The sequence below is a fragment of the Synechococcus sp. WH 5701 genome, assembly GCF_000153045.1.
In the GTDB taxonomy this organism is placed as follows: domain Bacteria; phylum Cyanobacteriota; class Cyanobacteriia; order PCC-6307; family Cyanobiaceae; genus Regnicoccus_A; species Regnicoccus_A antarcticus.
The window spans coordinates 1,020,179-1,068,361 of sequence record NZ_CH724160.1 but is presented as its reverse complement, the minus strand read 5'-3'; the positions used below and the strand labels follow the sequence as shown (position 1 = coordinate 1,068,361).

57 protein-coding genes, 5 tRNA genes and 2 rRNA genes (1 of these 64 running past the window's edge) are annotated in these 48,183 nt (G+C 65.3%); 44 read left to right on the top strand and 20 right to left on the bottom strand.

What is annotated here, in order from left to right:
* The 4 genes from WH5701_RS15450 to WH5701_RS15435 form a co-directional block, all read right to left on the bottom strand.
* Positions 1 to 959: ribosomal RNA gene (locus WH5701_RS15450) — 23S ribosomal RNA — on the bottom strand; the annotation flags it as partial.
* Positions 960 to 1,462: 503 nt separating this feature from the next.
* Positions 1,463 to 1,535: transfer RNA gene (locus WH5701_RS15445), tRNA-Ala, on the bottom strand.
* Between the two features lie 9 nt (positions 1,536 to 1,544).
* Positions 1,545 to 1,618 (bottom strand) — tRNA-Ile (locus WH5701_RS15440).
* Between the two features lie 197 nt (positions 1,619 to 1,815).
* Positions 1,816 to 3,301, bottom strand: a 16S ribosomal RNA gene (locus WH5701_RS15435).
* An 833-nt stretch (positions 3,302 to 4,134) separates the two neighbouring features.
* Here WH5701_RS15435 and WH5701_RS15430 point away from each other — a divergent pair.
* The gene (locus tag WH5701_RS15430) at positions 4,135 to 5,586 is read left to right on the top strand and encodes a glycoside hydrolase 100 family protein (RefSeq protein ID WP_037981200.1); all 1,452 of its coding nucleotides are present in this window, start codon (positions 4,135 to 4,137) and stop codon (positions 5,584 to 5,586) included.
* Positions 5,587 to 5,684: 98 nt separating this feature from the next.
* On the opposite strand, the gene petD is transcribed toward WH5701_RS15430, so the two are convergent.
* Both petD and petB read right to left on the bottom strand, forming a co-directional pair.
* Positions 5,685 to 6,167, bottom strand: a complete 483-nt coding sequence (petD, locus tag WH5701_RS15425) for a cytochrome b6-f complex subunit IV (RefSeq protein WP_006173477.1) — start codon at positions 6,165 to 6,167, stop codon at positions 5,685 to 5,687.
* 68 nt (positions 6,168 to 6,235) lie between these two features.
* Complete coding sequence (petB, locus tag WH5701_RS15420; protein ID WP_006173475.1) at positions 6,236 to 6,910, bottom strand: cytochrome b6; 675 nt, start codon at positions 6,908 to 6,910, stop codon at positions 6,236 to 6,238.
* Between the two features lie 82 nt (positions 6,911 to 6,992).
* Between petB and ctpZ the strand changes: the two genes are divergently transcribed.
* The 14 genes from ctpZ to WH5701_RS15350 all read left to right on the top strand — a co-directional run bounded on the left by ctpZ (position 6,993) and on the right by WH5701_RS15350 (position 15,956).
* Positions 6,993 to 8,246 carry a carboxyl-terminal processing protease CtpZ gene (gene ctpZ / locus WH5701_RS15415; RefSeq protein WP_198005214.1) on the top strand — a complete coding sequence of 418 codons (1,254 nt, stop codon included), beginning with the start codon at positions 6,993 to 6,995 and terminating at the stop codon, positions 8,244 to 8,246.
* Positions 8,243 to 9,514, top strand: a complete 1,272-nt coding sequence (locus WH5701_RS15410; protein WP_006173471.1) for an HD domain-containing protein — start codon at positions 8,243 to 8,245, stop codon at positions 9,512 to 9,514. Before ctpZ ends, WH5701_RS15410 begins: the two co-directional genes overlap by 4 nt.
* Before the next feature lie 23 nt (positions 9,515 to 9,537).
* A complete protein-coding gene (gene minC / locus WH5701_RS15405; protein WP_006173469.1) occupies positions 9,538 to 10,221 on the top strand; it encodes a septum site-determining protein MinC in 684 nt (227 codons plus the stop codon).
* A 198-nt stretch (positions 10,222 to 10,419) separates the two neighbouring features.
* Positions 10,420 to 11,253 (top strand): septum site-determining protein MinD, encoded by an 834-nt coding sequence (gene minD / locus WH5701_RS15400; protein ID WP_006173466.1) that lies wholly within the window; start codon positions 10,420 to 10,422, stop codon positions 11,251 to 11,253.
* A 6-nt stretch (positions 11,254 to 11,259) separates the two neighbouring features.
* Positions 11,260 to 11,565 (top strand): cell division topological specificity factor MinE, encoded by a 306-nt coding sequence (minE, locus tag WH5701_RS15395; RefSeq protein ID WP_006173464.1) that lies wholly within the window; start codon positions 11,260 to 11,262, stop codon positions 11,563 to 11,565.
* 79 nt (positions 11,566 to 11,644) lie between these two features.
* Positions 11,645 to 11,845, top strand: coding sequence for a response regulator transcription factor (locus WH5701_RS15390; protein WP_006173462.1), 201 nt, complete (start codon positions 11,645 to 11,647; stop codon positions 11,843 to 11,845).
* 12 nt (positions 11,846 to 11,857) lie between these two features.
* Positions 11,858 to 11,929, top strand: a tRNA-Thr gene (locus WH5701_RS15385).
* A 46-nt stretch (positions 11,930 to 11,975) separates the two neighbouring features.
* The gene (locus tag WH5701_RS15380) at positions 11,976 to 12,329 is read left to right on the top strand and encodes a cation:proton antiporter subunit C (protein ID WP_006173460.1); all 354 of its coding nucleotides are present in this window, start codon (positions 11,976 to 11,978) and stop codon (positions 12,327 to 12,329) included.
* A complete protein-coding gene (locus WH5701_RS15375) occupies positions 12,326 to 13,792 on the top strand; it encodes a proton-conducting transporter membrane subunit (RefSeq protein ID WP_006173458.1) in 1,467 nt (488 codons plus the stop codon). Before WH5701_RS15380 ends, WH5701_RS15375 begins: the two co-directional genes overlap by 4 nt.
* Positions 13,789 to 14,211, top strand: a complete 423-nt coding sequence (locus tag WH5701_RS15370) for a Na+/H+ antiporter subunit E (protein ID WP_006173456.1) — start codon at positions 13,789 to 13,791, stop codon at positions 14,209 to 14,211. The genes WH5701_RS15375 and WH5701_RS15370 overlap by 4 nt, the downstream gene beginning before the upstream one ends.
* A complete protein-coding gene (locus WH5701_RS15365; protein ID WP_367279704.1) occupies positions 14,211 to 14,456 on the top strand; it encodes a hypothetical protein in 246 nt (81 codons plus the stop codon). Before WH5701_RS15370 ends, WH5701_RS15365 begins: the two co-directional genes overlap by 1 nt.
* Positions 14,453 to 14,764 (top strand): monovalent cation/H(+) antiporter subunit G, encoded by a 312-nt coding sequence (locus tag WH5701_RS15360; RefSeq protein ID WP_006173450.1) that lies wholly within the window; start codon positions 14,453 to 14,455, stop codon positions 14,762 to 14,764. Before WH5701_RS15365 ends, WH5701_RS15360 begins: the two co-directional genes overlap by 4 nt.
* Positions 14,761 to 15,297 carry a hydrogenase subunit MbhD domain-containing protein gene (locus WH5701_RS15355; protein WP_006173448.1) on the top strand — a complete coding sequence of 179 codons (537 nt, stop codon included), beginning with the start codon at positions 14,761 to 14,763 and terminating at the stop codon, positions 15,295 to 15,297. The genes WH5701_RS15360 and WH5701_RS15355 overlap by 4 nt, the downstream gene beginning before the upstream one ends.
* Positions 15,294 to 15,956: a Na(+)/H(+) antiporter subunit B gene (locus WH5701_RS15350; protein ID WP_006173446.1), complete on the top strand. Its 663-nt coding sequence runs from the start codon at positions 15,294 to 15,296 to the stop codon at positions 15,954 to 15,956. Before WH5701_RS15355 ends, WH5701_RS15350 begins: the two co-directional genes overlap by 4 nt.
* A gap of 14 nt (positions 15,957 to 15,970) precedes the next feature.
* On the opposite strand, the gene WH5701_RS17805 is transcribed toward WH5701_RS15350, so the two are convergent.
* From WH5701_RS17805 to WH5701_RS15330, 5 genes are all read right to left on the bottom strand, one after another.
* Positions 15,971 to 16,129 carry a hypothetical protein gene (locus WH5701_RS17805; RefSeq protein ID WP_006173444.1) on the bottom strand — a complete coding sequence of 53 codons (159 nt, stop codon included), beginning with the start codon at positions 16,127 to 16,129 and terminating at the stop codon, positions 15,971 to 15,973.
* Between the two features lie 7 nt (positions 16,130 to 16,136).
* On the bottom strand, positions 16,137 to 16,730 hold the full coding sequence (locus tag WH5701_RS15345) for an L-threonylcarbamoyladenylate synthase (RefSeq protein WP_037981734.1): 594 nt from the start codon (positions 16,728 to 16,730) through the stop codon (positions 16,137 to 16,139).
* Between the two features lie 47 nt (positions 16,731 to 16,777).
* Positions 16,778 to 17,782, bottom strand: a complete 1,005-nt coding sequence (gene prmC / locus WH5701_RS15340; RefSeq protein WP_006173441.1) for a peptide chain release factor N(5)-glutamine methyltransferase — start codon at positions 17,780 to 17,782, stop codon at positions 16,778 to 16,780.
* Positions 17,783 to 17,791: 9 nt separating this feature from the next.
* Positions 17,792 to 18,982 (bottom strand): DNA-processing protein DprA, encoded by a 1,191-nt coding sequence (locus WH5701_RS15335; protein ID WP_006173440.1) that lies wholly within the window; start codon positions 18,980 to 18,982, stop codon positions 17,792 to 17,794.
* A gap of 121 nt (positions 18,983 to 19,103) precedes the next feature.
* Positions 19,104 to 19,556: an acyl-CoA thioesterase gene (locus WH5701_RS15330; protein WP_037981199.1), complete on the bottom strand. Its 453-nt coding sequence runs from the start codon at positions 19,554 to 19,556 to the stop codon at positions 19,104 to 19,106.
* A 71-nt stretch (positions 19,557 to 19,627) separates the two neighbouring features.
* On the opposite strand from WH5701_RS15330, the gene WH5701_RS15325 reads away from it, so the two are divergent.
* Positions 19,628 to 20,476 carry a universal stress protein gene (locus WH5701_RS15325; RefSeq protein WP_006173433.1) on the top strand — a complete coding sequence of 283 codons (849 nt, stop codon included), beginning with the start codon at positions 19,628 to 19,630 and terminating at the stop codon, positions 20,474 to 20,476.
* A gap of 121 nt (positions 20,477 to 20,597) precedes the next feature.
* Here the strand turns inward: WH5701_RS15325 and psbM are convergent, their stop codons facing one another.
* Both psbM and WH5701_RS15315 read right to left on the bottom strand, forming a co-directional pair.
* Positions 20,598 to 20,705, bottom strand: a complete 108-nt coding sequence (gene psbM, locus WH5701_RS15320) for a photosystem II reaction center protein PsbM (RefSeq protein WP_006173432.1) — start codon at positions 20,703 to 20,705, stop codon at positions 20,598 to 20,600.
* 42 nt (positions 20,706 to 20,747) lie between these two features.
* Positions 20,748 to 21,221 (bottom strand): 2Fe-2S iron-sulfur cluster-binding protein, encoded by a 474-nt coding sequence (locus tag WH5701_RS15315; protein ID WP_006173430.1) that lies wholly within the window; start codon positions 21,219 to 21,221, stop codon positions 20,748 to 20,750.
* 236 nt (positions 21,222 to 21,457) lie between these two features.
* Here WH5701_RS15315 and psbB point away from each other — a divergent pair, with 236 nt between their 5' ends.
* The 12 genes from psbB (at position 21,458) to WH5701_RS15255 (ending at position 31,683) form a co-directional block, all read left to right on the top strand.
* Positions 21,458 to 23,017: a photosystem II chlorophyll-binding protein CP47 gene (gene psbB / locus WH5701_RS15310; protein ID WP_006173428.1), complete on the top strand. Its 1,560-nt coding sequence runs from the start codon at positions 21,458 to 21,460 to the stop codon at positions 23,015 to 23,017.
* A 24-nt stretch (positions 23,018 to 23,041) separates the two neighbouring features.
* On the top strand, positions 23,042 to 23,137 hold the full coding sequence (locus WH5701_RS15305; RefSeq protein ID WP_006042122.1) for a photosystem II reaction center protein T: 96 nt from the start codon (positions 23,042 to 23,044) through the stop codon (positions 23,135 to 23,137).
* A 228-nt stretch (positions 23,138 to 23,365) separates the two neighbouring features.
* Complete coding sequence (nrdR, locus tag WH5701_RS15300) at positions 23,366 to 23,863, top strand: transcriptional regulator NrdR (protein ID WP_037981197.1); 498 nt, start codon at positions 23,366 to 23,368, stop codon at positions 23,861 to 23,863.
* Between the two features lie 104 nt (positions 23,864 to 23,967).
* Complete coding sequence (locus tag WH5701_RS15295; RefSeq protein ID WP_006173426.1) at positions 23,968 to 25,053, top strand: 30S ribosomal protein S1; 1,086 nt, start codon at positions 23,968 to 23,970, stop codon at positions 25,051 to 25,053.
* Positions 25,054 to 25,085: 32 nt separating this feature from the next.
* Entirely contained in the window at positions 25,086 to 25,955 is an 870-nt protein-coding gene (locus tag WH5701_RS15290) for an HAD family hydrolase (RefSeq protein ID WP_006173425.1), read from the top strand.
* The gene (metK, locus tag WH5701_RS15285) at positions 25,930 to 27,192 is read left to right on the top strand and encodes a methionine adenosyltransferase (protein ID WP_037981196.1); all 1,263 of its coding nucleotides are present in this window, start codon (positions 25,930 to 25,932) and stop codon (positions 27,190 to 27,192) included. Before WH5701_RS15290 ends, metK begins: the two co-directional genes overlap by 26 nt.
* A 5-nt stretch (positions 27,193 to 27,197) precedes the next feature.
* Entirely contained in the window at positions 27,198 to 28,532 is a 1,335-nt protein-coding gene (locus WH5701_RS15280) for an FGGY-family carbohydrate kinase (protein WP_006173423.1), read from the top strand.
* A 160-nt stretch (positions 28,533 to 28,692) separates the two neighbouring features.
* Positions 28,693 to 28,962 (top strand): DUF2470 domain-containing protein, encoded by a 270-nt coding sequence (locus tag WH5701_RS15275; protein WP_006173421.1) that lies wholly within the window; start codon positions 28,693 to 28,695, stop codon positions 28,960 to 28,962.
* Positions 28,963 to 29,705: 743 nt separating this feature from the next.
* Positions 29,706 to 29,778 (top strand) — tRNA-Phe (locus tag WH5701_RS15270).
* An 80-nt stretch (positions 29,779 to 29,858) separates the two neighbouring features.
* A complete protein-coding gene (locus tag WH5701_RS15265; RefSeq protein ID WP_006173418.1) occupies positions 29,859 to 30,095 on the top strand; it encodes a hypothetical protein in 237 nt (78 codons plus the stop codon).
* A gap of 37 nt (positions 30,096 to 30,132) precedes the next feature.
* Positions 30,133 to 30,738 carry a chromophore lyase CpcT/CpeT gene (locus tag WH5701_RS15260; protein ID WP_006173417.1) on the top strand — a complete coding sequence of 202 codons (606 nt, stop codon included), beginning with the start codon at positions 30,133 to 30,135 and terminating at the stop codon, positions 30,736 to 30,738.
* 177 nt (positions 30,739 to 30,915) lie between these two features.
* Positions 30,916 to 31,683, top strand: a complete 768-nt coding sequence (locus WH5701_RS15255; RefSeq protein ID WP_006173416.1) for a phycobilisome rod-core linker polypeptide — start codon at positions 30,916 to 30,918, stop codon at positions 31,681 to 31,683.
* Positions 31,684 to 31,724: 41 nt separating this feature from the next.
* On the opposite strand, the gene WH5701_RS15250 is transcribed toward WH5701_RS15255, so the two are convergent.
* Positions 31,725 to 32,138, bottom strand: a complete 414-nt coding sequence (locus WH5701_RS15250) for a hypothetical protein (RefSeq protein ID WP_006173415.1) — start codon at positions 32,136 to 32,138, stop codon at positions 31,725 to 31,727.
* 222 nt (positions 32,139 to 32,360) lie between these two features.
* Here WH5701_RS15250 and WH5701_RS15245 point away from each other — a divergent pair, with 222 nt between their 5' ends.
* The 5 genes from WH5701_RS15245 to WH5701_RS15225 all read left to right on the top strand — a co-directional run bounded on the left by WH5701_RS15245 (position 32,361) and on the right by WH5701_RS15225 (position 36,169).
* Complete coding sequence (locus WH5701_RS15245; RefSeq protein WP_006173414.1) at positions 32,361 to 33,206, top strand: phycobilisome rod-core linker polypeptide; 846 nt, start codon at positions 32,361 to 32,363, stop codon at positions 33,204 to 33,206.
* Positions 33,207 to 33,240: 34 nt separating this feature from the next.
* The gene (locus WH5701_RS15240; RefSeq protein ID WP_006173412.1) at positions 33,241 to 33,462 is read left to right on the top strand and encodes a phycobilisome linker polypeptide; all 222 of its coding nucleotides are present in this window, start codon (positions 33,241 to 33,243) and stop codon (positions 33,460 to 33,462) included.
* Between the two features lie 534 nt (positions 33,463 to 33,996).
* Positions 33,997 to 34,515: a phycocyanin subunit beta gene (locus tag WH5701_RS15235; RefSeq protein WP_006173407.1), complete on the top strand. Its 519-nt coding sequence runs from the start codon at positions 33,997 to 33,999 to the stop codon at positions 34,513 to 34,515.
* 51 nt (positions 34,516 to 34,566) lie between these two features.
* Positions 34,567 to 35,058, top strand: a complete 492-nt coding sequence (gene cpcA / locus WH5701_RS15230; protein WP_006173406.1) for a phycocyanin subunit alpha — start codon at positions 34,567 to 34,569, stop codon at positions 35,056 to 35,058.
* Positions 35,059 to 35,317: 259 nt separating this feature from the next.
* Positions 35,318 to 36,169, top strand: coding sequence for a phycobilisome rod-core linker polypeptide (locus tag WH5701_RS15225; RefSeq protein ID WP_006173410.1), 852 nt, complete (start codon positions 35,318 to 35,320; stop codon positions 36,167 to 36,169).
* A gap of 13 nt (positions 36,170 to 36,182) precedes the next feature.
* Here WH5701_RS15225 and WH5701_RS15220 read toward each other — a convergent pair whose 3' ends face one another.
* On the bottom strand, positions 36,183 to 36,368 hold the full coding sequence (locus WH5701_RS15220; RefSeq protein WP_006173408.1) for a hypothetical protein: 186 nt from the start codon (positions 36,366 to 36,368) through the stop codon (positions 36,183 to 36,185).
* A gap of 163 nt (positions 36,369 to 36,531) precedes the next feature.
* Here WH5701_RS15220 and WH5701_RS15215 point away from each other — a divergent pair, with 163 nt between their 5' ends.
* From WH5701_RS15215 to WH5701_RS15195, 5 genes are all read left to right on the top strand, one after another.
* Positions 36,532 to 37,050: a phycocyanin subunit beta gene (locus WH5701_RS15215; RefSeq protein ID WP_006173407.1), complete on the top strand. Its 519-nt coding sequence runs from the start codon at positions 36,532 to 36,534 to the stop codon at positions 37,048 to 37,050.
* A gap of 51 nt (positions 37,051 to 37,101) precedes the next feature.
* Positions 37,102 to 37,593, top strand: a complete 492-nt coding sequence (gene cpcA / locus WH5701_RS15210) for a phycocyanin subunit alpha (RefSeq protein ID WP_006173406.1) — start codon at positions 37,102 to 37,104, stop codon at positions 37,591 to 37,593.
* 117 nt (positions 37,594 to 37,710) lie between these two features.
* The gene (locus tag WH5701_RS15205; RefSeq protein WP_006173405.1) at positions 37,711 to 38,559 is read left to right on the top strand and encodes a HEAT repeat domain-containing protein; all 849 of its coding nucleotides are present in this window, start codon (positions 37,711 to 37,713) and stop codon (positions 38,557 to 38,559) included.
* A gap of 7 nt (positions 38,560 to 38,566) precedes the next feature.
* Positions 38,567 to 39,235: a HEAT repeat domain-containing protein gene (locus tag WH5701_RS15200; protein ID WP_050751606.1), complete on the top strand. Its 669-nt coding sequence runs from the start codon at positions 38,567 to 38,569 to the stop codon at positions 39,233 to 39,235.
* The gene (locus tag WH5701_RS15195; RefSeq protein ID WP_006173397.1) at positions 39,235 to 39,711 is read left to right on the top strand and encodes a low molecular weight protein-tyrosine-phosphatase; all 477 of its coding nucleotides are present in this window, start codon (positions 39,235 to 39,237) and stop codon (positions 39,709 to 39,711) included. The genes WH5701_RS15200 and WH5701_RS15195 overlap by 1 nt, the downstream gene beginning before the upstream one ends.
* Positions 39,712 to 39,719: 8 nt before the next feature.
* Here the strand turns inward: WH5701_RS15195 and WH5701_RS15190 are convergent, their stop codons facing one another.
* Positions 39,720 to 41,312 carry a bifunctional pantoate--beta-alanine ligase/(d)CMP kinase gene (locus WH5701_RS15190; RefSeq protein WP_006173396.1) on the bottom strand — a complete coding sequence of 531 codons (1,593 nt, stop codon included), beginning with the start codon at positions 41,310 to 41,312 and terminating at the stop codon, positions 39,720 to 39,722.
* A 78-nt stretch (positions 41,313 to 41,390) separates the two neighbouring features.
* Positions 41,391 to 41,948 carry a septal ring lytic transglycosylase RlpA family protein gene (locus WH5701_RS15185; RefSeq protein ID WP_006173395.1) on the bottom strand — a complete coding sequence of 186 codons (558 nt, stop codon included), beginning with the start codon at positions 41,946 to 41,948 and terminating at the stop codon, positions 41,391 to 41,393.
* A gap of 445 nt (positions 41,949 to 42,393) precedes the next feature.
* Between WH5701_RS15185 and purM the strand changes: the two genes are divergently transcribed.
* On the top strand, positions 42,394 to 43,428 hold the full coding sequence (purM, locus tag WH5701_RS15180) for a phosphoribosylformylglycinamidine cyclo-ligase (protein WP_037981718.1): 1,035 nt from the start codon (positions 42,394 to 42,396) through the stop codon (positions 43,426 to 43,428).
* Positions 43,429 to 43,517: 89 nt separating this feature from the next.
* Positions 43,518 to 44,195: a hypothetical protein gene (locus WH5701_RS15175; protein WP_006173393.1), complete on the top strand. Its 678-nt coding sequence runs from the start codon at positions 43,518 to 43,520 to the stop codon at positions 44,193 to 44,195.
* 32 nt (positions 44,196 to 44,227) lie between these two features.
* On the opposite strand, the gene WH5701_RS15170 is transcribed toward WH5701_RS15175, so the two are convergent.
* Entirely contained in the window at positions 44,228 to 45,196 is a 969-nt protein-coding gene (locus WH5701_RS15170; RefSeq protein ID WP_006173392.1) for an aldo/keto reductase, read from the bottom strand.
* A 40-nt stretch (positions 45,197 to 45,236) separates the two neighbouring features.
* On the opposite strand from WH5701_RS15170, the gene WH5701_RS17800 reads away from it, so the two are divergent.
* Entirely contained in the window at positions 45,237 to 45,413 is a 177-nt protein-coding gene (locus WH5701_RS17800; RefSeq protein WP_156776778.1) for a hypothetical protein, read from the top strand.
* Positions 45,414 to 45,486: 73 nt separating this feature from the next.
* On the top strand, positions 45,487 to 46,044 hold the full coding sequence (locus WH5701_RS15165; protein ID WP_006173390.1) for a hypothetical protein: 558 nt from the start codon (positions 45,487 to 45,489) through the stop codon (positions 46,042 to 46,044).
* A 39-nt stretch (positions 46,045 to 46,083) separates the two neighbouring features.
* Here the strand turns inward: WH5701_RS15165 and WH5701_RS15160 are convergent.
* Positions 46,084 to 46,154, bottom strand: a tRNA-Cys gene (locus WH5701_RS15160).
* 90 nt (positions 46,155 to 46,244) lie between these two features.
* Here WH5701_RS15160 and WH5701_RS15155 point away from each other — a divergent pair.
* Together WH5701_RS15155 and WH5701_RS15150 are read left to right on the top strand one after the other, a co-directional pair.
* Positions 46,245 to 47,441 (top strand): lipid-A-disaccharide synthase-related protein, encoded by a 1,197-nt coding sequence (locus WH5701_RS15155; RefSeq protein ID WP_232202000.1) that lies wholly within the window; start codon positions 46,245 to 46,247, stop codon positions 47,439 to 47,441.
* Between the two features lie 31 nt (positions 47,442 to 47,472).
* Entirely contained in the window at positions 47,473 to 47,730 is a 258-nt protein-coding gene (locus WH5701_RS15150) for a hypothetical protein (protein WP_006173388.1), read from the top strand.
* A 28-nt stretch (positions 47,731 to 47,758) separates the two neighbouring features.
* On the opposite strand, the gene WH5701_RS15145 is transcribed toward WH5701_RS15150, so the two are convergent.
* Positions 47,759 to 48,183, bottom strand: partial view of a ribonuclease D gene (locus WH5701_RS15145; protein WP_037981193.1) — the 3' portion only. Its footprint extends 238 nt past the window's final position; 425 of the gene's 663 nt are visible here — the last part of the coding sequence; its start codon lies off the right edge, out of view — the gene reads right to left on this strand; its stop codon occupies positions 47,759 to 47,761.

The following is a 48,183-nucleotide window of genomic DNA, read 5'->3' as shown; positions in this document are numbered from 1 at the left end:
TGCCTAGTTTCACACAGGGTATTCAGAGTTCGTATCGATTTGGTACCGCTCTCGCAGCCCGCACCGAAACGGTGGCTTTACCCCCCTGCTATAGCACTAGACGCTACGCCTCAACGTATTTCGGGGAGAACCAGCTAGCTCCGGGTTCGATTGGCATTTCACCCCTAACCACAGCTCATCCGCTGATTTTTCAACATCAGTCGGTTCGGACCTCCACTTGGTATCACCCAAGCTTCATCCTGGCCATGGTTAGATCACCCGGGTTCGGGTCTATAAACACTGACGATCGCCCTATTCAGACTCGCTTTCGCTATGGCTCCACCATTCCCGGTTTAACCTGCCAGTGCCTATAAGTCGCCGGCTCATTCTTCAACAGGCACACGGTCACCCGATCAGTCGGGCTCCCATTGCTTGTAAGCTCACGGTTTCATGTTCTATTTCACTCCCCTCCCGGGGTTCTTTTCACCTTTCCCTCGCGGTACTGTTGCGCTATCGGTCACACAGGAGTACTTAGCCTTACGAGGTGGTCCTCGCAGATTCATACGGAATTTCACGTGCTCCGTACTACTCGGGATACAGCTAGGCCAGATTCGTTTTCGCGTACGGGGCTTTCACCCTCTATGGCGCGCCTTTCAAACGCTTCCACTAACGTCACTGGTCCACGTTGCTGTCCCACAACCCCGATGGTCGGAACCATCGGTTTAGGCTCTTCCCCGTTCGCTCGCCGCTACTTAGGGAGTCGTTTTTACTTTCCTTTCCTCCAGCTACTAAGATGTTTCAGTTCGCTGGGTTGGCTCGTGCCAGCCTATGGATTCAGCTGGCCGTTCTAGGGGTTGCCCCATTCGGAAATTCCCGGATCAAAGCGTGTTTCCAGCTCCCCGAGACTTATCGCAGGTAACTACGTCCTTCATCGCCTCTGTGTGCCAAGGTATCCACCGTGAGCCCTTTGTAGCTTGACCAATTTATCTCCACATCACCTTACTGCGGTTGTACGCAGATTCTCCTGCTTTCATCCTCAACGCCTGATCAACTGAATTTCTTCAATTGATCTCGCATTGACTCTAAAAACAAGATCAAACCCGATTCTTTCGGCAAGAACCAGGAGCAATGTGGAGTCTCGGCTCCTACTCTAGAATCGCTCCAAAAACAAACGTTGATCCCAGGAGCCAAAGCCACCAGAATCATCGACTGCTGATGAAGCATCCATGAGATGCTTTATTTACAGACTTACCTATGCAGTTGTCAAGGTTCTACTGAACACCGCAACCATCAGCCTTTCAGCTGATCTTGCTGGAGTCCAGCGTCTTTTCAATCAAGGCCTATGGCAGTACTTGACTCGCATCAAGATACTGATCAAACCTTAAAATGAAAGGAAGCTAGAGTCCTTTTCTCAGTACAATCATCTAAAATCACCACCACAAGCTCTCTCCCTCTGCTTTCGCGATCCGGGCGGGTTGGTCAGTGGAGGTTAGCGGACTCGAACCGCTGACATCCTGCTTGCAAAGCAGGCGCTCTACCAACTGAGCTAAACCCCCAAACACGAATGGGCCATCCTGGACTTGAACCAGGGACCTCACCCTTATCAGGGGTGCGCTCTAACCACCTGAGCTAATGGCCCAGGGATACCCTTGCGGGGTGACCTAGACAAAGTTTAGGAACTGAAAAGACATCCACGACAGCTCAGAGGTCTCTCCATCGCTGGATTCACATCTGGCTTCGTCTCTGTCGGTTGAGGTACCGATTAACCATCGAGATGACAGGATCATGGCCTAGCAATAAATGAGCCAGACATCACGATCAGTTATTGTCTCCCTGTTAGGAGGTGATCCAGCCGCACCTTCCGGTACGGCTACCTTGTTACGACTTCACCCCAGTCATCAGCCCCACCTTCGGCGTCCTCCTCCCTTGCGGGTTGGAGTAACGACTTCGGGCATGGCCAACTTCCATGGTGTGACGGGCGGTGTGTACAAGGCCCGGGAACGTATTCACCGCAGTATGCTGACCTGCGATTACTAGCGATTCCTCCTTCACGTAGGCGAGTTGCAGCCTACGATCTGAACTGAGCCACGGTTTATGGGATTTGCTAGCTCTCGCGAGTTTGCTGCCCTTTGTCCGTAGCATTGTAGTACGTGTGTAGCCCAGGATGTAAGGGGCATGATGACTTGACGTCATCCACACCTTCCTCCGGTTTATCACCGGCGGTCTCTCTAGAGTGCCCAACTGAATGCTGGCAACTAAAGACGTGGGTTGCGCTCGTTGCGGGACTTAACCCAACATCTCACGACACGAGCTGACGACAGCCATGCACCACCTGTCACTGCGTTCCCGAAGGCACTCCCAAGTTTCCAAGGGATTCGCAGGATGTCAAACCCTGGTAAGGTTCTTCGCGTTGCATCGAATTAAACCACATACTCCACCGCTTGTGCGGGCCCCCGTCAATTCCTTTGAGTTTCACACTTGCGTGCGTACTCCCCAGGCGGAACACTTAACGCGTTGGCTACGACACCGGAAGGGTTAATTCTCCCGACACCTAGTGTTCATCGTTTACGGCCAGGACTACAGGGGTATCTAATCCCTTTCGCTCCCCTGGCTTTCGTCCATGAGCGTCAGTTATGGCCCAGCAGAGCGCCTTCGCCACTGGTGTTCTTCCCGATATCTACGCATTTCACCGCTACACCGGGAATTCCCTCTGCCCCTACCACACTCTAGCCTTGTAGTTTCCATTGCTGAAATGGAGTTGAGCTCCACGCTTTAACAACAGACTTTCAAGGCCGCCTGCGGACGCTTTACGCCCAATAATTCCGGATAACGCTTGCCACTCCCGTATTACCGCGGCTGCTGGCACGGAATTAGCCGTGGCTTATTCCTCAAGTACCGTCATGTCTTCTTCCTTGAGAAAAGAGGTTTACAGCCCAGAGGCCTTCGTCCCTCACGCGGCGTTGCTCCGTCAGGCTTGCGCCCATTGCGGAAAATTCCCCACTGCTGCCTCCCGTAGGAGTCTGGGCCGTGTCTCAGTCCCAGTGTGGCTGATCATCCTCTCAGACCAGCTACTGATCGATGCCTTGGTGAGCCATTACCTCACCAACTAGCTAATCAGACGCGGGCTCATCCCCAGGCGAAATTCGTTTCACCTCTCGGCATATGGGGTATTAGCGGCCGTTTCCGGCCGTTATCCCCCTCCTGAGGGCAGATTCCCACGCGTTACTCACCCGTCCGCCACTAGCCCGAAGGCTCGTTCGACTTGCATGTGTTAAGCACGCCGCCAGCGTTCATCCTGAGCCAGGATCAAACTCTCCGTTGTAGTCATCATTCCTATAAACTCTAATTCACATAACCTTGGCTTTCGCTAAAATCATGCCAACTATCATCGCAAATGATGTCGCCGTTACCCAATAACCTGACTTGCGTCAATCATTAGTTAAGGCCTCCTTCTAGCCAGAAGGGTTCGAGAGTGCATCACACAACATGCCAACCTCAATCACAACAACCTTCACAGATAACCTTTCGCGCTCATTCCTCATCAGAGTCTCCCCTGACAATCGAGTCTCGATCACTCATCCATGCGGTCGCCGCAACGTCTTTCAGCTGCTCGTGCAACGACTTTCCAAATCACTCAGATCCGGTCGCACCGTCTCTCACCTGAACATTCATTGAAAAAATTACCCGTGAAAGTAACCTTCTCAAAATTCAGGCAAAATCCTGATGCTTTTTTCTTTTGACGGGACCTCACACCTTTGCTGCTATCTCGTCAGACTCCTAAGCTCGGCTCAAGCCATGCCTCCCTTGCAGGAGCTCATTGCTCATCACCTCGCTTTGGCTTCTGACACAGCAAAAGCGTCAGTTCCTAAACTTTTTAGTTGTCCAGGTGCGCCTCCCTCAGCCTCTCGGCCTCCGGTGGCTCGCGGTGGTCTCCCAACCGCTTTTGAAACTTACAACACCGTCGGCCGGCTCTCGCCTCCTCCTGGTTGTAAGCCCTGCAGCGCTCGCCTTCCGGCTCACGCGCAGTCCAAAAACATACCACAGGTTCGGCCGCAGGTGCTGCAAGCACCTGACGAGCGCCGCGCTTAGCAGCCCAGATCGCCTGTCCTGTCTATGGTTTCGTAGGAACCGGCCCCGTTCAAGAGGAGTCCAGGCTTGGCGACACATTTCAGCCAGGAGCGGCTTCGCATCCGCCCCAGCTCCCGAGAAGACGCTGTTGTGGCCAGTGCCCGCGAAAAATTCGAGCGCACTCTGGTGTCGGTGCAGGGCTCCCTGGTGGGATCGGTGGCCGCCCTGGAGCATCCCCGCAGCCACGGCTCCCTCAATTACGGCGAAGTGTTTCTGCGCGACAACGTGCCGGTGATGATTCACCTGCTCCTGGAGGGTCGCTTTGACATTGTTCGTCACTTTCTGAGCGTCTGCCTTGACCTTCAGAGCAGCACCTACCAGACCCGTGGCGTCTTCCCCACCAGCTTCATCGAGGAGAACGGCCAGCTGATGGCCGACTACGGACAACGCTCGATCGGACGGATCACCTCGGTGGACGCCAGCCTGTGGTGGCCGATCCTGTGCTGGTACTACGTCAAGCGCAGCCAGGACTGGGAGTTCGGAGCCAGCCAGAAGGTGCAGCGGGGGGTGCAGCTGCTGCTCGATCTGGTGATGCACCCCACCTTCGAGGGCACACCGGTGCTGTTCGTTCCAGACTGCTCCTTCATGATCGACCGTCCGATGGACGTGTGGGGAGCCCCGCTGGAGGTGGAGGTCCTCCTGTTCGGCTGCCTTCGCAGCTGCGGCCATTTGATGGAGATCGCCCGACGTGACCGCAGCAGCCGCTTGCTGGAGCAGCGGCTCGAGCTCACCCGCCAGTGGATCCACGACCTCCGCTCCTTTCTGCTCAAGCACTACTGGGTCACCAGCAAGACGATGCAGGTGCTGCGCCGCCGACCCACCGAGCAATACGGCGACCATCAGCATGAAAACGAGTTCAATGTGCAGCCCCAGGTGATCCCCGACTGGCTCCAGGACTGGCTGGAAAACCGCGGCGGCTACCTGATCGGCAACATCCGCACGGGGCGTCCGGACTTCCGCTTCTACAGCCTGGGCAATTCCCTGGCGTGCCTGTTCGGACTGCTCACCGCACCGCAGCAGCGGGGCCTCTTCCGGTTGGTGCTGCACAACCGCAGCCACCTGATGGCGCAGATGCCGATGCGGATCTGCCATCCCCCCATGGAAGCGGCCGAGTGGATGACCAAGACCGGTTCCGATCCCAAGAACTGGCCGTGGAGCTACCACAACGGAGGCCACTGGCCGAGCCTGCTCTGGTATTTCGGTGGGGCCATCCTTCAGCATGAGCAAAACCACCCGCGGGCGGATGCACTGCTGATGGGGCAGGCCAAAGCCATGCTCGAGGAGTGTTACTGGTCACAGCTGAACCAGTTGCCGCGCCAGCAGTGGGCTGAGTACTTCGATGGACCCACCGGCACGTGGGTGGGGCAGCAATCCCGCACCTACCAGACCTGGACCATCATTGGCTTTCTGCTGCTGCACCACCTGCTGCGTGTCAATCCCGCCGACGTGTCGGTGCTCTCGATCGACGCGCCACCATAAAAAAAGCCGCCGAGGCCAACGGCGGCTGCAATGAACAATGGGAAGGAGGCGAGAAGTTAGATCAAGATCTGTCCAGGTCGAGATCTGTCCACTCGACTTCAGAACAAGCCGAGGGTGAGTGACTTGTCGATGGGCAGAGCGGCACCGATGCCCAGGTAGATCGTGAACACTGTTCCGAACAGGAAGGCGGCCATGGCCACAGGCCTGCGGAAGGGGTTCTGGAACTTGTTGAAGCTCTCGATGAAGGGGATGAGCATCAGGCCCAAGGGGACCATCGTCTGCAGGGCAATGCCCAGAAGCTTGTTGGGGACGACCCGAAGAATCTGAAAGACGGGGTAGAGGTACCACTCCGGCAGGATTTCGAGAGGTGTGGCGAAGGGATCAGCCTTGTCGCCGAGCATGGCTGGATCCAGCACTGCCAGGCCCACCACCATGGCGATGGTGCCCAGGATCACAACCGGGAAGATGTAGAGGAGATCGTTGGGCCAGGCAGGCTCTCCGTAGTAGTTGTGACCCATGCCCTTGGCCAGCTTGGCCCGCAAGCTGGGGTCGCTGAGATCAGGCTTCTTGAGGATGTGCATCGAAAGCACCGAGTGTGGGGTGAGAGGAGTGAAAAGGCTGAATCAGTTGATCGAGGCTGGAGATCAGATCACAAAGGACCGGAGATGCCCTGCTTGCGGATCATCAGGAAGTGCATGAGCATGAACACCGCCAGCAGCCAGGGCATCACGAAGGTATGCAGGCTGTAGAAGCGGGTGAGCGTGGCCTGACCGACGCTCTCACCACCACGCAGCAGCTCGACCATGAAATCGCCGACCACAGGAACTGCGGCGGGGACACCCGAAACGATCTTGACGGCCCAGTAACCGACCTGATCCCAGGGGAGGGAATATCCGGTGACGCCAAAGGAGACGGTGATGACGGCCATCACCACGCCGGTGACCCAGGTGAGCTCCCTGGGACGCTTGAAGCCGCCGGTGAGATACACGCGGAAGACGTGCAGAATCAGCATCAGCACCATCATGCTGGCGCTCCAGCGATGCACCGAGCGGATCAGCCAGCCGAAGCTGACGTCGGTCATCAGGTACTGAACCGAGGAATAGGCCTCAGCCACCGTGGGCTTGTAATAAAAGGTCATCGCGAATCCAGTGGCGAACTGGATCAGGAAGCACACCAGCGTGATGCCACCGAGGCAATAGAAGATGTTGACGTGGGGCGGCACGTACTTTGAGGAGATGTCGTCGGCAATCGCCTGGAGTTCCAGGCGCTCCTCGAACCAGTCGAAAACAGGAGACGACTTGGCGGCGGGAGACGAGTTCGCCATGCAGTGCTGGGTTGGGGTTGCGAGAGTCTACCGATACCCGCGCTTGGGCCGTGATTGCCGTCCTGTCTCCGGCTTGCCAGCGATGAGCCGGTCCAAGCCCCTCTCCAACGCGCTGATCTCTTGGCGAGGACGAGCCATGGCGCTGGCCCTGCTGCTCTGCGTTGGGCTGTGGCTGCAGCCCGGCCCGGCCCTGGCCCTCAACGATGCTCAGCAGCTGGTGGTCGAGGCCTGGCGGCTGGTGAACCAGAGCTATGTCGACCCCACACGTTTTGAAACCGTGCACTGGCGGCGCCTGCGCCAGAAGGCCCTGGAACAGCCGATCGAGACCAGCGCCCAGGCCTACGACGCCATCGCGGCCATGCTTGAGCCGATCGGCGATCCCTACACCCGTGTGCTTCGCCCAGCCGACTACAAAGCCCTGCGCGCCACAACGGAGGGAAGCGTCAGCGGCGTCGGCCTGCAGCTGAGCCTGGGAGAGGACGGGCAGGGGATCGTGGTGATTGCGCCGCTGGATGGGTCGCCGGCCGCCGAAGCCGGCATCAGCTCGGGCAGCGAGGTGCTGGAAGTGGAGGGAAAGCCGTGCCGCATCCTTGGACTGGAGGCCACGGCCGCGCGCCTGAGGGGTCCGGCTGGCACCAGCGTGCAGGTGCTCATCCAGCCGCCCACCCCCCGGGCTGAACCCAGACAAGTGCTGCTGAGGCGTGAGCGGGTGGACCTGCAACCGGTACGGTCCAGACTGCTCAAGCGCGAGGGTCACCGCCTGGGACTGCTGCGCATCACTCAGTTCAGCGAGCCGGTGCCCGCCGGGGTGCGTGAGGCTCTCCAGGGCTTCGACCAGGAGGGTGTGGAGGGGGTGATTCTCGATCTGCGCAACAACTCCGGCGGTCTTGTCGAGGCGGGAGTGGCGGTGGCCAATGCCTTCCTCGCCGCCCAGCCGATCGTGGAGACCATGAACCGCGACGGTCTGAGTGAGCGGCGGCAGGCCGCGGCCGGACAGCTGTACAGCGGCCCGATGGTCACGTTGGTGAATGGGGGCACTGCCAGCGCCAGCGAAATCCTGGCGGGCGCCCTCCAGGACGACGGCCGATCAGCTCTGCTGGGCAGCCGCACCTTCGGCAAGGGACTGATCCAGACACTGATCAACCTGGGGGACGGCAGCGGCCTGGCCGTGACCGTGGCCCGCTACAGGACTCCCAGCGGCCGTGACATCCAGAACCAGGGCATCGCACCTGACCGGCTGCTGCCCGAGCCGGAGCCCCTCAATCCAGGTGGGGCCGACGACCACTGGCTGCAGCTGGCCGCCGAGCAGCTGCTGCAGGAGCTCCCCACAGCATGAGCCTGCGCACCTATCACGATCCCCTGCACGGAGCGATCCGGCTGGAGCGAAGCCAACCGGCCGAAGGCCTGGCCATGGAGCTGATCGACACGGCCCCCTTCCAGCGCCTGCGCCGGATCCGCCAGCTGGGGCCGGCGTTCCTCACCTTCCATGGCGCTGAGTCGAGCCGCTTCACCCATTCCCTTGGGGTGCTGCATCTGGCCAGGCTTGCCTTGCACCAGCTGGAGCGCCAGGCCCCCGAGCTGGCACAGGATCAGGGGGTGCTCTACGCCGCGGCCCTGCTGCACGACGTGGGGCACGCCCCGCTCAGCCACTCCGGTGAGGAGATGTATGGGCTGCGCCACGAAACCTGGTCGGCCCGGCTGGTGCGGGAACACCCGGCCTTGCGTGAGGCTCTCGAGCGCCATGCCCCCGGCAGTGCCGATGCCGTGGCCGACCTGCTGGAGCGCGGTCATCACCGACAGCCGGCGCTGGCCTCCCTGGTGAGCGGCCAGCTCGACTGCGACCGGCTCGACTACCTGCTACGGGACAGCCACAGCACGGGCACCCGCTATGGCCAGCTCGATCTGGAGCGGATCCTGGGGGCCCTGACCGTGGCTCCTGACGGCAGCCTGGCGCTGCACCCGAAAGGACTGATGGCGGTGGAGCACTACCTGGTGGTGCGCAGCCTGATGTACCGCAGCCTCTACAACCACCGGCTCAATGTGGTCTGCAACTGGTTGCTGACCCGGACGATCCAGCTGGCCCGCCGCCTCGGGCCCGAAGGCGGAGTGGACGCCGATGCGGTGATGGCGAAGTGGCTGTGGCGCCCTGAGAGCCTCGATCTGGAGACCTACCTGGCCAACGACGACCTGCGCACGGGCTACCACCTGATGCGCTGGCGGGAGGCGGGGCCGGCTGATCTGCAGGAGCTCTGCGGACGCCTGCTGGACCGGCGCCTGCTCCGGGCCCGTGACGTCAGCCACCTGGATGCCGGTGGACGGCTGGAGTTGCTGGCCCTGGCCCAGAGGCTCAGCGAGGCCGCCGGACTGAAGCCCAGCCTGTGCTGCGCCCTGCAACAGCGTCAGAACCGCGGCTATGACCCCTACAAAGGTGGGTTGCGGCTTTGGGATGGGGAGTCGCTGGCGGCCCTGGAGGAACACTCCCCCCTGGTGGCCAGCCTGGTGAAGCCGATGGAGCTGGCCTGGTTGATCCACCCCCCCGAGGTGAGTGAACCCCTGCGGGAGCGGGCCCGTGCCCTGGGGAGCAGTCGCCGCGGCGCTGCCTAAGTTGGGCCCCTCCGCATGCGGCGATGGCTGCCGAGTTCGTGCCCGCCGCCCGCAGCGGCCTCCCCCACCAGTTGCTGCTGCCGGAGCCTGGTCCCGAGGCTGCCCCCCTGCCGGAGCAGCTGCAGCGGGGACTCGATGGTGTGATCGACAGCGGAGCGCTGCTGCTCCAGAGCGGCGACTGGCTGCTCACGGCGGCCGACCTGCGCGGACTTGAGCATCAGTTGGCCACCTACCAGCTCGAGCTGATGGGCGTGGAAGGTCGCCAGGCCCTCACCCTGGCGGCTGCGGCGGCCATCGGCCTCAGCACACGCCTGCAGAAGAGCACCGCCCCAGGGCCCGGTCCGGACTCCCGCAACAGCCCAGATCTGGTGATTCAGCGGGGCACCCTGCGCTCCGGCGACCACCTCCAGGTGGAGGGCACGGCACTGGTGCTTGGTGATGTCAACCCGGGCGCCCGGGTCAGCGCCGGCGGGCACGTGCTGGTGTGGGGCCGGCTGCGGGGTGTGGCCCATGCCGGCTGCCACGGTGATCCCAACGCCAGGATCGTGGCCCTGCAGCTGCGCCCCCTGCAGCTGCGCATCGCCGAGGTGATCGCCAGGGGGCCGGAGGATTCACCTCCGCAGGGCTTCTGCGAACAGGCCCGCCTGGTGGGGGGAGTGATTCGCATCGATCCCTCCGAGCCGAGCTGGCCCCCCTTCAGCGGTTGACCCCCCCCAGCCGCGCTGGCTGCAGATTCTCGGACTCCATCCCGTTTTTACAGCTTGAGACGCCGCTCCCCCTCACGGGGCTGAGCGATCAGATCAACCAGCGTCTCGACCCCGTCGTCGCCCATCACCCACAGGCGTTACTGGAAGCCGGGCTGCTCAACCATGGGCTGGCCAAAGATGGGGGCCATAATCTGGGGCATGTCTGGCAAACCCGTGACGAGCGCACAGAACCGCACAATTCTGATCTGTTCAGGCAAAGGTGGCGTCGGCAAAACCACGCTCACGGCCAATCTGGGCATCGCCCTGGCCAAGCAGGGGGCCAGAACCGCCGTGCTCGATGCCGATTTCGGCCTGCGCAACCTTGATCTGTTGCTGGGGCTTGAGAACCGGATCGTCTACACCGCCCAGGAGGTGCTCTCCGGCAGTTGCCGCCTGGAGCAGGCCCTGGTGAAGCACAAGCAGGAACCCAACCTCTCCCTTCTGCCGGCCGGCAATCCGCGCATGCTCGAGTGGCTCACGCCCGACGACATGAAGAAGATCGTGGGACTGCTGGCCGAGCAATTCGATTACGTGCTCATCGACTGTCCCGCCGGCATCGAGGAGGGGTTCAAGAATGCGGCCGCCGCCTCGCGTGAGGCGCTGGTGGTCACCACGCCCGAAGTGTCGGCCGTCCGCGATGCCGACCGGGTGATCGGGCTTCTCCAGACCCGCGACATCAAACCGATCCAGCTGGTGCTCAATCGGGTCAGGCCACGCATGATGGCCAACCAGGAGATGCTCTCGGTCAGCGACGTCACCGACATCCTGGCCCTGCCCCTGCTGGGCCTGGTGCTCGAGGACGAGCAGGTGATCGTGTCCACCAACCGGGGCGAGCCACTCACCCTCAACGGCAGCCGTTCACCGGCAGGCCAGGCCTACACCAACGTGGCCCGCCGCCTGCGCGGTGAAGAGGTCCCCCTGGCCGACCCCACCAAGGAGGGCCAGGGCCTGCGCGCCAAGCTGGGCCGCCTGATGCACACCAAAATCTTCTGAGCCGCGATGACCTTGCGCGATTTCATCGACAAGCTGCTCGGTCGTCAGCCCGCCAGTGCGGGCATGGCCCGCGAAAGGCTGCAACTGGTGCTGGCCCACGACCGCAGTGACCTCAATCCCGAATTACTCGAGCAGATGCGCCGGGAAATTCTCGAGGTGGTCTCGCGCTACGTGGAGATCGATCTTGAGGAAGGTGACGTGAGCCTTGAAACCGAGGACCGCGTCACAGCCCTGGTGGCCAACCTGCCAATCAAACGGGCCCGCCCCAAGCCACCGCCCCCCGGCGGTGATCCCTCCATGGCAACCGCCTGAGCCGGACCCGTGGCAACCGGCAAGGCTCAAAGGCGAAGCGGTTGGGAATCCTCAGAACCGAACCGTTGAGGGTGGGCCCATGCCCCTGGTGGAGCTGTCTCCCACGCCGGCCGAGCAACGGGTGCTGGGTTGGCTGGTGCGCGGCCTGAGCAACAAGGCGATCGCGGCGGAACTGGTGCTGAGCCCCAGGACCGTCGAGAGTCATGTGTCGAGCCTGCTGGCCAAGGCGGGCTGCAGCAATCGATCTCAGCTGCTGCTCTGGGCGCGGGGCGAGCGATAAGCTCAGCGCCGTGCCGGCTTAGCTCAGTGGTAGAGCAGCGCTTTTGTAAAGCGAAGGTCATCGGTTCAAATCCGTTAGCCGGCTTGCTTCCAGTTCCTCCATCTCCTTCCCCCCCCTCACCCCTGCGCTGTTGATCGAGGCCCTGGTGCTGGTGACGGTGCTGGCTGGGTTTCTGGGACTGCTCCTGCGCCGAAACCTCTTTCTCAAGGTGCTGGCACTGGATGTGATGAGCACCGGGGTGATCGGGTTCTTCGTGCTGCTGGCCGCCCGCAGCGGAGTGCGCACGCCGATTCTCGAAGCCAGCACAGGGGCAGCTTCATCCCCGGCAGCCGACTTTGCTGATCCGGTGCCCCAGGCGGTGATCCTCACGGCGATCGTGATCGGATTTTCTGTTCAGGCCCTGCTGCTGGTGGTGATCACCCACCTGGCCCGGCGGGAGCCCAGCCTGCAGATCGATGCCTTGGAGGAGGCTGCCGAAGGATGAGTGCCCTCATCATCGGCTGGTTGCTGCTGCCGTTCCTGCTGGCTTTCAGCGCCGCGCTGTGGCCGAAACTGGGCTGGTGGATGGCGCTGCTCTGCTGCACAGCCACGCTGGCCGCAGGCCTGATCCTGAGCCTTGATCCCGAGCCGATCCTGATCCAGCTGGTGGGGCCATCAGGCGTGTCGCTGCTGCTGGATGGTTTTGTCGCCCCTTTCCTGCTGCTCAATGCTCTGGTGAGCGCCGCGGTGCTGCTGGAGCGGGGCCAGAGCCACGACGACCCCAGCTTCTGCCTGCTGTTGATGGCCCTGCTTGGCTCGATCAATTCCGCCCTCGTCTGCCACGACCTGATCAGCCTCTATGTGGCCCTGGAGGTGGTGAGCCTGTGCGCCTTCCTGCTGATCGCCGACCGCCACAAGTTCCGCTCGCTCTGGATTGCCCTGCGTTACCTACTCGTGGGCAGCACAGCTCTGCTTTTCTTTCTGATCGGCTGTGCCCAGGTGCAGGCCAGCCATGGCTCCTTTGCCTTTGAGGGGGTCGCTGGCGCCACGACCGGCGCCCTGGCCCTGCTGCTGATCGGGCTGTTGACGAAGTCGGGGCTGTTCATCTCGGGGCTATGGCTGCCCCGCACCCATGCCGAGGCCCCGGCTGAGGTGTCGGCGCTGCTCTCGGGGGTGGTCATCACCGCTGGGGCGGCACCGCTCGTGAGGCTCTCCCAGGGGAGCCCGGAGCTGGCGTCGGTGGTGATCTGGCTGGGGCTGGCCAGCGCGGGCTTTGCCGTGGTCTTTGCCTTGCTGGAAACCGACGTCAAGCGTCTCCTGGCCTGGAGCACGGTCTCACAGATCGGCCTGGTGGTGATCTCCCCGGTGACGGCGGGCCTCTTCGCTCTGGGGCACGGCCTCGCCAAAGCCTGCCTGTTCCTGCTGACGCGCCGCTGTCCCAGCCGCAGGCTGGAGAGCTGGTCCGAGATGCCCCTGCCGTGGTCGGTGGCGCTGCCGATGCGGTTGGCGGCCCTCTCGATCGCCGGCTGTCCCCTGCTGGTGGGGTATCTGGCGAAGGAGCAGCTCCAACAGCGGCTTGGCCCTCTGCCGGTTCTGCTGGTCACGTTGTTCTCGGTGGGCACAGCCGCTGTGTACATGCGGCTGTGGGCCAGCCCGATCGTGAGGCCGAGCGAAGAACGCCCCCCTGCCGCCGCCCCGTTCCACTGGGGAGTGGCGCTGCTCTTGGCCGCCCTGGTGCTGGGGAATGGCCTGCCGTTCATGGCCAACGACAGCACGCTCTGGCTGAGCAGCTTCAAGGCGAGCTCGCTGCTGAAATCCCTGGGAGTGCTGCTGGCCGGCTGGGCGCTCCACAGGCTGATTCAGCCCTGGAGGTCGTCGATCAAGTTGCCGGATCTGGAACGCTTCGATGACCTGATCGGCGGCATGGGCATCATGGGGACCGCGCTGGTGGTGACACTCTCGTGTTGACGGGCCATAGCCTGAGACTGCGCCGTGCAGCCAGCTGGGGGCTGACCACCGGATTCCGGCTGGGCCTCTGGCTCCTGCTCACCGCCGATGTGGGGCGTTTCAACCTGATCGCGGGCCTGACCCTGGCGGTGGTGCTGCCCAGGGCCCGCTCGAGGCTGGCCAGCCCAGGGCTGCTGCTGCACTCCCTCTGGGCCGTGCTGCTCTCGATTCCTCAGGCCTACGCCGAAGCAGTGACGATGACCCTCAGGCCCCACAGGCTGGAGCGGTTCACCAGCTTGAAGGGCTCAGGCAGCCAGTCGTCGCTGGTGGTGTTCCTGGAGGTGTTCAGGATCACGCTCACGCCCCTCACCATTGCCCTGGGCCGGCGTCCCGACGGCAACTACCTGGTGCATGAGCTGGGTCGGGAGCAGCGGAAATGATGGTGCTCGTTTACGGGATGGTGCTGGCACTGCTGATGCCGGTGCTGGTGGTGCTGCGCAATCCCGATCTCTGGCACCGGCTCGCGGCCTTCGCCAGCATCTCCACCAAGGTTTCGATCCTGCTGCTGGTGTTCGATGTGGCCCGCGGCGACCGGATGATCGGTGTGGTGGGCGTGATCGTGCTGAGCGTGGGCAATGCGGGGGTGATGCTGCTGGCCAACCTGCTGCGGGAGATGGACCCATGACCATGCTCCCTGGGCTGCTGAGCGGACTGCTGCTGGCCAGCGGACTGGTGTTCTGGCTGATGGGAACGTGGCCTCTGCTGGGCCGCTCCAGCTACCTGGCCAAGCTTCATGGTCTGTCGGTGGCCGACACTCTCGGCTCGGCGCTGATCGTGCTCGGTCTGCTGGTGCTCCAGCCGGCGGAATGGCCCGTGTTGAGCCTTGCCCTGTTCTCCCTGGTGATCTGGAACACGTTGTTCGGCTACGTCCTCGGCTTTTGCTCCCGCCGCAGTACGGCACCACTCCTGGAGGGGGTTGAGCTGGCGCCATGAGCCCCCCCCTTGATCTGGGCAGAAACCTGGCCCAGCTGCTGCCGATCGCGGCTCTGCTGCCCCTGACCGCCATCCTGATGGTGCTGCAGCGGAATCCGTACCAGACCCTGGTGCTGCGGGGGATCCTGGGTGCGATAGCCACCCTGCTCTATGCCCTGCTGGGGGCCGCCGATGTGGCCCTCACCGAGGCGCTGGTGGGGACCTTGCTCTCCACCACGCTCTACGCCATTGCCCTTCGCTCGTCGATGGTGTTCCGGCTGGCCTTGCCTGAGGGAGAACCGCTGGGCAGTGAGCACCGGGCCCTGCTGGAGCCCTGGCTTCAGCAGGCCTTTCTCCGCCTCGAGGTGATCGACGATCCCAGGGGGGGGGCCTGCCATGGCCAGCTCGGGGGCGATGGCGAACTTCTGATCCGCTCGGGGCGACTGCTGGAGCAGTTGCTCAGCCTCGATGGGGCCAGGGCCTGGCGCCTGGCCGGCGGCACGATCGCCCCCCTCAGCCAAGTCGCCCCTGCCGGCGCAGGAGCCCAGCCGTGAGGACCCTGCTCTATGTGCTCACGGCTGGCCTGCTCTGCGGCCTGCCCCTGCTCGATCAGGCGATCACCCTGCCGAGCGCCACGTCCATCGTGGCGTCGATCACCAGGGATGCAGCTGTGCCCAATGTGGTCTCGGGGATCATTCTCAACACCCGGCTCTACGACACGGTGGGGGAGGTGGTTGTGTTCAGCCTCGCGGCGCTGGGGGTGAAGCTGCTGCTGAGCGGTGAAGCGCCTGCCCGCTCAATCCTGGCCATGGAGGATGCCCCATCCCTGGTGCTCTGCCAACTCGGGGCCACCGTCTGCGCCCTGGTGGCCGTGGAGCTGGCCCTGCGCGGACACCTCTCTCCCGGAGGGGGCTTTGGGGCGGGAGTGGCCGGAGGGACCGCCATCGGCCTGCTGGTGATCAGTGGCTCGGCCGAGCGCACGGCGGCGTTCTACAAGCGTTATCACGCTGGCACCTGGGAGAAGGTGGCGGTGATCATCTTCCTGATTCTGGCCCAGTGCAGCCTCTCGGGCCTGGCTCCGCCGGCAGGCACCTTCGGCAGCCTGGCCAGCGGAGGCTGGATTCCCCTGCTCAACATCCTGGTGGCCATCAAGGTGACCCTGGGCTCCTGGGCCATCCTTCAGTTATTCGTGCGTTACCGCGGCCTGCTGTAGGTCAGCGGCCCGGATCAGGTCCGGCGACCGGCCAGCATGAATCCAACCAGCACCAGCCCAGCCCAGCCCCAGCCGTGCAAACCGGCCGCCGGGGTTGCCCAGGTCAACCAGGGCTCGATCAAGGTGTTGGACAAACCGAGCGTGACCAACACGGCCAGCACAAGCCAGAGCATCGCGGCCTCAGTTGCAGAGAAGATCCAGGTCTGGCATCACAGCACCGGAGCGCAGCACTTGCCAGGTTCCGGCCAGGCTCCAGGCGAGCACCGTGCTGCCCTGTCCTGACGGGTGGGGCCAGGGCAACGGCGCCAGCCGTGGCACCTGGGGGAACATGGCTTCGGCCTGGGAGGCCGTAAGGCATGGAGGGTCGCCGGAGCGGTTAGCGCTGGTGGTGGCCAGGGGTCCGGTGCGGCGGAGCAGCTCGCGAGCCCGCTCGCAGGCGGGAATGCGCAGGCCAAGCCTGGCTTCGGCGGCCACCACGCCAGGCTGCAGAGCGGCCACCACCGCACCCCGTGCGGGCAGCACCAGGGTGAGAGCACCAGGCCAGCAGCGCTCTGCCAGCTCCAACCACTGGGGGCGCGGCGACAGCTCCAGCGCCGCGAACAGCGTCTCAGGCTCTGACCCCATCAGGATCAGTGGCTTGTTGCTCGGGCGCGACTTGAGCTCCCAGATCTGCCCGGCGGCTGCCGGTAGAGCCGCCAGGGCCGGCAGGGTGTCGGTGGGGAAAATCGCCGGACCGCCCGCGAGAATCCACTCGGCCAGGAGTGCTGCAGGCATGGCCTGAGCCCGGCCTGGTTGGGCTGGTGGCTGGGGGGATCGTTCCATCAAGCCAGCGGGGGCCTACTGGATTCTGGCCATGCTGGCCTGGACCCAGGCATGGGCCGCCGGGCCTGGGCAAAGCGCCAACGCCCCTCAAGGTCGCGATGGGAGGTCACCTCCACCAGGCCGCAGGCGAGAAGCAGCTCGGCCACGGCATGGCTCTGATCGTGGTGGTGCTCCAGCAGCAACCAGCCCCCGGGGGCAAGGGCCGCCCAGGCTCCGCTGGCCAGGGCCCGGATCGCTTCGAGTCCATCCGGGCCGCCATCGAGGGCCAGGTGCGGCTCATGCTCCCGCACCAGCGGCTCGAGCTCCACGAGAACCGCCGTGGGGATGTAGGGGGGATTGCTGACCACCAGGTCCAGACCACCCCAGTGGGGGCGCAGGGGCTCCCACCACTGGCCGAGGTGCAGCGTGACCCGATCGAGGAGACCGGCTTCCTCGAGATTGATCTCAGCCTGGGCCAGGGCCTGGGCGGAGCAGTCAACCGCCAGCCCCCTGGCCTTGGGCGCCGCCCGGGCCAGGGCCAGAGCCAGGCAGCCGGATCCGGTGCCGAGATCCGCCCAGGTCAGTGGCCTGTGGGCCGGAGCCGGCAAGGCCAGGGCCAGAGCGAGAGCCAGATCCGCCAGCACTTCGGTTTCCTGGCGTGGAATGAGAACGGCCGGGGACACCGCCAGGGAGAACTCCCGCCAGGGACACACCCCCACCAGATACTGAAGGGGGGTATGGCACTCGAGATGCTGCCGCCAGAGGACGGTGAGTTCGCCCAGCCCGGTGTGCAACTGCACGGGTGAAGCGGGATCGAGCCAGACCCGCTGCAGCTGGGTCCAGCGCAGCCCGGCGCCGAGGTCGAGCAGCCAGTCGAGGTCGGCAGCGCGGCCCCCTTCCCCCAGCCGCTGCCGGCGCCAGGCCAGCAGCTCGGAGCCCAGGATCAGCTCACCTGGGGCTGCAGGCGCTTGGCTGGCAGGAGCCAGCTGGGGCGCAGCACTGGGGAGGGGCCTGGAGGCAGCCATGGCCAAAACTTAGACAGGCGACCCTGAGGCAGGGCGCCAGCGAAGGCCCGGTTCCGCGCGCACACGGCCCGCCAGCTCCAGATGCAGCAACTGGGTGGCCAGCTCAGCCCCGGATCGGCCCAGGGCCTGCGCCAGCTGCTCCAGAGAGGCCCCTTGGCCCAGGGCGGCCAGCAGGGCCTGATCCGGCGCGCCAGTGGGTGTGGCTGGCGAGGGGCTGGCCGCCGTGGTGGTGGTGGCCTGAGGGCGGCCAAGGGGGCCTGCGCCCAGCTGGGCGATCAGATCCGAGGCCGCCAGCAGCGGACTCGCCCCCTGGGACAGCAGACGATTGCTGCCCAGGGCAGAGCACTTGCCGGCGTCGGCTGGAACGACCCAGAGCGGCAGCCCCTGGTCCCAGGCCAGGGCAGCGGAGTGGAGCGCCCCACTCGATTCGGGGCACTCCACCACCACAACCGCCTGGGCGAGGGCCACCTGGAGGCGATTGCGGGCGGCGAAATGGCCCCGCCGCACGGGAGTGCCCCGGGGGTGCTCGCTCACCAGCAGACCATGGCGGGCCACGGCCGATTGAAGGACCTGGTGATGGCGTGGATAGACACGATCGAGCGGGGTCCCGAGCACACCGATGGGGCGTCCGCCCCGTTCCAGGCATCCGCGATGCACTGCGGCGTCGATGCCCTCCGCCAGGCCACTGACCACGGGCCAGCCGGCCTCGGCCAGGGCGGCGCCCAGCGCTTCGGCCATGGCTCGCCCATGCGGCGAGGGCCGGCGGGTGCCGACCACCGCAATCGCCTGACGCCGCCGCAGGGGAGCCCAGAGGGATCCTCGACCAGCCCAGTGCAGGGCCAGTGGCGGCCGCTGCAGCTGATTCAGAGAGGCGGGACGGGCGGGGTCACCCGGCACGAGCACCCGCCGTGGTGCCTGGGCGGGCCAGCCTCCAGCTCCCAGCGGATCCTGGCCCCAGCTCTGGCGGTGAACCTCGATGCTGGCCAGCACGCCAGGTCCGAAACCGTTCAGGCAGGCCAGCTCGGCCCTGCTGGCCGTCCAGGCCGCCGCCAGCCCACCACAGGCGCGCTCCAGTTCGGCCAGGCGGCGCCAGCCCAGGCCTGGACAACTGCTCCAGAGCAACCACCACTGCCGCCGCTCAGCCCAGCACTGGCCAGGGCCAGGATCCAGGCCAAAGCTGAACTGGCTCAGACGATCCAATGACCCCGGAGATGAACCACTCGCTGAGCCCCCTGGAGTGGAGGCGGCTCCTGCCCAGGAGCGACACGCAAAGGACAGCGACACCAGCTCGCCCATGACCATGCCATTCAGTACAGATGTACTAGCACGCTTTGTCGGGTCCGTCGAGCAACCTCTGGAGCGCCTGCTCAAGCTCCGGCGGATAGCGGCGCACCAACTGAAGGCCCGCTCCCTGACGCCGTACCAGCGCCAGCTCCACCCTGGCTTCAGCCGCCAGCCGCTCGCCACTGAGCATGAAGCGGGTGATCCAGGGCAGCCGCAGGCCCCGGCGGGGCTGGGCCTGGCTGTGCAGCTCCACCAGCTCGCCATGGCCCACGGCCTGGTGATAGTCGATCCGCAGGGCCAGCACCGGCAGCTCCAGGCCCAGGGCCGACAGTGCTGCATAAGGGAGCCCCGCCGCTGCGAGGGCCTCCACCCGGGCCTCCTCCAGCCAGGCGAGGTAGGCGCCGTGCCACATCACACCCCCGTGATCGGTGTGCTGCGGCAGTACCCGGCACCGCAGCAGCCAGCAGCGGTGCCCCTTTTGCCACTCCATTACAGCCTCTCCCGCCACAGCTCGACCAGTCAGACGCAGGCCATAGGCTGCCGGAGAGCCGTGACAGCCCCGTGTTTCGCAATCTGCTGATCGCCGATTCCGGCAAGGGCCACGTCGAAGAGATGGTGCGCATGCTGCGCGAACTCCCGGCCTTTCGCCAGGCCAGGATCAACCTGCTGCACGTGGTTCCGGAGCAGGCGGGCGATGATTTTCAGGAGCACTGGCAGAAGGCTGCCGGCATCGTGGCCGATGCCATCCAGCGGCTTGGCCTTGATCCCGCTGATGTGAACGCCATCATCCGCCAGGGCGACACCAAGCAGACTGTGCTCAAGGTGGCCGACGAGCTTGATGCCGATCTGATCCTGATGGGGTCGAGGGGGCTGGGGCGGCTGCAGTCAATCCTGGCCAACAGCTCCAGCCAGTACGTCTTCCAGCTCTCGACGCGGCCGATGCTGTTGGTGCGCGACGACCTCTACGTGCGCCACGTGAACCGGGTGATGGTGACCCTCGACGGCACAGGCGTGGGCGACGATGCCCTCAGGATCGCCTGCGAACTGGTGCGGGAAATTCCCGGAGGCACCCTCACAGGCGTACACATCTCCCGCCAGGACATTCAACCCAGCCGAGGGGGCAAGACCCCGGCCGACCTGGTGATCGACAAAGCGGTTCAGCGGGCCCGCGCCCTTGGCGTTGAGCTCAAGGGCGTCCATGGCACCGGCGACGTGGGCCGCGGAGTCTGTGCCATGGCCGAAGAGCTCAAGGCCGACCTGCTGGTGATCGCTTCCCAGGACCGCAGGCCTCTGGTGGCCAAGAGCCTGGTCGACATCGACCGACTGCTGGGCAGCTCCGTGAGCGATTACATCCGCGTGCATGCACCGGCACCGGTGCTGCTGGTGCGGGAGCCCGAATCGGGCCGCTGAGCCCAGCAAGGCCTCTTCATAACAATGCCGCCGTCAGCCGTGAATCACGACTAACGGCGGCTGCACATGCTGAGGCGCAGGCCGGTTCACGGGGGTGCCAGAAAGCACTCCCAACACCTGATTAGCCTTGCTCGCGGCTGCTGGTCTGGATGTAGAGAACGATCAGGAAGACGGCCGGCACCAGCACGAACATGAGGCTGGCCACAAAACCCAGATCATTGGTTTCCATGGGAGCTCTAGGGAGGGTTGTGAATGGCGTGGGGCGACCGTATCACCCACCAATGGAGCCTTCCTCCGCCGCTTCACCGGCCGTAGCGGTTGACTCCAGGTCTGCAGGTTCAGCCTCAGAGGGCTCCTCCGCGGCCGGCCAGGCCGTGGGCCCGGCCCCCAGGGGCTCCGCCCGGGCCGCCGCCAGCAGAGCCTCGCGATCGGCGAGGCCCGCCTGGGGCCTGGTGAGCACCACCAGCGAGCGCTGCACCAGGGCCTGACAGGCCAGCCGCCAGCCGTCTGGCCGTCGGCGCAGCTTGCGGTCCTCCACGGCGGTGCGTGGGGTCAGCGCGCCCGGCGATGCTTCAGCCACCACATCGACGAAGCAGGTGATGCACTGACCGCAGCCACCACAATTGCCGAGCTGCCCTTTGAGCCCATACAGCTCCAACCCCTCACGCAGGGCCACCTCCCGCAGGTTTTCGCCGGGGTAGCACTCAACATCACGGCCCTCACGGACGAAGCGGATCACGGGCATCAGGATCAGACGCGGAAGCCCCCATTCTGAGGCTTGCAAGTTGAGTTTTGTAAACAGCTGTCGGGGCAAACCGCCGGATACCGCGTCACGGCTCGTTTCAGCTCCCCGGCAACGCTGCCGAAGGCCAGGGGAACCCCTTACGATCCCCAACACGGAACGATCCTTTTGATCGTCCGCTGTCTGTGCTGACGTCATGTCCTCACAGGCAGCTGTTAGTTACCCCGGACCTGACCCCCATGGGATTGCCCTGGTATCGGGTGCACACGGTCGTGATCAACGACCCGGGCCGCTTGCTGGCCGTGCACCTCATGCACACCGCTTTGGTCGCCGGCTGGGCCGGCTCCATGGCGCTCTATGAGCTCGCCATTTTTGATCCATCCGACCCGGTGCTCAACCCGATGTGGCGCCAGGGCATGTTCGTCATGCCGTTCATGGCCCGCCTGGGTGTGACCGGCAGCTGGAGCGGCTGGAGCATCACCGGAGAAACGGGAGTCGACCCTGGCTTCTGGAGTTTCGAAGGCGTAGCCGCCGCCCACATCATTTTCAGTGGCCTGCTTTTCCTGGCCGCCATCTGGCACTGGACCTACTGGGATCTGGAGATCTGGCAGGACCCCCGCACGGGTGAACCCGCCCTTGATCTGCCCAAGATCTTCGGCATCCACCTTCTGCTCGCCGGCCTCGGCTGCTTCGGTTTCGGCGCGTTCCACCTCACCGGTGTCTTCGGTCCGGGGATGTGGGTCTCCGACCCCTACGGCCTCACGGGACACCTCGAGAAAGTTCAGCCCTCCTGGGGGCCTGAAGGCTTCAACCCCTTCAACCCGGGCGGGATCGTGGCCCACCACATCGCCGCCGGCATCGTGGGCATCATCGCCGGCATCTTCCACATCACCACCCGCCCACCCGAGCGCCTCTACAAGGCTCTGAGGATGGGGAACATCGAAACGGTGCTGGCCAGCGCCATCGCTGCCGTGTTCTTTGCGGCCTTCATCGTGGCCGGAACCATGTGGTACGGCTCGGCGGCCACACCGGTCGAGCTCTTCGGTCCAACCCGTTACCAGTGGGATCAGGGCTACTTCCGCACGGAGATCAACCGCCGGGTCCAGACGGCCCTGGAGAACGGCGCCAGTGCCGAAGAGGCCTATGGCGCCATTCCCGAGAAACTGGCCTTCTTCGACTACGTCGGCAATAGCCCAGCCAAGGGCGGTCTGTTCCGCGTCGGTCCGATGGTCAACGGCGACGGTCTGCCCACCAGCTGGCTGGGTCACATCAGCTTCACCGACAAGGACGGACGCAACCTCCAGGTTCGCCGCCTGCCCAACTTCTTCGAGAACTTCCCTGTAGTTCTCGAAGACGACCAGGGCATCGTCAGGGCTGACATTCCCTTCCGGCGCGCCGAAGCCCGCTACTCCTTTGAGCAGACCGGCGTGACGGCCACCATCTACGGCGGTGCTCTCAACGGCCAGACCTACACCGATCCTGCTGCCGTGAAGAAGCTGGCCCGCAAGGCCCAGCTGGGTGAAGCGTTCGAATTCGACCGCGAGACCTACCACTCAGATGGCACCTTCCGCAGCTCACCCCGCGGCTGGTTCACCTTCGGTCACGCCACTTTCGCCCTGCTCTTCTTCTTCGGGCACATCTGGCACGGCGCCCGCACCCTGTACCGGGATGTGTTCGCCGGCATCGACCCCGACCTAGGTGAGCAGGTGGAATTCGGCCTCTTCCAAAAACTGGGAGACCGCAGCACCCGCCGTCTTCCCGAGGGTTACATCCCACCGGCTGGCACCAAGCTCAGCTGATCGCCCCCATTCAGGAGATTCTCGATGGAGAGCTTCGCTTACATCCTCATCCTCACCCTGGCGATCGCCACCCTCTTCTTCGCGATCGCCTTCCGCGATCCCCCGAAGATCGGCAAGTGAGATTCAAGTCCTTTTGAGGCCTTGGACACATGACGCCCCCGCCCCGGCGGGGGCTTTTTCATGCGGGAAGCGATCACAACCCATCAGCATCACGCCCGGCCCACCGAAAAAGTTGCTGCAGGGGATACCGCAGCGGTGGCGCCGGCACAGTCTTGAGCACTCCTCACTTCTCAATCGAACCTCTACTGACTACACTTCCACTAACCAAACCGCGTGGGTCGCCAAGGGATGCAATGTCCCTCCTGCCAACACACCGATAGCCGGGTGCTGGAATCCCGATCCGCGGATGCAGGCCGCAGTGTGCGCCGACGGCGTGAGTGCCTCCACTGCGACTATCGCTTCACCACCTATGAACGGGTGGAAACCGTGCCGATCACAGTGGTCAAGCGCACCGGCACCCGAGAGATCTTCAGCCGCAGCAAACTGCTGCATGGTCTGGTGAGGGCCTGCGAAAAAACCGGTCTGGAGCCAGCACGGCTGGAATCCGTGGTCGACGACATCGAGTTGCAACTGCAGCAGCAGCGCCATGGCCGCGAGGTGAGCAGCGCTGAGATCGGGGAACTGGTTTTGCAGCAGCTCAGCGAGATCAGCGAGGTGGCCTACGTGCGCTTCGCGTCGGTCTACAGGCAGTTTCAGGGCATCAGCGACTTCGTCGCCACCCTCGAGGGTCTCAGCCGGCGCCCCTCCCGTCAGCACCCCGATGGTGCTCTGGCCGCCGCGCGCTGAGCTCCAGCGGAGGGTGGATTTGTATGATCATGGATCGCATGCGTCTGTCGGCGGGCAGGCACGCGTATCCCTTCCTTCTGCCCTGAGCAGACCGCCAGCCTTCCATGACCGTGACCCCTTCCGAGATCAGCAGCACCGAGGCCGAACTGGATCCGACGGGCGTAGGCCCGATCGATCTGGATCCGACGAGCGAGACCTCGGCTGACCTGAACCTCGACATTCCGGAAGAGGTCCCCACAGCCGACGATCCCAGCAGCCGTGCCGTCAGCCGCGACACCGACGGTGCCGGCTTCACGCTGGAAGAGTTCGCCTCCCTGCTCAGCAAGTACGACTACAACTTCAAGCCCGGCGACGTGGTGAACGGCACCGTGTTCGCCATGGAGCCCAAGGGCGCCATGATCGACATCGGCGCCAAGACCGCCGCCTTCATGCCCCTCCAGGAGGTCTCGATCAACCGGGTCGAGGCCCTCAGCGACGTGCTGCAGCCGGGCGAGATCCGTGAGTTCTTCATCATGAGTGAGGAGAACGAGGACGGCCAGCTTTCGCTCTCAATCCGACGCATCGAGTACCAGCGGGCCTGGGAACGGGTGCGCCAGCTCCAGAAGGAAGACGCCACCATCTACAGCGAAGTGTTCGCCACCAACCGCGGCGGCGCCCTGGTGCGGGTTGAAGGCCTGCGCGGCTTCATCCCCGGCAGCCACATCAGCACGCGCAAGCCCAAGGAAGATCTCGTCGCCGATTTCCTCCCGCTCAAGTTCCTGGAGGTGGATGAGGAGCGCAACCGCCTGGTGCTCAGCCATCGCCGCGCCCTGGTGGAGCGCAAGATGAACCGCCTGGAGGTGGGCGAAGTGGTGATCGGCACCGTGCGGGGCATCAAGCCCTACGGCGCCTTCATCGACATCGGCGGGGTCAGCGGACTGCTGCACATCTCCGAGATCAGCCACGAGCACATCGAGACCCCGCACACGGTGCTCAACGTCAACGATCAGATGAAGGTGATGATCATCGACCTCGACGCCGAGCGGGGCCGCATCTCCCTCTCCACCAAGGCTCTCGAGCCGGAACCCGGCGACATGCTCACCGATCCCCAGAAGGTGTTCGACAAGGCCGAGGAAATGGCCGCCCGCTACAAGCAGATGCTGCTGGAGCAGGCCGAGGAGAACGAGCCGATGGGCGTCACCCTCGACTGAGCGCCATAGCCTGGGGCCCCTGCACCGATCCGATGGTTGAACTGCTCCTGCGTGGTCAACCCCTCGGATCGGTTGAAGCCATCCTCTTCGACAAGGACGGCACTCTCAGCCTGAGTGAACCAGGCCTGCTGGCCCTGAGCCGCGCCCGTCTCCAGGCTTGCCTGGAGCATGTGCCGGAAGCCAACCGCCCCCAGTTCCAGAGCCTGCTCGAGCGGGCCTATGGCCTGCTGGGCGATCAACTCCACCCGGCAGGCACCACCGCAGTGGCCAGCCGCAGTCACAATCTGATCTCCACCGCCACTGCCTTCTGTCAGGTGGGTCTGGGTTGGCCAGATGCCCTGGCCCACAGCGAAGCCGTGTTCGCCGACATCGATCGCGAGCATATCCAGGGCCACGGAGCCCGTCCGGGCGAGGCGTACCTGGCTCCACTCACCGAGGGTGTGAAGCCCCTGCTGCTGGAGCTGCACCGCTCGGGAGTGCTGCTGGCGGTGATCAGCAACGACGACAGCGAGGGAATCCACCGGTTCCTTGGCGGCCACGGGCTCTCTGAGCTGTTTCAGGAGATCTGGAGCGCCGAGATGCGGCCGGCCAAACCAGACCCTGCGGCCGTTCACGGACTCTGCTCCAGGCTTGGTGTCAGCACCTCCAACTGTGCCCTGATCGGGGATGCCAGCAGTGATCTGCGCATGGCCGAGCGGGCAGGGGTGGCCCTGGCCCTGGGCTACAGCGCCGGCTGGACCAGCAGGCCGCCTCTGCCGGAGCATCTGCCCCGCCTTGATCACTGGCGCGAGCTGCAGTTGGCCCGTTCCTCCGGGATGAACCCATCACCAGAGCCAGGCGATAAGCTCAGCCATCCTGAGGTCGGTGCAAGCCGGGATGAGCCGCTACGTCTTCACATCTGAATCGGTCACCGAGGGCCATCCGGACAAGATCTGTGATCAGATCAGCGATGCCGTTCTCGATGCACTTCTGAGCGCCGATCCCGCCAGCCGTGTGGCCTGCGAAACCGTCGTCAACACCGGCCTCTGCCTGGTCACCGGCGAGGTAAGCACCACGGCCCGCGTCGACATCACCAGCCTGGTGCGGTCCGTGATCGAAACGATCGGCTACACCGGCGCCAAAGCCGGTGGCTTCGATGCCAACAGCTGTGCGGTGCTCACCGCCCTCGACCAGCAGTCGCCCGACATCGCTCAGGGGGTCAATGAGGCGGATGACCACGACGGCGACCCCCTCGACCTGGTGGGAGCCGGCGATCAAGGCATCATGTTCGGCTTCGCCTGCGACGAAACCCCGGAGCTGATGCCCCTGCCGATCAGCCTGGCCCACCGCCTGGCCCGCCGGCTGGCCCAGGTGCGGCACGACAACACCCTTCCCTACCTGCTCCCGGATGGGAAAACCCAGGTCAGTGTGGTCTATGAGAACGATCGGCCGGTGGCGATCGACACCCTGCTGATCTCCACCCAGCACCTGGCCGAGATCGATGGAATCAGTGATGAGGAAGGCCTGCGCCAGCGCATCGCCGATGACCTCTGGACCCATGTGGTGATCCCGGCTACGGCCGGTCTGCCCCTGCAACCCGAGCGCGCGGCGGTGCGTTTTCTGGTCAATCCCACCGGCAAGTTCGTGGTGGGCGGCCCCCAGGGTGATGCGGGCCTGACGGGCCGCAAGATCATCGTCGACACCTATGGCGGAACGGCGCGCCATGGCGGCGGGGCCTTCTCCGGCAAGGATCCCACCAAGGTCGACCGTTCAGCGGCCTACGCCGCCCGCCACGTGGCCAAGAGCCTGGTGGCGGCTGGCCTGGCCCGGCGGGTGGAGGTGCAGCTCAGCTATGCGATCGGGGTGGCCAAGCCCGTGAGCATCCTGGTGCAGAGCTCCGGCACCGGCAAGATCAGCGACGACGACCTCACAGCCCTGGTGCAGGAGCACTTCGACCTGCGACCTGGCGCGATCATCGAGACCTTCGGCCTGCGCGATCTCCCCCGCCAGCGGGGCGGTCGTTTCTACCAGGACGTGGCCGCCTACGGCCATTTCGGCCGGCCCGACCTGAACCTCCCCTGGGAGGACGTGAGCGAGGCGGCCGCCAGGCTGCAGCAGGCCACGGCCGATCGGGTCCCCGTGGGCCAGCCAGCCGCCTGAACACCGTGCCCAGTCGCCGTGGCGGCGCCGAGATCTGCCCCCTGGCAATGGGAGTCGATCTGGGCAGCAGCGGCATCCGCCTTGCGGTGATCGATGCACAAGGGCAGGTGCTAGCCGAGCGGGCCACGGCCTACCTCGGCAGCTTCGACGATCCAGCCGGCTGGCAGCAGGGTCTGATCGCACTGGTGCAGGGTCTTCCCGCTCAGCTCAGGCATCAGTTGGGCGCCATCAGCCTCGATGGCACCTCCGGCACCCTGCTGGCCTGCCGCTCAGACGGGACACCCCTGGGGCCCGCCCTGGCCTACAGCCTGGCCTGCCCCGAGCAGGCAGAGGCCCTCTCGGCACTGGTGCCTGCCGGTTGCGCCGCCGCCAGTGTCAGCGGCAGCCTGGCCAGGGCCCTGCGCTTGCTGGGCCCGCTCGCGCGGGAGAGGGTAGGGGCCTGGTCAGCCACTGATCTGCTCCTGCGCCATCAGGCCGACTGGCTGATGGGCTGGCTGCTGGGTGACTGGCGCTGGGGAGAGGAAGGCAACAACCTGCGCCTGGGCTGGGATCTCAGACAACAACACTGGAGCGGAGAGCTGAAGCGGCAAGCGTGGGCGGCAGCGTTGCCCGAGGTGGTCTCCAGCGGCACAGCACTGGGGCCGCTGGCTCCAGGCTCTGCCGCTGCGCTGGGGCTGCCAGGCTCCTGCCTGGTGGTGGCCGGCAGCACCGATGCCAACGCCGCCGTACTGGCTGCCGATCCAGCCCCCGGAGACGGAGTCACGGTGCTGGGCACCACCCTGGTGCTCAAGCAGTTCGTGACGGAGCCGATGGCAGCCCCAGGGCTGAGCTGCCATCGGCTGGGAGGGCGCTGGCTGGTGGGCGGAGCCTCCAACGCCGGTGGGGGAGTGCTGCGTCAGTTCTTCAACGATGCCGAACTGGAACGACTCAGCCGTCAGATCGATCCCTCCAGACCCAGTGGGCTGTACTACCGGCCGCTGCCATCGAGGGGGGAGCGCTTCCCCGTCGACGACCCGGATCTGCTGCCGATCCTGGAGCCACGGCCGGTGAGCGATGTGCTCTTCCTTCAGGGGCTGCTGGAAGGGCTGGCCCGGATCGAAGCCCAGGGATGGGCACGCCTGCGCCAGCTGGGTGCACCGCCGCTGCGGCGGGTGATCAGCCTGGGGGGCGGGGCCCGCAATCCCCAGTGGCGGCAGTTACGACAACTGGCGATCGGCCTGCCGGTGCTCAGCCGTCCAGGCCTGGCACCGGCCTTGGGCATGGCAAGGCTGGCCCTCAGCGCCCTGACGACGGCTGCACCGAAGATGGAGGAGCCTGCACCACCACCTGAGATCCCATGAACGAACGCCTGCGAACCGTGATCTCGATGGCCCTGTTCGTGATCCTGGCTGGCTACGTCGGTTTCAGTGCCATCAGGCTGGGGCTCCTGCTCTGGCAGCGATTCGCACTGGTCTGAGCCGCTTCTCCGCCACAATCAGCCTCAACCCTTGCCCCACCGCCATGGCCAGCGATCCCCTCAGCGAAGCCGTCAGCGACCGGATCTGCCGTCACATGAACAAGGATCATGGCGAAGCCGTGCTGGCCTACGCCCGCCACTACGGCGGGGCGCAGCAGGCCAGCGCCGCCCGCATGCTGCGGGTCAGCCCCGAGGCGATGGAGCTGGAGGTGGATGGCGCCAACCTCTCGGTGCCCTTCGATCACGTGCTCAGCGACAGTGAGGACGCCCACCGCACCCTGGTGGCCATGCTCAAGGCCCTGCCCGAGTCCTGAGCTGGGAACACTGAGCGGCAACGTTGCACGCATCCCGGGAGATCGCCGCCATGGTCCAGGCCCTGTTGAGGGGATGCCTCGAGCTGATCACCCAGGCCACCTGTCCACTCTGCGGCCGCCCGGCCGAGCCTGAAAGCTGGAGGGGGCGTGATCAGCCGCAGCCCTGCCAGGCCTGCCGCCAATCGCTGGAGCTCGAGACCCAGCCTGGGCTGTGCGGCCTTGAGCCGATGCCCTGGTGGGCTCTGGGCCTCTATCAGGGGGCGTTGCGCAGCCTGCTGCTGCGCCAGCGGCGCGAGCCCAACAGCCAGGCAATTCCCTGTCTGGCGAGGTCTCTAGCCATAACCCTGCCTGCACCGCTGCGGGAGTTGAGCGTCGTGGCGATCCCCAGCTGGAAACGACGGGCCAACCCGCTGCCACTGCTGATCTGTCAGGGGCTGGGCCTGCCCCGCCTGGCCCTTCTGGAGCGCAGCAGGGCCACGCTGGGGCAACACCACCTCAACCGCCGCCTGCGGGCACTCAACCAGGAGGGGGCCTTCCGGGTCGTCCCAGGCGGAGTTTCCCGCAGCCGACGGTCCCGTCAGGGTCTGTTGCTGGTGGATGACATTCTCACCACAGGAGCCACGGCCATGGCCGCGGCCGCAGCCCTCGAGGACGCCGGTTACCCGGTGTTGGGGCTGCTCTGCCTGGCTCGGACGCCTGCTCCAGGCCGTGAACTAAGATCCTGCGGTGCTGCCGAGCGGCCGGCCGGGATAGCTCAGTTGGTAGAGCAGGCGACTGAAAATCGCCGTGTCCCCAGTTCAAATCTGGGTCCTGGCATTCTTTCCTGAAGGCCCTTGTCCAAGGGTCCAACCCATCGCCCCGGTGGGTCTCCCTCGAAGCTGACGTGCCCTGACGCGATGCGAACCCCTCCCGAGCGACCGTCCAACCAGCAGTTCAGCAATGCCGACAGCTACGGAATGGCCTTCGATGAAGCCTGGGACAGGATCGGCGACCTCGATCCAGCTGATCCAGGGGCCCGCGACGACGCCCTTGAGCGGGTGATCAGCTCCTTGAGCGATCACCCGTTCGCCCTGAGCCAACCGGAGCTGGTGCGCCAGGTGGCGGAATTCCGCCTGCGCCTGCTCAAGCGCTGAGGCCGCTGCGGCAGGCCGGCCCCATAGGATTCGCCCCATGACCAGCTCCCTGACGCGCCTGGTTCGGATGCTGAGCGCCGGGTTCAGCAACCAGCACCAGGCTTTCGAGAACCCCCCCATCTACGCCCACATCCTGGTGCGTTTCCGCCCGCTGCCGCAGCTTGAGCCTGGCTCCCTGCTGCTGGAGCAGTCGTACGCCTTCGCGCCCGGCCAGCCCTACCGCATCCGGGTGCTGCGTGCCGAGAACGCCCCGGACGGCAGCCTGCGCATCCACAACCACGCCCTCCACGACGAGCGGCGGTTCTGGGGAGCGGTTGAGGATCCTGAGCGCATGGCCCAGATCCAGACCGAGGATCTGCGCCTGCTGGAGGGTTGCACGTATGTGGTGCACGGCCAGGGCGAGGGCTTCGTCGGAGAGGTGGAACCCGGCTGCCGCTGCCTGGTGGAACGCAAGGGAGCCACGGCTTACCTGGTGAGCAGTTTTGAAATCGACGGCGAGTCGATGCGCACGATCGACCGGGGCCACGATCCCGCCACCCATGACCAGCTCTGGGGATCCCTGGCGGGACCGTTCGAGTTCCAGCGTACCGACGACTTCAGCCCTGAGATTCCACTCGCCTGGCTGGAGAGCTGGACGACCTGATGAGCAGGGCCTGATCAGGACTGGGTCAGGGGCGAAGCTAGGACAATGCGCAACAAAAGATGATGAAGCTAGTCAAATAAATTTGGGTGCACAGTAAAGCTCTGTGAGGTCTTTTGTCACTAGGGGTTTGTGCTCATCAGGGGTGCCTAAGTTCATCGCCTATTCATCTGGCATTCCATGGCCCTGCCTCTGCTCGAGCTCAATCCCACCGCCCTCAGTGCCCGCGTCACTAACCTGTCGGTTGGCAGCGAAGAAGAGCCACGGCGCACACCGGAAGGGGTGCAGCGCAGTCCTCAGGCCATGGATGAACTGATCGAAAGGGCCTACCGCCAGATCTTCTTCCATGCCTTCAAAGCCGACAGGGAGCCTGGCCTTGAATCCAGACTGCGCCGCGGTCAGATCAGCACCAGGCAGTTCATCCGTGGTCTGCTTCTTTCAGAGAAGTTCCGCAGGGATTTCTACCGTTGCAACAGCAACTATGCCGTCGTGGAGCAGGTGGTTGGCCGTGTTCTCGGCAGGCCCGTGCATGGAGAGCGCGAACAGATCGCCTACTCAATTCTGATTGCCACCGAAGGAATGCAGGGCTTCGTCGATGCCCTGCTCAACTCACCCGAATATGTCGATACCTTCGGCGAGGATGAAGTGCCCTACCAGCGCTCGCGTGTACTCCCCGGCCGCAGCCTTGGCGAGAAACCCTTCAACCAGCAGGCTCCACGCTATTCCTCCTACTGGCGCGACATCAGTGCCTCCCGCGCCCCTGCCGGCCCGTTCAGCGCTGGCGCACAACTCGAGCGGGGGCTGCGTTCCCCCGCCTGGGTCGATGGTCAGCCTCCAAAGCTCGCTCAGACCCTCTGGCTGGGACTCGCCGCCATCGGCGGCGTCGAACTGTTGCGCATCCTGATCACCACCGCGGCCGCGATGCTCAGCACGGGCTCTCCTGGCTGAGGCGCTGTCCAGGGGGGGGCAGCCTGAGCTGATGGTCTGATTCAGGCGCTCAGCTCATCCATGAAGGGCTGTTCCCCCTCGTCTGGGAACAGTGTTTCCGCCCCGTATTCCTGCTCTGGAGCAGGGTCGGCGGCGCCAAGCACGCGCAAGGGCCTCACGAGGCCTGCAGCAGGGGCCATCCCCTCGGGAACCTGCCTGTGAACAGGCTGATCCAGCAGGCCTTCGAGGCGACTCAGGCGATCATCGGTCTGCTCCAGCAGGTCGAGAACAGCGGCTGAATCGACGCCATCCCGGCCTGCGCGATCCAGCAACCCGACCTGTTGACCCTCCAGGTGGAGCAGACGCTCCTCCATCTCCAGCAAGCGCAGAGTGAGCGTTTCAGTGAGCTCACCAAGGGCCTTGAGCTGGACGCCGAAGCGCAGGGGCCAGGCCTCGGAATCAGATGCCGATGTCATGGGTCATTCAGTGACCACGATGGTCGGATGGTATCGGCCTCAGGAGCGGGCGCCAGGGGTCGACTTTGTAACGATTCTGAAAAGCACCGGTGAGAGCGTAAAGGGCCCCATAGGATCCGGCTGCAGACAGCATCGTCGGGGACGTTGTGGCCTGTGTTCAGCACCGCTTCGACGGCTTCCCCGACCCCCTCCGTCTCCCTTCTCTTCCCGGCCTGCACGCCCATGACACTCGTCAACGCTGCCTACCTGGGCATCGATCGCTTCGCGAACGTCCGCGACAAGGACAACTGGTCAAACGCTACCGAAGCCGACATCGCCGGACTGATTCGTTCGGTCTACCAGCAGGTTCTCGGTTACCAGTACGTGATGAAGAGCGAGCGTCTCGAGGGTCCTGAGTCACTGTTCCGCAGGGGATACCTGAGCGTGCGGGAGTTCGTGCGACAGGTGGCCAAGAGCAACCTCTACAGACAGCGCTTCTTCGAGAACAGCAATCCCTACCGGTTCATCGAACTGAATCACAAGCATCTGTTGGGCCGGGCGCCTCAGAACAAGGCTGAGATGCTTCACCATTTCACGATCCTGCAGAACGAGGGCTTCGACGCTGAAATCGACTCCTACATCGACAGCGCCGAATACCAGGATCGCTTCGGTGAAGAGCAGGTTCCCTATCTGCACGGCTGGAACTATTCCGTCGGCCAGCAGGGTCTCCAGTTCTCCTACATGCTGCAACTCACCCGCGGCGCGGCGGCGTCGATCAAGGGTGACACCTCCAAGAATCAGTCGCGTCTGAATCCCTCCGTTCACAAAGGTGCGCCCATCCCAGTGGTGAGCCCGAATGCCAAGGGATCAGCGTTCCGCTCCGTCGAATCCGATGGTGTCACGCGCATGGGTGTGGGCGCCGGCGAACAGGGCCGCACCTACCGGGTCGAAATCTCCGGCTTCAACAACTACCGCCTGCACAAGCGCAGCAACCGGGTGCGTTTCATCCCCTTCAACAAACTGCTCGACTACCAACAGCAGATCCAGCGCGAAGGCGGCCGCATCGCCAGCGTCAGCCCGGTCAACTGAACTTCTTCCCCATCCCCGTCGTTCCCCATCCACCATGAAGGTCTCTGCAGGCACCCGCGGCAGCAGCTTCAGCAGCAATCGCCAGGTCACGATCCAGGTCACTGGCCTGGCCAACAACGACTACGTGCGCAGCTCCGATTGCACCATGCAGGTCCCCTACACCCGCATGAACGAAACCATGCGGCTCGTTCATCGCCTGGGGGGAACCATCACCGGAGTGAGTGTCAGCGGCTCGGGCGACAGCTCCGAGTCCTGACGGTGATTCGGCTTTGAGCCTGATCTTGCCCCTCAAGGCCTTCAGGATCATCCACAGCCATCGGCACCACTGAAGTAGCCCCCCCTGAAGGGGGGCTTTTTTATGTTTCCGGTTCATGGGCTGGGGGGCTGGCTGTGGCCGTCCTGTCAGCCTGGGCAAGCCCCCTGGAACAGGGACTGGCAGAACAACGCATTGGCCCGGTGGATCTTACTGTTCGTCCGGTTACAGAACGGCCCAAGCCTGGCCATGGGGCTGACCCTGAACTCCCGCCAAGGACTCAAAGAGCTTGCACCGCAACACTGTTGCCGCTGGGATGACCGTTTGTGAATGATCGAGCGAGCCGACGGGCTTAGGGCCAACAATACTCAGGTCAAGTCGAGCCACTTCTGGCCAACGGTCGGTCCAGCCGGCCAGCCGGTTGATCCGGTCCACGCCAGATGTTCTCGCACTAGGCATGAGAGTTCGCCTTCGGCGCTCTCGCTGTTGATCACCCAACTCCCGACCCCCACCCGTCGAGAACAGGAGCTTTTTTACATGTTCGACGCCTTCACCAAGGTCGTTGCTCAGGCTGATGCCCGCGGCGAATTCCTCAGCTCTGCCCAGATCGATGCCCTGGCGTCGGTCGTCGCAGACAGCAACAAGCGGATGGATGCCGTCAACCGCATCACCTCCAACGCCTCCAGCCTGGTCACCAACGCTGCTCGCGATCTGTTCGATCAGCAGCCGGCCCTGATCGCCCCCGGTGGCAACGCCTACACCCACCGCCGCATGGCTGCCTGCCTGCGCGACATGGAGATCATCCTCCGCTACGTCACCTACGCCGTCTTCACCGGCGATGCTTCCGTCCTGGAAGATCGCTGCCTCAACGGCCTCCGCGAAACCTATCTCGCCCTCGGCGTCCCCGGCGCTTCCGTGGCTGAAGGGGTCCGCAAGATGAAGGATGCCGCCATGGCTCTCGTCAACGATCGCAACGGCATCACCCCCGGTGACTGCTCTGCCCTCGCCTCCGAGATCGGCACCTACTTCGATCGCGCTGCCGCCGCTGTCGGCTGAGCCGACTGATTCGGTCTTCCGTTCAGGTTCTCCTTCCTCTTCCCTCTTCCCATGTCCAAGACTCCCCTCACCGAGGCTGTTGCAGCCGCCGATTCCCAAGGTCGGTTCCTGAGCAACACCGAGCTCAACGCCGCCTTCGGTCGCTTCGAGCGCGCCACCAACGCCCTTGAGGCTGCCCGTCAGCTCACCGCCAATGCGGATGCGCTCGTCAACGGCGCTGCCCAGGCCGTGTACAGCAAGTACCCCTACACCACCCAGCAGCAGGGTTCCAACTTCGCTTCCACCCCCCGGGGCAAAGAGAAGTGTGCCCGTGACATCGGTTACTACCTCCGTCACATCACCTACTCCCTGGTTGCAGGCGGCACCGGCCCCCTCGATGAGTACCTGATCGCCGGTCTCGATGAAATCAACCGTGCCTTCGAACTCTCCCCCTCCTGGTATGTCGAGGCCCTGAGCTACATCAAGGCCAACCACGGCATCTCCGGCGACCCCGGCGTCATCGCCAACAACTACATCGACTACGCCATCAACGCTCTCGTCTGATTTCCGCTCGCGGTTTTCAACAGCGTTCCTGACGGCTTCGTCGCACGTCTCACACCCCAAGGAGGCCTTCTGGCCTCCTTTTTTCGTTCAAGGCAACTCGCTTGAGGCTGCCGAGGCCGGCGACCAATGCGTAACGATTTAGGCCGAAGTTTCAAGTTAAAGCGCCAGTTCGCCCATAGGATTGTTACCAGTCCTGTTTGATGCTGAAACAGTGGCTCCCCGGCCCTCGGGCCCCTCTCCCCTGCTCGTCCCCACCACCATGACCCTTGTCAATGCGGCCTACCTAGGCATCGAACGTTTCGCCAACGAGCGCAACAACGAGAACTGGTCCAACGGCACGGCTCAGGACAAGGCCACGATCGTGCGCGCCGTGTACCGCCAGGTGCTCGGCTTCCAATATGTGATGGAGAGTGAGCGCCTGGCTGGCGCCGAGTCGCTGTTCAACAATGGGTACCTGAGTGTGCGGGAACTCGTGCGTACGGTGGCCAAGAGCGGCCTCTATCGCGTGAAGTTCTTCGAAAACTGCAATCCATATCACTTCATCGAACTCAACCACAAACATCTTCTGGGTCGTGCACCTCAGAGCAAGGCTGAAATGTTGCATCATTTCACTATCCTTCAAGACGAAGGCTATGACGCAGAAATCGATTCCTATATCGACAGCGCCGAGTATCAGAATCGCTTCGGTGAAGAGCAGGTTCCCTACATCCATGGCTGGGACTACTCCCCCGGTCAGGTGGGCCGTCAGTTCTCGTGGATGATGCAGCTCGGCCGCGGCGCCGCCGCCTCCGTCAAAGGTGACTCCGCCGGGACCAACTTCCGGCTCGGCAAGGCCCTGCACCAGGACCGCGCCCTGCCCGTGGTCAGCCCCAACGCCAAGGGCTCAGGCTTCCAACCCACCAAGGTGGCCAATGAGTCGATCACGCAGATGGCACGGGGGATCGGCCAGAAAGCCAAGGTCTATCGAGTCGAGGTCACAGGCCTGACCAACTACCGCCTGCACAAGCGCAGCAACACCGTACGATTCGTCACTTTCGACAAAATGCTGGAAGCCCAGCAGATGATCCATCGCCAAGGTGGCCGGGTGGCCAGCGTCACTCCTGTGAACTGAACGCGGGAGCCCCTCAGGGTTCATGGAATCTGCCCGGCAGCATGGCTGCCGGGCTTTTTTGTATCTGCTGATCGATGCTGCTCTTGGCAATGATGGCCAGTAGCGCGATACCGATCGAGGCCAATTTCAGTTCAAAGCAACCACCAGCATCCGTTGCTGCCACTGGTTCCTGGTGCTTGAACAGGAGGCGCTTCAGCAATTCCTGGGCCGCAGAGCGCGCAGGCGGCAGCGAAGATGACCCTTTGTAAACTTCCGGAAATTCGGAAGCTTTGTCCCGCAGAATAGCCCAGTCGATCGGATCTCCCGTTCGGCCCTCAAATCAACTCCCGACCCCGAACGTCGAGAACAGGAGCTTTTTTTACATGTTCGACGCCTTCACCAAGGTCGTTGCTCAGGCTGATGCCCGCGGCGAATTCCTCAGCTCTGCCCAGATCGATGCCCTGGCGTCGGTCGTCGCAGACAGCAACAAGCGGATGGATGCCGTCAACCGCATCACCTCCAACGCCTCCAGCCTGGTCACCAACGCTGCTCGCGATCTGTTCGATCAGCAGCCGGCCCTGATCGCCCCCGGTGGCAACGCCTACACCCACCGCCGCATGGCTGCCTGCCTGCGCGACATGGAGATCATCCTCCGCTACGTCACCTACGCCGTCTTCACCGGCGATGCTTCCGTCCTGGAAGATCGCTGCCTCAACGGCCTCCGCGAGACCTATCTCGCCCTCGGCGTCCCCGGCGCTTCCGTGGCTGAAGGGGTCCGCAAGATGAAGGATGCCGCCATGGCTCTCGTCAACGATCGCAACGGCATCACCCCCGGTGACTGCTCCGCCCTCGCCTCCGAGATCGGCACCTACTTCGATCGCGCTGCCGCCGCTGTCGGCTGAGCCGACTGATTCGGTCTTCCGTTCAGGTTCTCCTTCCTCTTCCCTCTTCCCATGTCCAAGACTCCCCTCACCGAGGCTGTTGCAGCCGCCGATTCCCAAGGTCGGTTCCTGAGCAACACCGAGCTCAACGCCGCCTTCGGTCGCTTCGAGCGCGCCACCAACGCCCTTGAGGCTGCCCGTCAGCTCACCGCCAATGCGGATGCGCTCGTCAACGGCGCTGCCCAGGCCGTGTACAGCAAGTACCCCTACACCACCCAGCAGCAGGGTTCCAACTTCGCTTCCACCCCCCGGGGCAAAGAGAAGTGTGCCCGTGACATCGGTTACTACCTCCGTCACATCACCTACTCCCTGGTTGCAGGCGGCACCGGCCCCCTCGATGAGTACCTGATCGCCGGTCTCGATGAAATCAACCGTGCCTTCGAACTCTCCCCCTCCTGGTATGTCGAGGCCCTGAGCTACATCAAGGCCAACCACGGCATCTCCGGCGACCCCGGCGTCATCGCCAACAACTACATCGACTACGCCATCAACGCTCTCGTCTGATTTCCGCTCGCGGTTTTCAACAGCGTTCCTGACGGCTTCGTCGCACGTCTCACACCCCAAGGAGGCCTTCTGGCCTCCTTTTTTTCGTTCTGTCTCCCACCCCTCCCGCCACGGCCAATGGTCGCCGCCGCCGAGCCCATCGAACCGCCCCCTTCCGCCGGAGCCCCCATCGACGAGGCCGAGGCGCTGCGGCGCCTGCGCCAGAGCGAGGACCAATCGGCCCAGTACTACGCGGCCTGGTGGCTGGGGCGCATGCGCAGCCAGAATCCCGAAGCAATCACCTTGCTCTGCCAGGCCCTCGGCCAGCGGCAGCCACGCCAGGCCGAAGCCGGAGTTGAGCACAATGCGGTGGCACGCAACGCGGCGCGGGCTCTGGGGAAGCTGGGCCAAGCCGACGCCATTCCCCACCTGCTTCAGGCCCTGAACGATTCCGACGATGGCCTGCGCGAAGCCGCGGCCCGTTCGCTCGGAGAACTTCGCGCCACGGAAGCGGTCACGGTTCTCTGCACCAGGCTCGCCAGCGGACCCGCCGTGGCGGGCGCCCCTCAGCCCGGCAGTAGCCGTCTGCAGGAACCCTGCGAGGCGATGCTGGAGGCCCTCGGTGAAATCGGCCTGAGTGAGCCCCGGGTGCTGGCCGTGATCGAGTCGTTCAAGGCCCACGAGCGGCCCCTCATCCGCAGTGCCGCCTGCCGGGCCCTGCTCCAGCTCACGCAAGACAGCCACTGGGGCGAGCAGCTGCTGACCCTGCTGGAGCATCCCCAGCTGCAGGTGCGCCGCGCCGCCCTGATGGATCTGGGCGCCGCCGGCTGGCGGCCGGCGCTGGAGCCGATCCGGCGCACCCTGGCGGAAAACAGTCTCAAACTGATGGCCCTGCGTGGGCTGGTGGAGAATCCAGCAGGTGTTCACCCCACCCGCCTCGATGAGGACACCACCGCCCTGCTGGCCGTGATGGATGACCTGCTCTGAGCGCACCATGCCTTCCCCCAACCCCGCGGCAGCCGAGCCCACCGAGCTGATCGAGGCCCTGCGCCAGGCCGACAGCTCCATGGGTCTGCTGCTGGCCACCCGACGGCTCGCCGAGGCCTGCCACCCAGAAGCGGCCCCGAGCCTGGTGGAGGTGCTGGGCTTCAACAATCCAGGCGCCGCCGTGGCGGCCGTCGATGGCCTGATCGCCCTGGGGGAGCAGGCGGTGGAGCCGTTGCTGGCCAATCTCGATGGCCACAATTACGGTGCCAGGGCCTGGGCCGTTCGCGCCCTGGCCGGGATCGGCGATGTGCGTGGCCTGGAGCTGCTGGAGAGCGCCCTGGCCTGCGACATCGGGCCCAGCGTGCGGCGAGCCGCAGCCCGGGGCCTGGGTCAGCTGCGCCTTGAGGCCCTGCCCCAAAGTGAGCAGGCCTGCGTGCGGCAGCGTTGTCTCGATGCCCTGCTGGCCGGTGGCGGCGATGGCGAATGGGTGGTTCGATACGCCGTGGCGGTGGGTCTGGAGCAACTGCTGCTCGCCATGGGTCAGGCGGAGCCGGGGCATCACTCCGGACTCAAGGCCCTGCAGGAGCTGGCCGGCGAGCCCGGGGACGACACCCTGGTGGTGCGCCTGCGGGCCGCTCTGGCCCTGGCTCGCCTCAATGGTCAGGCGGTGGGCTGATGGAGCGCTCCCGTCTGCTGTTCGTCTGCCTGGGCAACATCTGCCGCTCCCCCGCCGCCGAAGGGGTCTTCTTGCACCACCTGCAGCAGCGGGGTCTGGAGCAGTCCTTCAGCGTCGATTCAGCGGGCACGGGCCACTGGCATGCCGGTCAGCCAGCCGATGCCCGCATGCGAGCCGCGGCAGCCGGGCGTGGCATCCACCTGCCCAGCCGAGCCCGCCAGATCGTGGCGGCAGATCTTGATGCGTTCGACCACATCCTCACCATGGATGACGACAACCTGGCGGCAGTGCAGGCCATGACCCGGGGACGTGAATCCAGGGCCCAGATCAGGCCGATCACCCAGCACTGCCGCAGGCACCGGGTCCGTGAGGTGCCCGATCCGTATTACGGCGGGGACGATGGCTTCGAGGGGGTTCTGGATCTGCTCGAGGATGCCTGCACGGGCCTGCTCGACGACCTGCTGGCCACCAGCTAGCTTCCCTCTCAGGCTGCTGCGCCACCCTCCGGCGCAGGCCAGGCCTCTTCGGGAATGCGCTCACGAAACAGATCCACCAGGGTCGTGATCACCTCCTCGATGGCCAGGCCATCGGTGATCAGCTCCACCGCGTCCTCGGCCTGGAGCAGGGGGGCCACCTCCCGGGTGGAATCCTGATGGTCCCGCTCGGCGATCAGGGCCTCCAGCTCCGCCAGGGGCGGCACGGCGAACCCCCGCTGCTCCAGGTCCTGGGCCCGGCGGCGGGCCCGCTCCGCCACCGTTGCGGTGAGAAACACCTTGAGATCAGCGTCGGGGAACACGGCGGTGCCGATGTCGCGGCCCTCCGCCACCAGCCGGCCTCGGGCGCCGAGGGCCCTCTGCTGCTGGGTGAGCGCCTCGCGCACGCAGGCATGGGCCGCCACCTGGGACACCTGGGCCGTGACATCGGGATGGCGGATCGCCTGGCTCACGTCGTGGCCGTTGATGCTCACCTGTTGATCGCCGCTGGCCTCCAGGTCGAGGCTGAGCTGCAGCCCCTCCAGCAACGGCTCCACCTCCGTCGCCACAGCTGGATTCGCCCCATGGCGGAGAACCCACCAGGTCACGGCCCGATACATGGCGCCGGTGTCGAGGTAGATCAGGCCGAGGCGGCGGGCCAGGACCCGGGTGACCGTGCTCTTGCCAGCCCCGGCGGGGCCATCGATGGCGACGATCGGGGGACGGTTCATGAGAACGAGGTGATCAATCAGGCGGCTGGGGCCACAGCGGACGGCGGCCGCCAGCAACAGCGGACCCTGGGATAGGGCGGAAGGGTCCAGAGGACGCAGCCGCCGGGCTTCCACCATCTCCACATACTCCACTGCCAGATCGGCCTGCTCCAGCTCTGCCTGAACCAACCGCTCAAGGCGGGCGGTATCCCGCTCTCCCCTCTCCCAGGCCTTCCGCCCCAGGGCCAGGGCAGCGGGCAGGCGTGCAGCCTGGCCTCGCTCCGGCTCCGAGAGATAGCGGTTGCGGGAGCTGCCCGCCAGACCATCGCTCTCCCGCCATGTCGCGCATCCCTGGACCCGCAGCGGCAGGGCCAGATCCGCCACGATCCGCCTGATGATCACCAGTTGCTGCCAGTCCTTCTCGCCAAGCAGCAAACGATCAGGACGCACCAGGGCCAGGAGCCGGGCGACCACCGTGGCCACCCCTTCGAAATGGCCTGCTCGGGTGCGGGCACAGAGCCCCTGAAGCAGAGCGGGCGGAGGCAGGATCCGGGTCAGCTCAGACTCACCGCCGGGGAACAGCTCCTCAACGGTTGGGGCGAACAGGGCAGTGGCCCCTGCCGCGGAGGCGAGAACGCCATCAGCAAGGGGATCGCGCGGGTAGCGCTCGAAGTCTTCCCCGGGGCCGAACTGAAGCGGATTGACGAACACGCTCACCAGCACCCGTGGCGGCGGCCCCGACGGGACAAGGGGGGCGGACGCCCGCTCGATCAGACGGCGGTGGCCCTGATGCAGAGCGCCCATGGTGGGCACGAAATGAAGGTCCGTGGCCGGAAGCCCAGCGGCGGGCCTGCACCAGCGCCGCAACTCATCACAGGTATGCAGCAGCTGCATGGAGGCGCCAAACGAAAGCCCACCCGGAAGATTGCCGGATGGGCCTACTCAAGTGGATCGGGTAAAGGCCCTCAGGCCCTACTGAACCACTTCAAGACGCACCTGAGCCACGCCGCTGGCGACCAGACCCAGGTTCTGGGCAGCACCATGGGCAAGGTCGATGATGCGGTTGCCGTGGAACGGACCGCGGTCGTTGATGCGCACGATGGCGCTGCGCCCGTTCCGGAGATTGGTGACCTTCACCTTGGTGCCGAAAGGCAGGGTGCGGTGAGCCGCGGTCATGGTGCCGGGGCGGAAGACCTCGCCATTGGCGGTGCGGTTGCCAAAGAAACCAGGGCCATACCAGCTGGCTTCACCGGTGCCGGCCAGCTTGAAGCGGCGGGGAGTGGGTGCGGGTGCGGTGGGAGCGGTAGGAGCCTCCAGTGCCGGTGCCTCGCTTTCCTGCTGGCGAATGGCGACGGACTGGGAAGGCTGAACCGGCTCAGCCGACTCAAGAGCTGGTGCGGGAACGGCCGGACGGGCCATGGCGATGCGGGACTCGGACTCGGTGCGAGCCGAGTTGGCGAGCACAGGAACGGCAACGCCGCTGCCAGAAAGGAGGAGGGCAAGGGCCCCCAGGGGGAAAGTGCGACGCATAACAGTCGAAACCCACCACGAGTAGGCAACGGTCTTCGGAATGAAGGTCGTTACTTGATGGATCGCGCTAACGATTGGAAGAGCTGAGAGCGCGAAACCGGTGGCTGAGTCCCTGATGAAAAATCACGACCCCGAAAACTTACAGGAAGTCCGAGGAAGTCCTGTTAAGAGCTTGGGCAGAAGAATTGATCAGGAATAGTCATCGACGAAGAAATCCCTGTCAGCCACAGTGCAGAGAACCGCCTGAAGCGCCGACATCGATCAGTGACGCCAATCAGTGCCATCAGCAGGGCTGATCAAAACTTGTGACAATCTGGCGGGCGGCCCCTTCTCAAAAGGCTTTCGCCCAGCTGGACGGCGATCCAGGCCGATGGCAAACGGCCTGGATCGCCGCTGGCATCGGAGGATCAGCGGCGATGAGGATCTGCCCAGCAGGAGCAACGCCATGGATTACCGAACGGCCGGAGTGGATGTGGCCGCCGGCAGGGCCTTCGTCGAGCGGATCCGCACCAGTGTCGAGAGCACCCGCCGGCCTGAGGTGCTCGGTGGCCTGGGGGGATTCGGCGGACTGTGCCGACTGCCCGAGGGGTTGCGGCGCCCATTGCTGGTGGCCGGCAGTGACGGAGTGGGGACCAAGCTGGAGCTGGCCCAGGCCCACGGGCGTCACCATGCTGTCGGCATCGATCTGGTGGCGATGTGCGTCAACGACGTGATCACCAGCGGAGCCGAACCCCTTTTCTTCCTCGATTACATCGCCACCGGCAGGCTGGCGCCCGAGGCCATGGCCCTGGTGGTGGAAGGCATCGCCGACGGCTGCCGCCAGAGTGGCTGCGCCCTGCTGGGGGGCGAGACGGCGGAAATGCCGGGCTTCTATCCGCCCGGCCGCTACGACCTGGCCGGCTTCTGCGTAGCCGTGGTGGAGGAGGACGAGCTGATCGATGGCCGGCAGGTGCAGCCTGGCGACCGGATCCTGGCGGTGGCCAGCAGTGGTGTTCACAGCAATGGGTTCAGCCTGGTGAGGCGGATTCTTGAGAGCAGCGGCACCACCGAGACAACACCCCTGGCGGGCGATGACCGGCCGGTGATCGAGGCGCTGCTGGAGCCCACCCGTCTTTATGGCGCCCTGGTGAAGGCCCTGCGCCAGCAGGCTGTACCCATTCATGCGATGGCCCACATCACCGGCGGTGGCCTTCCAGAGAACCTGCCCCGCTGCCTGCCGGCCGGAACCCATGGCCGGATCGAGGCCAGCAGCTGGGAGCGGCCCGAGCTGTTCCGCTGGCTGCAAGACGCAGGCGAGGTGCCGGAAGCCGATCTGTGGAACACGTTCAACCTGGGGGTCGGCTTCTGCCTGGTGGTGCCGGAGCCTGCCGTGTCCTTGGCCCTGGAGGTTTGCGCGCTCCTGGGACACCAGGCTTGGATCCTTGGGCTGGTGGAGGCCGGCGCCCCCGGCGAGGTGCCCCTGGCGGGTTTGCCGTACTGACCTCCCCATACCCTCTCCTGGCAGATTGAAGAGGGCTTTGCTGTCCTTGATCGCTGGCAGCACACCCGGTAATTCATACGTCCTTAACCATGCACACCTCCAGCTCCCGCATCACCCGACGGCGCAGCTCAGCGGGTCCCCAGCCGGCGGCACCACCGCGGCGGCTGAGCGTTCCTCCCCAGGGGCGAAACGTGAGTCGGCCCACCTATCTCACCCTGCGCGACCACGGCAAGGTGTTCGTGGCCGACCTGCCCCGCCTTTCCGAGGGCCAGCTCTCACGGGTGGCCACGGAGGCTCAGGAGGTGCTGGAGAGCCTCAACCGGCGTCTGGAGGAGCTGGACCAACTCCCCACTCTCCAGCCAGCTGAGCAGGAGACCCAGATCAGGGCCAGCACCAAGCGAGGCGTCACCGAACGCTTCCTGCAGGCCATCGAGGAGGAGCAGAGCGAGCGGCGCAACAACCCGGCCCTGCTCGCCGCAGCAGGGGAGTCGCTGGCCCGGGCTTTCCTGGAAATCTCCCGCCACCGCCTGCCGGGAGCCACGTTCGACTCCCTCCTGCAGGAGGCCCTCAGCGCCTGCGATGAGCACAACTCCGCCGCCGACAACGATGACAAGGACATGGGTTCCGGAGCCAGGACCGGGCCCAGCGGCTCCCTGAGCGGTGCCCCCCCGGTGGTGATGAACATCCACCCCAGGCCAGCCGCCGCCCTTCCTGTGGTGCTCTCCCCCGACCCCACGGGCACTTCTGCAGCGGCGGAATCCGCCTGATCCTCGATCACGTCTCAGGCTTCAGCTCCTTCTCAATCACTGAGAAAGGGGTTGGCGGGCATCCTCACCGGCAGGGCCAGGGCCTGGCGGTCGAGGGCGAGGCGCTCCTGCTCGTCGAGTTGCCAGGCCAGCGCCGCCACCGCCGCTTCGGCCTGCTCGGGGGTGCGCAGGCCGGGGATCGGCATGGCCCCGTGGGCCCTGCACCAGTTCAGGGCCACCTCAGACACCTGGGCTCCGTGCTCTGATGCGATGTTCCGCATCAGAGCCAGCAACGGCTCGATCCTCGGTTGCAGCCGCCGGAACAGCAGCCCCCGGGGGCCCTTGGGCGAGCCCACGTCGCCGCCGCCCCGGTCACACAGCAGACCCAGGGCCAGAGGGCTGTAAGCGATCAGATCCACCCCCAGATCCTGGCAACAGGCCCCCAGTTCCCCGCCGGTCACCGCCTCAGGAGCCAGCAGCGACACCTGCACCTGGAGGCTGTCCAGGCGCACCCCCCGCTCGGCCAGCCGCCGCTGCACCTCCCTCAGGCGCCGGGGCCCCATGTTCGAGACCCCGAGACTCTCCGCCTCACCGGCCACCACGAGATCCGCCAGCCCCTCCAGCAGGGGCCACTCCTGCCAGGGGGCATAACGAGCAGTGCTCCAGTGCAGCTGCACCCGATCGAGGCGGCCGCCCAGCCGCTGGCGGGAGGACTGGAACGCACGGTCGTAGCCCCGGCGGCCCAGGCGCCAGGGGAAAGGGGCCAGTTTGGTGGCCACGCACAGCTGATCGCGTTGCTGAGGGGGCAGAGCCTGGAGAAAACCACCGAGCAACTGTTCGCTGCGGCCGGTGAAACGGCCGGTGCCATAGGAGTCGGCCGTGTCGAAGAAACGAAGCCCCAGGGCCACCGCCCTGTTGAACGTGGCCTCCAGGGCGGCGTCATGGAGCTCGGGCCGGTAGCCCCAGAGGAACTGGTTGCCCCAGGCCCAGGTGCCCACGCCGATCGAGACGAACTGCGCCATGGGGTCTCCGGGCTGCGAGCGACCTCGCCATGATCGGAGCATGACGTCACCGCCGCCCCAGACCCAGTCGCCAGCGCCTGTGCCACGGCCGGCACCACTGGTGCAGAAGGCCCCCCAGCAGCAGCCCAGTGAACCGGTGCTGTGCAACCACTGCGGTCGCACCGCCAGCAACGGCATCAGCTGTCAGGGCTACTGCGTGGCCGATTCGGACTACTGAGGCCCGCTTCACTGGTCCGTGCACTCCAAGGGCCTGGCGGTTCCACAATGGAGGCCCTGCGCGTGGGTTCCCCTTGGCCGTCAGCACCATTCCCGACCCATTCCAGAGCCACTGCTGCGTAGGGCCAGGCACTCGCCACGCGGGCCTGCTGCTGGCCGGGGCCCTGCTCAGCCTGCTGATCCCTGGGCCAGGCCTGCGGGCGGATGAGAAACAGCCCACCGACTTCGGGCGGGTGCAACGCGCCACCCGCAGCTGCGAACGCAATCTCGCTGCGGCCAGCCCTGGCCCCTGCTCGGAGTTGCGCTTCGAGCAGAACCAGCAGGGACTGCTGAACATCCGCTTTGTCGGCCCCGGCAGCGGCGAGATCACCACCAACCTCGTCACCTTCGTGGGGGTGGTCAAGGACGGCGCCGCGGGGCTGAGCTGCCGCGAGGGACACTGCCGCCTGGAGGGTCCCCTCAGCACCGAGGTCACCAGCGTGAGTGAACTGGGCTTCGATCAGCGGGGACTGCCCACCAGCCTGCCCAGCGCCTGGCCCGCCGATGGCACCTGCACGGTGGAGAGGCACGACGTGCGCTGCGAAGCCAAGGCCCTGTCCGGCGAGCGCTGGTCAGCCACCGCCGAACTGTGAGCGAACCATCCGGCGGCTCGCCGGCAGGAGGGAGATCAGAGGCGGCACCCAGATTCGAACTGGGGGTAAAGGATTTGCAATCCTCTGCCTTACCACTTGGCCATGCCGCCATTTCAGGGGAGAACCCCCGTGCTGCGGATCGTATCAGCCGTCCACGGCACCCCCGGCTGCTGCTGCTCAGCAATGGCCATGGGGAAGATCTGATCGGTCTGCGCATCCTGCAGGCGCTGCACCAACGGCGCCCGCAGATGCTGCTCAGGGTCCTGCCGCTGGTGGGGGAGGGAGAGACCTACCGGGAAGCGGAGCACGACGGCTGGCTGCAACGGGTGGGGCCCCGCCAGCGGCTGCCCAGCGGCGGCTTCAGCAACCAGAGCTTTTCTGCACTCCTGCGCGACCTGGGGGCGGGGCTGGGTGGCCTGAGCTGGCGCCAGTGGCGGCTGGTGCGCCGCTGGGGTGCCGCTGGCGATCCGATCCTGGCGGTGGGGGATCTGCTGCCACTGCTGCTGGCCTGGGCCAGCGGTGCGCCCTACGGCTTCCTGGGCACACCCAAAAGTGATTACACCTGGAGGAGTGGACCCGGCCGCGCCCCCTTCGCCGACCGCTACCACCACTGCAAGGGCAGCGAATGGGATCCATGGGAGTGGGCCCTGATGGCTGATCGCCGCGCCCGGCTGGTGGCGGTGCGCGACGAGCTCACCGCCAGGGGGCTGAGGCGCCATGGGGTGACGGCGCTGGCGCCGGGCAACCCGATGATGGATCAGCTCGATCGGTTGCCCCTGCCCGAGCCGTTGGGGCAGCGGCGTCGGATCGTGCTGCTCTGCGGCAGCCGCCTGCCGGAAGCCCTCGCCAACGCCCGCCGGCTGCTGGCGGCCCTGGCCCGCTTGCCGGCAAGAGAGCCCCAGGTGGTGCTCTGCCCCACCGGCTCCCGCCCCAGCCGCCACGACCTGGAGCCGATCCTGGCCGCCCAGGGCTACCGCGAGGTGGCCCTGCCGGAAGGTTGTGGCGGCAGCTCGGCCTGGCTGCTCCAGCAGCGGCTGCTGCTGCTGGGGCCTGGCTGCTTCGAGCGTTGGGCCGGCTGGGGGGAGGTGGGCCTGGCCACCGCGGGCACCGCCACAGAGCAACTGGTCGGTCTCGGGGTCCCCGTGCTCTCGCTGCCAGGGCCGGGTCCGCAGTTCAAGCGCGGGTTTGCGCGGCGCCAGAGCCGCTTGCTGGGGGGGGCGGTGCGGACCTGCGCTTCAACGCAGGACATGGCCGTCGAACTGGAGCGGCTGCTCGGGAATGCCCAGCTCCGCCAGCATCTGGGGGCCATTGGCCGGCGGCGGATGGGGAACACAGGCGGCAGCGAGCGTCTGGCGGCCCTGGTGGACCGGCAGCTGCTGGCCCAGCCCCAGGGATGATGGGGCTTCTCCTCACTCAGGCGCGTCCCCGATGCCAGCACCGATCGACCGGGCCTACGCCACCGTCACCGGTCAGCTGGCCACCCTGCTGGGGGTGAGCATCGCCGCCGCCCGGCGCCGGGTCGACCAGCAGGCTGCCCGGGAAGGAACCCGGGCGCCAGGCGAACGCATCACCATCGCTGAACGCATGATCCAGGAGGCCCAGGGAGGGGCCAGGGCCCAGGGTCAGCTGCTGGATGCGCTCCTGGTTGCCAAAGACGACGAAAGCGGCTTCATGGTCGAGGACTGATCGCCGGAATCACGGATCGCCTGGGCCCTCAGCGCGACTGGGAAGAATGCTCGAACACCGAGCCGAAGCGGCTGCGGTCGAGCTCGGCAAACACCGGCAGACAGGCGAAGCAACGGCGGGCCAGATCGAGGCGCTCCTCCCGCTCGAGGATGGCGGCCAAGGCGTGACGAGCGGCCAGCAGGTAGCGGACATCGTTGGCTGCATACACCAGCTGGGCCTCACCCAGCTCTTCAACCCGTCCCCAGTCGCTGCTCTGCGACTGCTTGTCGAGTTCCACCCCCACCAACTCCTGCACCACCTCCTTGAGCCCGTGGCGTGAGCTGTAGGTGCGGGCCAGGCGGCTGGCCACCTTGGTGCAGAACAGCGGCGCCACGGCGATGCCGAGGCCTTCCCCCAGGGCTGCCAGATCGAAGCGGGCGAAGTGGAACACCTTCTCGATCGCCGGACTCTCCA

What these genes read in the sequence shown, in the direction of transcription:
- petD (WP_006173477.1), bottom strand. Translation starts at nt 6,167, where the DNA reads ATGCACATCCTCAAGAAGCCTGATCTCAGCGACCCCAGCTTGCGGGCC.
- petB (WP_006173475.1), bottom strand. Translation starts at nt 6,910, where the DNA reads ATGGCGAACTCGTCTCCCGCCGCCAAGTCGTCTCCTGTTTTCGACTGG.
- ctpZ (WP_198005214.1), top strand. Translation starts at nt 6,993, where the DNA reads ATGAGCCGGTCCAAGCCCCTCTCCAACGCGCTGATCTCTTGGCGAGGA.
- WH5701_RS15410 (WP_006173471.1), top strand. Translation starts at nt 8,243, where the DNA reads ATGAGCCTGCGCACCTATCACGATCCCCTGCACGGAGCGATCCGGCTG.
- minC (WP_006173469.1), top strand. Translation starts at nt 9,538, where the DNA reads ATGGCTGCCGAGTTCGTGCCCGCCGCCCGCAGCGGCCTCCCCCACCAG.
- minD (WP_006173466.1), top strand. Translation starts at nt 10,420, where the DNA reads ATGTCTGGCAAACCCGTGACGAGCGCACAGAACCGCACAATTCTGATC.
- minE (WP_006173464.1), top strand. Translation starts at nt 11,260, where the DNA reads ATGACCTTGCGCGATTTCATCGACAAGCTGCTCGGTCGTCAGCCCGCC.
- WH5701_RS15390 (WP_006173462.1), top strand. Translation starts at nt 11,645, where the DNA reads ATGCCCCTGGTGGAGCTGTCTCCCACGCCGGCCGAGCAACGGGTGCTG.
- WH5701_RS15375 (WP_006173458.1), top strand. Translation starts at nt 12,326, where the DNA reads ATGAGTGCCCTCATCATCGGCTGGTTGCTGCTGCCGTTCCTGCTGGCT.
- WH5701_RS15365 (WP_367279704.1), top strand. Translation starts at nt 14,211, where the DNA reads ATGGTGCTCGTTTACGGGATGGTGCTGGCACTGCTGATGCCGGTGCTG.
- WH5701_RS15360 (WP_006173450.1), top strand. Translation starts at nt 14,453, where the DNA reads ATGACCATGCTCCCTGGGCTGCTGAGCGGACTGCTGCTGGCCAGCGGA.
- WH5701_RS15355 (WP_006173448.1), top strand. Translation starts at nt 14,761, where the DNA reads ATGAGCCCCCCCCTTGATCTGGGCAGAAACCTGGCCCAGCTGCTGCCG.
- WH5701_RS17805 (WP_006173444.1), bottom strand. Translation starts at nt 16,129, where the DNA reads ATGCTCTGGCTTGTGCTGGCCGTGTTGGTCACGCTCGGTTTGTCCAAC.
- WH5701_RS15345 (WP_037981734.1), bottom strand. Translation starts at nt 16,730, where the DNA reads ATGCCTGCAGCACTCCTGGCCGAGTGGATTCTCGCGGGCGGTCCGGCG.
- prmC (WP_006173441.1), bottom strand. Translation starts at nt 17,782, where the DNA reads ATGGCTGCCTCCAGGCCCCTCCCCAGTGCTGCGCCCCAGCTGGCTCCT.
- WH5701_RS15330 (WP_037981199.1), bottom strand. Translation starts at nt 19,556, where the DNA reads ATGGAGTGGCAAAAGGGGCACCGCTGCTGGCTGCTGCGGTGCCGGGTA.
- psbM (WP_006173432.1), bottom strand. Translation starts at nt 20,705, where the DNA reads ATGGAAACCAATGATCTGGGTTTTGTGGCCAGCCTCATGTTCGTGCTG.
- WH5701_RS15315 (WP_006173430.1), bottom strand. Translation starts at nt 21,221, where the DNA reads ATGCCCGTGATCCGCTTCGTCCGTGAGGGCCGTGATGTTGAGTGCTAC.
- psbB (WP_006173428.1), top strand. Translation starts at nt 21,458, where the DNA reads ATGGGATTGCCCTGGTATCGGGTGCACACGGTCGTGATCAACGACCCG.
- WH5701_RS15305 (WP_006042122.1), top strand. Translation starts at nt 23,042, where the DNA reads ATGGAGAGCTTCGCTTACATCCTCATCCTCACCCTGGCGATCGCCACC.
- nrdR (WP_037981197.1), top strand. Translation starts at nt 23,366, where the DNA reads ATGCAATGTCCCTCCTGCCAACACACCGATAGCCGGGTGCTGGAATCC.
- WH5701_RS15295 (WP_006173426.1), top strand. Translation starts at nt 23,968, where the DNA reads ATGACCGTGACCCCTTCCGAGATCAGCAGCACCGAGGCCGAACTGGAT.
- WH5701_RS15290 (WP_006173425.1), top strand. Translation starts at nt 25,086, where the DNA reads ATGGTTGAACTGCTCCTGCGTGGTCAACCCCTCGGATCGGTTGAAGCC.
- metK (WP_037981196.1), top strand. Translation starts at nt 25,930, where the DNA reads ATGAGCCGCTACGTCTTCACATCTGAATCGGTCACCGAGGGCCATCCG.
- WH5701_RS15275 (WP_006173421.1), top strand. Translation starts at nt 28,693, where the DNA reads ATGGCCAGCGATCCCCTCAGCGAAGCCGTCAGCGACCGGATCTGCCGT.
- WH5701_RS15265 (WP_006173418.1), top strand. Translation starts at nt 29,859, where the DNA reads ATGCGAACCCCTCCCGAGCGACCGTCCAACCAGCAGTTCAGCAATGCC.
- WH5701_RS15260 (WP_006173417.1), top strand. Translation starts at nt 30,133, where the DNA reads ATGACCAGCTCCCTGACGCGCCTGGTTCGGATGCTGAGCGCCGGGTTC.
- WH5701_RS15255 (WP_006173416.1), top strand. Translation starts at nt 30,916, where the DNA reads ATGGCCCTGCCTCTGCTCGAGCTCAATCCCACCGCCCTCAGTGCCCGC.
- WH5701_RS15250 (WP_006173415.1), bottom strand. Translation starts at nt 32,138, where the DNA reads ATGACATCGGCATCTGATTCCGAGGCCTGGCCCCTGCGCTTCGGCGTC.
- WH5701_RS15245 (WP_006173414.1), top strand. Translation starts at nt 32,361, where the DNA reads ATGACACTCGTCAACGCTGCCTACCTGGGCATCGATCGCTTCGCGAAC.
- WH5701_RS15240 (WP_006173412.1), top strand. Translation starts at nt 33,241, where the DNA reads ATGAAGGTCTCTGCAGGCACCCGCGGCAGCAGCTTCAGCAGCAATCGC.
- WH5701_RS15235 (WP_006173407.1), top strand. Translation starts at nt 33,997, where the DNA reads ATGTTCGACGCCTTCACCAAGGTCGTTGCTCAGGCTGATGCCCGCGGC.
- cpcA (WP_006173406.1), top strand. Translation starts at nt 34,567, where the DNA reads ATGTCCAAGACTCCCCTCACCGAGGCTGTTGCAGCCGCCGATTCCCAA.
- WH5701_RS15225 (WP_006173410.1), top strand. Translation starts at nt 35,318, where the DNA reads ATGACCCTTGTCAATGCGGCCTACCTAGGCATCGAACGTTTCGCCAAC.
- WH5701_RS15215 (WP_006173407.1), top strand. Translation starts at nt 36,532, where the DNA reads ATGTTCGACGCCTTCACCAAGGTCGTTGCTCAGGCTGATGCCCGCGGC.
- cpcA (WP_006173406.1), top strand. Translation starts at nt 37,102, where the DNA reads ATGTCCAAGACTCCCCTCACCGAGGCTGTTGCAGCCGCCGATTCCCAA.
- WH5701_RS15205 (WP_006173405.1), top strand. Translation starts at nt 37,711, where the DNA reads ATGGTCGCCGCCGCCGAGCCCATCGAACCGCCCCCTTCCGCCGGAGCC.
- WH5701_RS15200 (WP_050751606.1), top strand. Translation starts at nt 38,567, where the DNA reads ATGCCTTCCCCCAACCCCGCGGCAGCCGAGCCCACCGAGCTGATCGAG.
- WH5701_RS15195 (WP_006173397.1), top strand. Translation starts at nt 39,235, where the DNA reads ATGGAGCGCTCCCGTCTGCTGTTCGTCTGCCTGGGCAACATCTGCCGC.
- WH5701_RS15190 (WP_006173396.1), bottom strand. Translation starts at nt 41,312, where the DNA reads ATGCAGCTGCTGCATACCTGTGATGAGTTGCGGCGCTGGTGCAGGCCC.
- WH5701_RS15185 (WP_006173395.1), bottom strand. Translation starts at nt 41,948, where the DNA reads ATGCGTCGCACTTTCCCCCTGGGGGCCCTTGCCCTCCTCCTTTCTGGC.
- purM (WP_037981718.1), top strand. Translation starts at nt 42,394, where the DNA reads ATGGATTACCGAACGGCCGGAGTGGATGTGGCCGCCGGCAGGGCCTTC.
- WH5701_RS15175 (WP_006173393.1), top strand. Translation starts at nt 43,518, where the DNA reads ATGCACACCTCCAGCTCCCGCATCACCCGACGGCGCAGCTCAGCGGGT.
- WH5701_RS15170 (WP_006173392.1), bottom strand. Translation starts at nt 45,196, where the DNA reads ATGGCGCAGTTCGTCTCGATCGGCGTGGGCACCTGGGCCTGGGGCAAC.
- WH5701_RS17800 (WP_156776778.1), top strand. Translation starts at nt 45,237, where the DNA reads ATGACGTCACCGCCGCCCCAGACCCAGTCGCCAGCGCCTGTGCCACGG.
- WH5701_RS15150 (WP_006173388.1), top strand. Translation starts at nt 47,473, where the DNA reads ATGCCAGCACCGATCGACCGGGCCTACGCCACCGTCACCGGTCAGCTG.